54 protein-coding genes (1 of these 54 running past the window's edge) are annotated in these 55,631 nt (G+C 64.9%); 25 read left to right on the top strand and 29 right to left on the bottom strand.

The features are described from left to right. A protein-coding gene (locus BZL41_RS14255) for a LysR substrate-binding domain-containing protein (protein WP_095599899.1) crosses the window boundary here: on the bottom strand, positions 1–552 show its 5' portion. 372 nt of this gene lie to the left of the window's left edge; 552 of the gene's 924 nt are visible here — the first part of the coding sequence; the start codon lies at positions 550–552; the stop codon falls past the left edge of the window. 139 nt (positions 553–691) lie between these two features. Between BZL41_RS14255 and BZL41_RS14250 the strand changes: the two genes are divergently transcribed. Next, positions 692–2,086, top strand: coding sequence for a NorM family multidrug efflux MATE transporter (locus BZL41_RS14250; RefSeq protein WP_095599898.1), 1,395 nt, complete (start codon positions 692–694; stop codon positions 2,084–2,086). Here BZL41_RS14250 and BZL41_RS14245 read toward each other — a convergent pair. Together BZL41_RS14245 and BZL41_RS14240 are read right to left on the bottom strand one after the other, a co-directional pair. Beyond that, positions 2,083–3,753, bottom strand: a complete 1,671-nt coding sequence (locus BZL41_RS14245; RefSeq protein WP_095599897.1) for a bifunctional diguanylate cyclase/phosphodiesterase — start codon at positions 3,751–3,753, stop codon at positions 2,083–2,085. The two genes, BZL41_RS14250 and BZL41_RS14245, sit on opposite strands and share 4 nt — an antisense overlap. A gap of 237 nt (positions 3,754–3,990) precedes the next feature. Further along, positions 3,991–5,652: a putative bifunctional diguanylate cyclase/phosphodiesterase gene (locus BZL41_RS14240; RefSeq protein WP_371916529.1), complete on the bottom strand. Its 1,662-nt coding sequence runs from the start codon at positions 5,650–5,652 to the stop codon at positions 3,991–3,993. Between the two features lie 166 nt (positions 5,653–5,818). Here BZL41_RS14240 and rep point away from each other — a divergent pair, with 166 nt between their 5' ends. Continuing rightward, the gene (rep, locus tag BZL41_RS14235) at positions 5,819–7,828 is read left to right on the top strand and encodes a DNA helicase Rep (RefSeq protein WP_095599896.1); all 2,010 of its coding nucleotides are present in this window, start codon (positions 5,819–5,821) and stop codon (positions 7,826–7,828) included. A 159-nt stretch (positions 7,829–7,987) separates the two neighbouring features. Further along, positions 7,988–8,560 (top strand): xanthine phosphoribosyltransferase, encoded by a 573-nt coding sequence (locus BZL41_RS14230; protein WP_084333354.1) that lies wholly within the window; start codon positions 7,988–7,990, stop codon positions 8,558–8,560. Positions 8,561–8,575: 15 nt separating this feature from the next. On the opposite strand, the gene BZL41_RS14225 is transcribed toward BZL41_RS14230, so the two are convergent. The 7 genes from BZL41_RS14225 to dadA form a co-directional block, all read right to left on the bottom strand. Beyond that, a complete protein-coding gene (locus tag BZL41_RS14225) occupies positions 8,576–9,085 on the bottom strand; it encodes a cupin domain-containing protein (protein WP_095599895.1) in 510 nt (169 codons plus the stop codon). A gap of 10 nt (positions 9,086–9,095) precedes the next feature. Continuing rightward, entirely contained in the window at positions 9,096–11,228 is a 2,133-nt protein-coding gene (locus BZL41_RS14220) for an acetyl-CoA hydrolase/transferase C-terminal domain-containing protein (RefSeq protein WP_095599894.1), read from the bottom strand. A gap of 128 nt (positions 11,229–11,356) precedes the next feature. Further along, on the bottom strand, positions 11,357–11,779 hold the full coding sequence (locus tag BZL41_RS14215) for a cytochrome c5 family protein (RefSeq protein ID WP_095599893.1): 423 nt from the start codon (positions 11,777–11,779) through the stop codon (positions 11,357–11,359). Positions 11,780–11,921: 142 nt separating this feature from the next. Continuing rightward, on the bottom strand, positions 11,922–12,470 hold the full coding sequence (locus tag BZL41_RS14210; protein ID WP_095599892.1) for a cupin domain-containing protein: 549 nt from the start codon (positions 12,468–12,470) through the stop codon (positions 11,922–11,924). A 103-nt stretch (positions 12,471–12,573) separates the two neighbouring features. Further along, positions 12,574–13,662: an alanine racemase gene (gene alr, locus BZL41_RS14205; protein ID WP_095599891.1), complete on the bottom strand. Its 1,089-nt coding sequence runs from the start codon at positions 13,660–13,662 to the stop codon at positions 12,574–12,576. A 53-nt stretch (positions 13,663–13,715) separates the two neighbouring features. Continuing rightward, entirely contained in the window at positions 13,716–14,069 is a 354-nt protein-coding gene (locus tag BZL41_RS14200; RefSeq protein ID WP_095599890.1) for a RidA family protein, read from the bottom strand. Continuing rightward, positions 14,044–15,342 (bottom strand): D-amino acid dehydrogenase, encoded by a 1,299-nt coding sequence (dadA, locus tag BZL41_RS14195; protein ID WP_095599889.1) that lies wholly within the window; start codon positions 15,340–15,342, stop codon positions 14,044–14,046. The genes BZL41_RS14200 and dadA overlap by 26 nt, the downstream gene beginning before the upstream one ends. Before the next feature lie 155 nt (positions 15,343–15,497). Here dadA and BZL41_RS14190 point away from each other — a divergent pair, with 155 nt between their 5' ends. Further along, positions 15,498–15,986, top strand: coding sequence for a winged helix-turn-helix transcriptional regulator (locus tag BZL41_RS14190; RefSeq protein ID WP_084333367.1), 489 nt, complete (start codon positions 15,498–15,500; stop codon positions 15,984–15,986). A gap of 110 nt (positions 15,987–16,096) precedes the next feature. Beyond that, a complete protein-coding gene (locus BZL41_RS14185; protein ID WP_095599888.1) occupies positions 16,097–17,410 on the top strand; it encodes an FAD-binding oxidoreductase in 1,314 nt (437 codons plus the stop codon). On the opposite strand, the gene BZL41_RS14180 is transcribed toward BZL41_RS14185, so the two are convergent. Next, positions 17,407–17,640 (bottom strand): DUF1127 domain-containing protein, encoded by a 234-nt coding sequence (locus BZL41_RS14180; protein WP_095599887.1) that lies wholly within the window; start codon positions 17,638–17,640, stop codon positions 17,407–17,409. The two genes, BZL41_RS14185 and BZL41_RS14180, sit on opposite strands and share 4 nt — an antisense overlap. Before the next feature lie 153 nt (positions 17,641–17,793). Between BZL41_RS14180 and BZL41_RS14175 the strand changes: the two genes are divergently transcribed. After that, the gene (locus BZL41_RS14175; protein ID WP_095599930.1) at positions 17,794–19,242 is read left to right on the top strand and encodes a PLP-dependent aminotransferase family protein; all 1,449 of its coding nucleotides are present in this window, start codon (positions 17,794–17,796) and stop codon (positions 19,240–19,242) included. A gap of 56 nt (positions 19,243–19,298) precedes the next feature. Continuing rightward, positions 19,299–20,852: a phospholipase D family protein gene (locus tag BZL41_RS14170; protein WP_371916528.1), complete on the top strand. Its 1,554-nt coding sequence runs from the start codon at positions 19,299–19,301 to the stop codon at positions 20,850–20,852. 1 nt (position 20,853) lies between these two features. On the opposite strand, the gene BZL41_RS14165 is transcribed toward BZL41_RS14170, so the two are convergent. The 3 genes from BZL41_RS14165 to BZL41_RS14155 all read right to left on the bottom strand — a co-directional run bounded on the left by BZL41_RS14165 (position 20,854) and on the right by BZL41_RS14155 (position 24,746). Then, positions 20,854–21,810 carry an OmpA family protein gene (locus BZL41_RS14165; protein WP_256578157.1) on the bottom strand — a complete coding sequence of 319 codons (957 nt, stop codon included), beginning with the start codon at positions 21,808–21,810 and terminating at the stop codon, positions 20,854–20,856. A gap of 86 nt (positions 21,811–21,896) precedes the next feature. After that, positions 21,897–23,045, bottom strand: a complete 1,149-nt coding sequence (locus BZL41_RS14160; protein WP_095599885.1) for an MFS transporter — start codon at positions 23,043–23,045, stop codon at positions 21,897–21,899. Positions 23,046–23,252: 207 nt separating this feature from the next. Then, positions 23,253–24,746 carry an aldehyde dehydrogenase gene (locus tag BZL41_RS14155; protein ID WP_095599884.1) on the bottom strand — a complete coding sequence of 498 codons (1,494 nt, stop codon included), beginning with the start codon at positions 24,744–24,746 and terminating at the stop codon, positions 23,253–23,255. Positions 24,747–24,987: 241 nt separating this feature from the next. Here BZL41_RS14155 and BZL41_RS14150 point away from each other — a divergent pair, with 241 nt between their 5' ends. Together BZL41_RS14150 and BZL41_RS14145 are read left to right on the top strand one after the other, a co-directional pair. Continuing rightward, positions 24,988–26,301 carry an aspartate aminotransferase family protein gene (locus BZL41_RS14150; RefSeq protein ID WP_095599883.1) on the top strand — a complete coding sequence of 438 codons (1,314 nt, stop codon included), beginning with the start codon at positions 24,988–24,990 and terminating at the stop codon, positions 26,299–26,301. Positions 26,302–26,310: 9 nt separating this feature from the next. Continuing rightward, entirely contained in the window at positions 26,311–26,676 is a 366-nt protein-coding gene (locus BZL41_RS14145; protein WP_095599882.1) for a cupin domain-containing protein, read from the top strand. A gap of 125 nt (positions 26,677–26,801) precedes the next feature. Here BZL41_RS14145 and rpmG read toward each other — a convergent pair whose 3' ends face one another. Further along, a complete protein-coding gene (gene rpmG, locus BZL41_RS14140; RefSeq protein ID WP_003464575.1) occupies positions 26,802–26,957 on the bottom strand; it encodes a 50S ribosomal protein L33 in 156 nt (51 codons plus the stop codon). Between the two features lie 10 nt (positions 26,958–26,967). Next, entirely contained in the window at positions 26,968–27,204 is a 237-nt protein-coding gene (rpmB, locus tag BZL41_RS14135) for a 50S ribosomal protein L28 (RefSeq protein WP_003242523.1), read from the bottom strand. 378 nt (positions 27,205–27,582) lie between these two features. On the opposite strand from rpmB, the gene BZL41_RS14130 reads away from it, so the two are divergent. After that, positions 27,583–29,166 carry an ABC transporter substrate-binding protein gene (locus tag BZL41_RS14130; RefSeq protein ID WP_095599881.1) on the top strand — a complete coding sequence of 528 codons (1,584 nt, stop codon included), beginning with the start codon at positions 27,583–27,585 and terminating at the stop codon, positions 29,164–29,166. Positions 29,167–29,194: 28 nt separating this feature from the next. On the opposite strand, the gene radC is transcribed toward BZL41_RS14130, so the two are convergent. Continuing rightward, positions 29,195–29,869 carry a DNA repair protein RadC gene (gene radC, locus BZL41_RS14125; protein ID WP_095599880.1) on the bottom strand — a complete coding sequence of 225 codons (675 nt, stop codon included), beginning with the start codon at positions 29,867–29,869 and terminating at the stop codon, positions 29,195–29,197. Between the two features lie 138 nt (positions 29,870–30,007). Between radC and coaBC the strand changes: the two genes are divergently transcribed. The 4 genes from coaBC to argB all read left to right on the top strand — a co-directional run bounded on the left by coaBC (position 30,008) and on the right by argB (position 35,259). Further along, complete coding sequence (coaBC, locus tag BZL41_RS14120; RefSeq protein WP_095599879.1) at positions 30,008–31,216, top strand: bifunctional phosphopantothenoylcysteine decarboxylase/phosphopantothenate--cysteine ligase CoaBC; 1,209 nt, start codon at positions 30,008–30,010, stop codon at positions 31,214–31,216. Positions 31,217–31,220: 4 nt separating this feature from the next. Next, positions 31,221–31,676, top strand: coding sequence for a dUTP diphosphatase (dut, locus tag BZL41_RS14115; RefSeq protein WP_084333390.1), 456 nt, complete (start codon positions 31,221–31,223; stop codon positions 31,674–31,676). A gap of 1,257 nt (positions 31,677–32,933) precedes the next feature. Then, entirely contained in the window at positions 32,934–34,322 is a 1,389-nt protein-coding gene (gene algC, locus BZL41_RS28855) for a phosphomannomutase/phosphoglucomutase (RefSeq protein ID WP_218224517.1), read from the top strand. A 31-nt stretch (positions 34,323–34,353) separates the two neighbouring features. Beyond that, complete coding sequence (gene argB, locus BZL41_RS14105) at positions 34,354–35,259, top strand: acetylglutamate kinase (RefSeq protein ID WP_084333394.1); 906 nt, start codon at positions 34,354–34,356, stop codon at positions 35,257–35,259. A gap of 102 nt (positions 35,260–35,361) precedes the next feature. Here the strand turns inward: argB and BZL41_RS14100 are convergent, their stop codons facing one another. Both BZL41_RS14100 and pyrE read right to left on the bottom strand, forming a co-directional pair. Then, the gene (locus tag BZL41_RS14100; protein ID WP_095599877.1) at positions 35,362–35,955 is read right to left on the bottom strand and encodes a DUF4124 domain-containing protein; all 594 of its coding nucleotides are present in this window, start codon (positions 35,953–35,955) and stop codon (positions 35,362–35,364) included. A gap of 22 nt (positions 35,956–35,977) precedes the next feature. Beyond that, complete coding sequence (pyrE, locus tag BZL41_RS14095; protein WP_095599876.1) at positions 35,978–36,619, bottom strand: orotate phosphoribosyltransferase; 642 nt, start codon at positions 36,617–36,619, stop codon at positions 35,978–35,980. Between the two features lie 82 nt (positions 36,620–36,701). On the opposite strand from pyrE, the gene BZL41_RS14090 reads away from it, so the two are divergent. Continuing rightward, positions 36,702–37,481 carry an exodeoxyribonuclease III gene (locus BZL41_RS14090; RefSeq protein ID WP_084333400.1) on the top strand — a complete coding sequence of 260 codons (780 nt, stop codon included), beginning with the start codon at positions 36,702–36,704 and terminating at the stop codon, positions 37,479–37,481. Positions 37,482–37,559: 78 nt separating this feature from the next. On the opposite strand, the gene BZL41_RS14085 is transcribed toward BZL41_RS14090, so the two are convergent. Next, positions 37,560–37,928, bottom strand: a complete 369-nt coding sequence (locus BZL41_RS14085) for a DUF4870 domain-containing protein (RefSeq protein ID WP_095599875.1) — start codon at positions 37,926–37,928, stop codon at positions 37,560–37,562. 14 nt (positions 37,929–37,942) lie between these two features. After that, positions 37,943–38,665, bottom strand: a complete 723-nt coding sequence (gene rph, locus BZL41_RS14080; RefSeq protein ID WP_084333404.1) for a ribonuclease PH — start codon at positions 38,663–38,665, stop codon at positions 37,943–37,945. 143 nt (positions 38,666–38,808) lie between these two features. Between rph and BZL41_RS14075 the strand changes: the two genes are divergently transcribed. The 6 genes from BZL41_RS14075 (at position 38,809) to BZL41_RS14050 (ending at position 44,302) form a co-directional block, all read left to right on the top strand. Continuing rightward, positions 38,809–39,672 carry a YicC/YloC family endoribonuclease gene (locus BZL41_RS14075; protein ID WP_095599928.1) on the top strand — a complete coding sequence of 288 codons (864 nt, stop codon included), beginning with the start codon at positions 38,809–38,811 and terminating at the stop codon, positions 39,670–39,672. 123 nt (positions 39,673–39,795) lie between these two features. Then, positions 39,796–40,416: a guanylate kinase gene (gmk, locus tag BZL41_RS14070; RefSeq protein WP_095599874.1), complete on the top strand. Its 621-nt coding sequence runs from the start codon at positions 39,796–39,798 to the stop codon at positions 40,414–40,416. Between the two features lie 135 nt (positions 40,417–40,551). Next, positions 40,552–40,815 (top strand): DNA-directed RNA polymerase subunit omega, encoded by a 264-nt coding sequence (rpoZ, locus tag BZL41_RS14065; RefSeq protein ID WP_084333410.1) that lies wholly within the window; start codon positions 40,552–40,554, stop codon positions 40,813–40,815. Between the two features lie 60 nt (positions 40,816–40,875). Next, complete coding sequence (gene spoT, locus BZL41_RS14060; RefSeq protein ID WP_084333412.1) at positions 40,876–42,984, top strand: bifunctional GTP diphosphokinase/guanosine-3',5'-bis pyrophosphate 3'-pyrophosphohydrolase; 2,109 nt, start codon at positions 40,876–40,878, stop codon at positions 42,982–42,984. A 154-nt stretch (positions 42,985–43,138) separates the two neighbouring features. Beyond that, a complete protein-coding gene (locus BZL41_RS14055; protein WP_084333414.1) occupies positions 43,139–43,519 on the top strand; it encodes a RidA family protein in 381 nt (126 codons plus the stop codon). A gap of 51 nt (positions 43,520–43,570) precedes the next feature. Continuing rightward, the gene (locus BZL41_RS14050; protein ID WP_095599873.1) at positions 43,571–44,302 is read left to right on the top strand and encodes a hypothetical protein; all 732 of its coding nucleotides are present in this window, start codon (positions 43,571–43,573) and stop codon (positions 44,300–44,302) included. Here BZL41_RS14050 and BZL41_RS14045 read toward each other — a convergent pair whose 3' ends face one another. From BZL41_RS14045 to BZL41_RS14035, 3 genes are all read right to left on the bottom strand, one after another. Next, entirely contained in the window at positions 44,303–44,935 is a 633-nt protein-coding gene (locus BZL41_RS14045; RefSeq protein WP_095599872.1) for a LysE family translocator, read from the bottom strand. A 78-nt stretch (positions 44,936–45,013) separates the two neighbouring features. Then, positions 45,014–45,820: an AraC family transcriptional regulator gene (locus BZL41_RS14040; RefSeq protein ID WP_095599871.1), complete on the bottom strand. Its 807-nt coding sequence runs from the start codon at positions 45,818–45,820 to the stop codon at positions 45,014–45,016. Beyond that, positions 45,817–46,677: an NAD-dependent epimerase/dehydratase family protein gene (locus BZL41_RS14035; RefSeq protein WP_095599870.1), complete on the bottom strand. Its 861-nt coding sequence runs from the start codon at positions 46,675–46,677 to the stop codon at positions 45,817–45,819. Before BZL41_RS14035 ends, BZL41_RS14040 begins: the two co-directional genes overlap by 4 nt. A 98-nt stretch (positions 46,678–46,775) precedes the next feature. On the opposite strand from BZL41_RS14035, the gene BZL41_RS14030 reads away from it, so the two are divergent. From BZL41_RS14030 to BZL41_RS14020, 3 genes are all read left to right on the top strand, one after another. Beyond that, on the top strand, positions 46,776–47,711 hold the full coding sequence (locus tag BZL41_RS14030) for a hydrogen peroxide-inducible genes activator (protein ID WP_084333422.1): 936 nt from the start codon (positions 46,776–46,778) through the stop codon (positions 47,709–47,711). After that, positions 47,708–49,783, top strand: coding sequence for an ATP-dependent DNA helicase RecG (gene recG / locus BZL41_RS14025; RefSeq protein WP_095599869.1), 2,076 nt, complete (start codon positions 47,708–47,710; stop codon positions 49,781–49,783). The genes BZL41_RS14030 and recG overlap by 4 nt, the downstream gene beginning before the upstream one ends. A 91-nt stretch (positions 49,784–49,874) precedes the next feature. Then, positions 49,875–51,281, top strand: coding sequence for an aminoacyl-tRNA deacylase and HDOD domain-containing protein (locus BZL41_RS14020; protein WP_095599868.1), 1,407 nt, complete (start codon positions 49,875–49,877; stop codon positions 51,279–51,281). Positions 51,282–51,333: 52 nt separating this feature from the next. Here BZL41_RS14020 and BZL41_RS14015 read toward each other — a convergent pair whose 3' ends face one another. The 5 genes from BZL41_RS14015 to BZL41_RS13995 all read right to left on the bottom strand — a co-directional run bounded on the left by BZL41_RS14015 (position 51,334) and on the right by BZL41_RS13995 (position 54,609). After that, positions 51,334–52,116, bottom strand: a complete 783-nt coding sequence (locus BZL41_RS14015) for a hypothetical protein (protein ID WP_256578156.1) — start codon at positions 52,114–52,116, stop codon at positions 51,334–51,336. 95 nt (positions 52,117–52,211) lie between these two features. Continuing rightward, positions 52,212–52,604, bottom strand: a complete 393-nt coding sequence (locus BZL41_RS14010) for an SCP2 sterol-binding domain-containing protein (RefSeq protein ID WP_095599866.1) — start codon at positions 52,602–52,604, stop codon at positions 52,212–52,214. A 134-nt stretch (positions 52,605–52,738) separates the two neighbouring features. Next, positions 52,739–53,011 (bottom strand): HU family DNA-binding protein, encoded by a 273-nt coding sequence (locus BZL41_RS14005; protein WP_095599865.1) that lies wholly within the window; start codon positions 53,009–53,011, stop codon positions 52,739–52,741. Positions 53,012–53,202: 191 nt separating this feature from the next. Next, positions 53,203–54,360, bottom strand: a complete 1,158-nt coding sequence (locus BZL41_RS14000) for an NAD(P)/FAD-dependent oxidoreductase (protein WP_174706171.1) — start codon at positions 54,358–54,360, stop codon at positions 53,203–53,205. A gap of 81 nt (positions 54,361–54,441) precedes the next feature. After that, positions 54,442–54,609, bottom strand: coding sequence for a rubredoxin (locus tag BZL41_RS13995; RefSeq protein ID WP_095599863.1), 168 nt, complete (start codon positions 54,607–54,609; stop codon positions 54,442–54,444). A gap of 339 nt (positions 54,610–54,948) precedes the next feature. On the opposite strand from BZL41_RS13995, the gene BZL41_RS13990 reads away from it, so the two are divergent. Continuing rightward, complete coding sequence (locus BZL41_RS13990; protein ID WP_095599862.1) at positions 54,949–55,326, top strand: MarR family transcriptional regulator; 378 nt, start codon at positions 54,949–54,951, stop codon at positions 55,324–55,326. Positions 55,327–55,631: the final 305 nt, after the last annotated feature.

Below are 55,631 nucleotides of genomic sequence, written 5' to 3'. Positions count from 1 at the left end.
CGCCGTCCAGGTCTCCTCGGCGGCCAGCGATGGCTCGCAGACTGGGATCAGCCATTCGCGAAACAGCAGCGTCATTTCCCAGTCCGGGTGAGCGGCACCTTCGCCCAACAGCAACACTGCGCAATCAAAGGGCTCATTGGCGAAATCCGCCTTGTCCACATCCATCCAGGCACTGGTCAGTTGCACTTCGATGTCCCGATGCAGATGACGGAAACGGCTGAGGCGCGCCAGCAGCCAGCGCATGGTCAAGGTCGAGGGCGCTTTCAGGCGCAGGATGCGGTCGTCCGCCTCCAAGGTTGCGCAGGCCCGCACCAAGGCATCGAAGCCATCGCTGATCCCAGGCAGCAGCAGACGGCCCTGCTCGCTCAACCGCAGGCTGCGACCCTGGCGCTGGAACAGCCGGCAGCCGAAGTGCTCCTCAAGCGTACGGATGTGACGGCTCACCGCGCTCTGGGTGATGACCAGTTCTTCGGCGGCACGGGTGTAGGAGGCGTGCCGGGCGGCGGCTTCGAAAGCACGCAGGGCATAGAGCGGCGGCAGGCGGCGCATCAATGATTCAACCCATGAGTTTCAGTCATATCTGGCATCGCTTTTATCCTTTTGTGCAAATACAGGCCCGGCCACCAGAATAAGCTGCATTCTCTGCCTGCCGAACGAGTGCCGGCAAGTTCGATGACTGAGCCTGACTCATATGACACAACCCCTTCGCAACGAACTCCGGGCCATCCTGCACCTGGCCGGTCCGCTCATCGCGGCCCAGTTGGCGCACGTACTGATGGTCTTCACCGACACCGTGATGATGGGCCTGCTCGGCCCCGACGCCCTGGCCGGCGGCGGCCTGGGCGCGGCCAGCTATTCGTTCGTGTCGATCTTCTGCGTCGGCGTGCTGGCGTCGGTGGGCAACCTTGTCGCGATCCGTCATGGCGCCGGCGATGCGCTGGGCGCCGCGCGCCTGGCACAGACAGGGCTGTGGCTCGGCTGGGGACTGGCGCTGGCAGCGGGATTGCTCCTGTGGAATCTGCAGCCATTGCTGCTGCGTTTCGGCCAGGCGCCGGACAGCGTCGAGGGCGCCATGCAGTTCCTCTCCACCCTGGTGTTCGCCCTGCCCGGATACCTCAGCTTCATGACCCTGCGCGGCTTCACCAGCGCCATCGGCCGTGCCGGCCCGGTCATGGCGATCAGCATCGGCGGAGCGCTGGCCAATGTGGTTCTGAACTACGCGCTGATCCAAGGTTGGTTCGGCCTGCCGCGCCTGGGCCTGGCCGGTATCGGCCTGGTCACCGCATTGGTGATGAACGGCATGGCCCTGTTGCTGGCCAGGCATATCGCCCGGCATCCCGCTTACGATGTCTATCCACTGATTGCCGGACTGTGGCGGCCGTCGCGCGCGGCCCTGGGCGAATTGCTGCGCCTGGGCCTGCCGATCGGCGGCACCTATGCGGTGGAATCCGGCCTTTTCGCTTTCTCCGCGCTGTGCATGGGCGCGCTTGGTAGCATCCAACTGGCGGCGCACCAGATCGCCATTCAGTCGGTCTACGTGGCCTTCATGGTGCCAGTGGGGATTTCCTACGCCGTGACCTTCCGCATTGGCCAGCACTATGGCGCGGGACGCCTGCTCGATGCACGCCGGGCCGGGCGTCTGGGCATTGTCTTCGGTGCCGCCTGCATGCTCGGCTTCGCGGCGCTGTTTTGGCTGGCCCCGGCCTGGGTGGTCGGCCTGTTCCTCGATGGAGCCGATCCGGCGTTCCATGATGTCTTCGAACTGGCCGTAGCCCTCCTCGCCGTGGCGGCCTGGTTCGAACTGTTCGACGGGACCCAGACCATCGCCATGGGCGCGATTCGTGGCCTGAAGGATGCCAAGACCACCTTCTGGGTCGGCCTCGCCTGCTATTGGCTGGTCGGCGCGCCGGCGGCCTGGCTGCTGGCGTTCCCCCTCGGCTGGGGCGCCACCGGCGTCTGGTGGGGATTGGCCCTGGGCCTGGCCTGTGCGGCGCTCGGCCTGACCCTGGGTTTCGAGTGGAAGACCTCGCGCCTGCTCGATCCGGAGCGCGGCGACGCTACCGACGCGCGGGCCGCACTGCTTTAAGCGACTGGCGAGCCTTCCAGCAGCGAACGACGGATGCCGAACATGAGAAAGCGCGCCAGATCGTTGATCGGCAGCGCCTTGCTGATCAGATAGCCCTGCACTTGGTCGCAGCCGAATTCCCGCAACGTCTCCAGTTGCTCGTCATTCTCCACGCCTTCGGCGACCACCTTCAGGTCGAGGTTGTGCGCCAGGCTGATCATGGCGCGCACCAGTTGACGGTTCCCCGGGCGCTCGCCCATGCCGGCGACGAAGCTGCGGTCGATCTTCAACAGGGTGATCGGCAGGTTGTTGAGGTGGACGAAGGAGGAGAAGCCCGTGCCGAAATCGTCCAGGGAGAAGCGCACGCCCAGCTTGCCGAGCGCCTGCATGGTTTGCAGCACCTGGTCGCTACGGCGCATCACGGCAGTTTCGGTCAGTTCGAATTCCAGCCACTCGGCGGCGACGCCGCGTTCGCGGATCAGACGCTTGAGGGTGGGCAGCAACTGGCTGTCCTGGAACTGGCGGAACGACAGATTCACCGCCATATGCAGGCTCGGCAGGCCCCGCCCGCGCAGCCACTGCATGTCACGCAGGGCACGAGCGATGACCCAGTAGCCGAGCGGCACGATCAAGCCGCACTGCTCGGCCAACGGCACGAACTCGTCCGGCCCCAGCAGGCCACGCTCGGCGTGGCGCCAGCGCACCAGCGCCTCGAGCCCGACGATCTCACCGCTCGCCAGGTGCAGGCGCGGCTGGTAGTGCAGCTCCAGCTCTTCGCGGCGCAGCGCGCGGCGCAACTCGCCTTCGAGATCGGCCAGGCTGCGCGCATGGCGGTTGATCCGCGCATCGTAGAAATGGAAGGTGCAACCCTGGCGGCTTTTGGCCTGGCGCATGGCGATGTGGGCGTGCCACATCAGCGGATCGGCGCCCGTCCCGGCCTGGGCGTGGGCCAACCCCAGGCTGCAACCGATCAGCAGGCTCTCGTCATCCACCCGGTACGGCTCGGCGAGGGCTTCGATGATGCGCTCGGCGACCCGCTGCGCCCGCTGGCCGTCACGCCGCACGTCGAGCAGCAGGGCGAATTCGTCGCTGCCCAGGCGCGCCAACTGGTCGCCAGCCTCCAGTTCGGCCTTGATCCGGGCGACGACCTGGAGGATCAGGTGATCGCCGGCCTGATGGCCGAGGGCATCGTTGGCATGACGGAAGTTGTCGAGATCGAGATGACCGAGGACCAGCCCTTCCGGGCATTCGGCCAACCGGGCGGCGAGCAGAGTGTGGAAGCCCTGGCGATTGGCGATGCCGGTCAGCGGGTCCTGTTCGGCGAGGCGGTCCAGGCTGCCCTGTAGCGTGCAGCGTTCGCGCGCGTAGCGCAGGCAACGACGCAGGAGTTCGGGGGTCAGGCTGCCGCGAACCAGCCAGTCGCAAGCGCCGGCCGGCGAGAACTCCGGCTCCGCCTCGAGCAGCGCCACCATCGGCAAGGGACACTCGCTGCCGGAGGGCAGGTAATCCGGCGTGGCCAGCACCAATCCCTCGGGCGCTTCATCGAACAGGCTGCTGGCAATATCCCAGGATGGCGCGGTGATCACCGGCGGCGCGCCCAGCGTTGCCAGGCACCGATCGAGCAGGCGGCCCCAGGAGGGATCGTCGGTCAGGAGCAACAGGCGCAGAGGTTCGACGAGCGCAGACAAAGAAAATCCCCCGAGTCAGGTTGGACGCGCGGACCATCGCGGCACGTCGCGAGCGACGTACCGCATGCGCATCCCTACGCGGGAATCTGTCCGAAAGAAGGCCCGGCCGCGTCGGTGCGGCATCACGTGAATGGCGCAAGTTATCCAGACATCCAGGCAATCGCCAGCACCTGCCGTCGATCCTGTGAGCAGCATCATGCATGAGCGGATGAAAAGTGACGGAGTGAGCGCTGGGCGTCACTGCAGGGCAGACGCACGCACCGAAGGATGGCCGTGCCGATGCTGCAGCAACCGCTCAAGCTCGCGCAACGGCAGGGGTTTGCTGATCAGGTAGCCCTGGGCCTGATCGCAGCCGAACTGGCGCAGCAGTTCCAGCTCTTCCGGCGACTCGACGCCCTCCGCCACCACCTCCAGGCCGAGATTGCCGGCCAGGTTGATCATGGCCTTGACCAGCCTGCACTGTTCAGGCCGTACGTGCATGCCGGACACGAAACTCTTGTCCAGCTTGAGCAGGGCGATCGGCAGGCTGGCGAGGTGGACGAAGGAGGAGAAGCCCGTGCCGAAGTCATCCAGGGAGAACCGTACGCCCAGTTCACCGAGGGTATGCATGGTTCCCAGCACGTAGTCGCTGCGCTGCATGACCGCGGTTTCGGTCAGCTCGAACTCCAGCCAGCGGGTGTCCACCTTGCAGCCCTCGATCAAGCGTTGCACGGTGGTCAGCAGCTGACTGTCCTGAAACTGGCTGAAGGACAGGTTCACCGCCATGTGCAGCCCGCGGCCCTGCTCGGCCAGCCAGCGCATGTCCTGCAAGGCACGGGAAATAACCCAATAGCCGAGGGGAACGATCAGTCCGCACTGCTCGGCCAGAGGAATGAAATCCTGTGGGTAGAGCAGGCCCCGCGCCGGATGGCGCCAGCGCACTAGTGCTTCGAGGCCGACGATCTCGCCACTCTCCAGGTGCAGGCGCGGCTGGTAGTGCAACTCCAGTTCATCGCGGCGCAGGGCTCGACGGAGTTCCGCTTCGAGGTCCGCCAGGCTGCGCACGTCGCTGGAAATACGCTCGTCGTACAGATGCCAGGTGCAACCCTGGCGGCTCTTCGCCTGCTGCATGGCCAAGTGGGCATGCCAGAGCAACGCATCGGCATCTTCGCCGGCACGGCAATAGGCCAAGCCCAGGCTGCAACCCAGCGAGAGGCTTTCCCCCTGGATCCAGTACGGCTCGCCCAGCGACTCCAGGATGTTCTGCACCAGGCTGTCGACCCGTTTCGGATCGGCGCTCACGTCCAGCAGCAGGGCGAATTCGTCGCCACCGATCCGGGCCAGGATGTCCTGCTGCTCCAGCAGGGGCTTCAGGCGCCCCACGACCTGCTGAATCAATTCGTCGCCGGCTTGGTGGCCCAGGCTGTCATTGGCGTGGTTGAAGTTGTCCAGGTCGAGATAACCCAGCAACAGGCCACGCCCCCGGTTCAGTTGCAGGCGCTTGGGCAGCAGCGCCTGGAAGCCCTGGCGGTTCGGAATGCCGGTGAGCGCGTCCTGTTTCGACAAACGCTGCATAGACAGCAATTGCCGGCTATAGTGCAGGCAGCGTCGTAGCACTTCGCCATTAAGGCTGTCGCGCGCCAGCCAGTCGCAGATGTCCGCCGGCAGTTGGCTCGGCGCACTGTCCAGCAACAGGATCGGCGGCAAGGGGCATTGATTGGCAGTGGGCAGGCAGTCGGGTGTGGCGAAGACCAGATCGGGCAGGTGGTCCTGATAGAGGTTCTGGGCGTCGCTCCAGCTACTGGCGGCGAACAGCCAGACCGGCTCCGGTTGCTCGGCCAACAGCTGATCCAGCAGGGAGATCCAATGGGACTCCCGCGAAAGGATGAGCAGTCGGGAGAAATCGGTCTGGCACGTCACAACATCCCCTCCGCTGCATGATTTAATAAATTACTTTAAGTTATAGCTCTATATATCTAATACATTGCAATTTTTTATTTGTATAGCCCCCTATCGACACACGGGACACTGCAGCGCCGGGCAAGCCTGATAGAATCTCCCGCCCTTCCAACCAGTCCGTTTCGCCATGTCCCGACTCAATCCCCGGCAACAGGAAGCCGTGACCTATGTCGGCGGCCCTCTCCTGGTGCTCGCCGGCGCCGGCTCCGGCAAGACCAGCGTCATCACCCGCAAGATCGCCTACTTGATCCAGCAGTGCGGCATCCGGGCCCAGCACATCGTTGCCATGACCTTCACCAACAAGGCCGCCCGCGAAATGAAGGAGCGGGTCGGCACCCTGTTGCGTGGTAGCGAAGGCAAGGGGCTGACGGTGTCGACTTTCCACAACCTCGGGCTGAACATCATTCGCAAGGAGCACGCCCGACTCGGCTACAAGCCGGGCTTCTCGATCTTCGACGAGGGCGACATCAAGGCGCTGCTGACCGACATCATGCAGAAGGAATACGCCGGCGATGACGGCGTGGACGAGATCAAGAACTACATCGGTAACTGGAAGAACGATCTGGTGCTGCCCGACGAGGCCCTGGCCCAGGCGCGCAACCCCAAGGAACAGACCGCCGCCATCGTCTACCTGCACTACCAGCGCACCCTCAAGGCGTACAACGCGGTCGACTTCGACGACCTCATCCTGCTGCCGGTGAAGCTGTTCCAGGAACACGCGGACATACTGGAGAAATGGCAGAACCGCATTCGCTACCTGCTGGTGGACGAATACCAGGACACCAACGCCAGCCAGTACCTTCTGGTGAAGCTGCTGGTCGGCATGCGCAACCAGTTCACCGTGGTCGGCGACGACGACCAGTCGATCTACGCCTGGCGCGGGGCGCGGCCGGAAAACCTGATGCAACTGAAGGAGGACTACCCCTCCCTCAAAGTGGTGATGCTGGAGCAGAACTACCGCTCCACCAGCCGCATCCTCAAATGCGCCAACGTGCTGATCGCCAACAACCCGCACGTGTTCGAGAAGCAGCTGTGGAGCGAGATGGGCCATGGCGACGAAATCCGCGTGATCCGCTGCCGCAACGAAGAGGCCGAGTGCGAGCGGGTAGCCATGGAAATCCTCACCGAGCACCTGCGCACCCAGCGCCCGTACAGCGATTTCGCCATCCTTTACCGTGGCAATTACCAGGCGAAGCTGATGGAGCTGAAGCTGCAGCACCACCAGATTCCCTACCGGCTCTCTGGCGGCACCAGTTTCTTCGCCCGCCAGGAAGTGAAGGACCTGATGTCCTATTTCCGCCTGCTGGTGAACCCGGACGACGACAACGCCTTCCTCCGCGTGATCAACGTGCCGCGCCGGGAAATCGGCTCCACAACCCTGGAGAAGCTCGGCAACTACGCCACCGAGCGTAAGATTTCCATGTACCAGGCGGCGGGCGAGATCGGCCTCGGCGAACACTTGGACAGCCGCTTCACCGAACGCCTGGCGCGCTTCACCCGCTGGATGGACGGCGTGCGCCAGCAATGCGCACAGAACGATCCGATCGCCGCGCTGCGCAGCATGGTGATGGACATCGATTACGAGAACTGGCTGCGGCAGAACGCTTCCAGCGACAAGGTCGCCGAAGCGCGCATGGGCAACGTCTGGTTCCTCATCGAGGCGCTGAAGAACACCCTCGAGAAGGACGAAGATGGCGAGATGACCATCGAGGAAGCCATCGGCAAGCTGGTCCTGCGCGACATGCTCGAGCGCCAGCAGGAAGAGGAAGAAGGCGCCGAAGGGGTGCAGATGATGACCCTGCACGCCTCCAAGGGCCTGGAGTTCCCCTCGGTGTTCATCCTCGGCGTCGAGGAGGAAATCCTCCCGCACCGCTCCAGCATCGAGGCCGATACCATCGAGGAAGAACGCCGCCTGGCCTATGTCGGCATCACCCGCGCGCGGCAGAACCTGACCCTGACCTTCGCCGCCAAGCGCAAGCAGTACGGCGAGATCATCGACTGCACGCCAAGCCGCTTCCTCGATGAGCTGCCGCCGGAAGACCTGATCTGGGAAGGCCAGGAAGACGCCCCGGTGGAGGTCAAGGCCGCGCGCGGCAACAACGCCCTGGCGGATATCCGCGCCATGCTCAAGCGCTGACGGCATTTTCGCGTTCCAACGGGAACGATTACCCGCGCGGAGACCGGGCACGGAGCCGCCAAGGGGCACTGGCGCTCCCACCCGCTCGGTGAAAAAATTGCCTGCTTCGACAGGACGCCCAACGTCGGCGCCCGCCATTCGACGCATCGAGGTACGGTCGTGGAGTTACTGAAGCAGAGCATTCGCCAGCGCGGCATCGCCCTTTCCGAGCAGGTGCTCAAGGTGGACGCCTTTCTCAATCATCAGATCGATCCGCTGCTGATGCAGGCCATCGGCCGCGAATTCGCCGCGCGTTTTCGCGAGGACGGCATCACCAAGATCGTCACCATCGAGGCCTCCGGCATCGCACCGGCGGTGATGACCGGTCTGGAACTGGGCGTACCGGTGATCTTCGCCCGCAAACACCAGTCCCTGACCCTGACCGACAACCTGCTGGTCGCCTCGGTGTACTCCTTCACCAAGCAAGTGGAAAGTACCATCGCCATTTCCACCACCCACCTGTCGGCCCATGACCGGGTACTGATCATCGATGACTTCCTGGCCAACGGCAAAGCCGCCAAGGGCCTGATCTCGATCATCCAGCAGGCCGGTGCGAGCATCGCCGGGCTCGGTATCGTGATCGAGAAATCCTTCCAGCAGGGCCGCGCCGAGCTAGAGGAAATGGGCTTTCGCATCGAATCCCTGGCCCGCGTGATCTCGCTGAAGGACGGCCAGATCACCTTTCTCGACTGACCGGGGAAGACATTCCTAGCGCCACAGCTCCACCAATGCCCCCTGTGTGCCGGTCACCGGATCGCTGACCGGCACCGGCGTTTCGGCAATGCGCGCCCTGGCCGCGTCATGGGTCCGCTCATCGGGGCGCTGGATATCCCAGTCCTGTTCGGGTGGATACGCGCCCACCACCAGAAAATCCGCGCTGGCCTGCAACTGGCAGTGCCCGGTGCCCGCCGGCAGCACCAGCGCATCGCCGGCACGCACCTCGATTTCCGCGCCCCGTTCTCCGCCCAGCATCAGCCGCGCATGCCCCCGCGCCACGCCCAACGCCTCATGGGCGCCGGTGTGGTAGTGATGGTAGTCGTAGACCGGGCTGCGCCAGCGCGGCGGCCAGAAGTGAGCGGCGAATAGCGTTTCGAATGCCTCGGCGAGATCGCCCTGCAACGGCAACTGGCGATAGACCAGCACCGGCAACGCGCTATTCGGTGTACGTCCGTCGCTGGAAAAGCGCAGGCATTCGGGACGGGGAATGGAATTCTGCATCGGAATCTCCTCATGTGGCCGTAGCCTTGAGCCCGGCCAGCACCAGCTTCTGATAGAGCTGCTCGCGCAACCCCTCGGGTTCGGCCAGGCCCATGCGCTGTAGATGGCCGGCGTAGGCCTGCGGATCGGGCAGGTCGAACAGCGTGGCCATACCCAGTTCGAGGATTTCGCTGAGCTTGAGCTTGCTCTTCAACCAGCGCAGGGCACGCAACAGGTCCTGCTCGTGCCCGGTGAAATCGCTGCCCAGCGGGTATTCGGCGAACAGGCGGGGATGCTGTGCCTGCAAGGCCAGCAGGCGCCACGGCGTGTTCTGCCGGTACGCCCAGGGCAGTTCGAAGTCCTCGGGCAGCTTGCCGGCCCGCTGGGCCTGGTCGATCAGGTCTTCCTGGAAGCGCGAATCGGCGATGCGGATCAGCGCTTCGATCACCTCGGCATCATTCTTCCCGCGCAAGTCGGCGATACCGTATTCGGTGACCACGATGTCGCGCAGGTGGCGCGGGATGGTGGCATGCCCGTACTGCCAGACGATGTTCGAGGTGACCTCGCCGCCGCTCTCGCGCCAACTGCGCAGCATGAGGATCGAGCGCGCACCCTCCAGCTCGTGGGCCTGGGCGACGAAGTCGTACTGGCCGCCGACGCCGCTGACTACCCGGCCGTCCTCCAGCTGATCGGCGATCCCCGCGCCCAGCAGGGTCATGGCAAACGCACTATTGATGAAGCGCGCATCGCGCCGCTGCAAGCGCTTGAGTCGCTCATTGCCATACAGCCGGTTGATGAAGCCGATGGCGGTCATACCGATGCGTTCACGCTGGGCATCGCTCAATTCAGTGAGACGTTCGTAGAATGCCTGCGGGCCGAGGAAGAAGCCGCCATGCACCAACACACCGCCCGGCGCAGCCTTCAGATAAGGCTCCAGCGCCTCCTGCGCGGCGGTGTCACGTAGATCGGCGGGCACACGGCGCCCGTCCGGCAGGAGCAGCACGTCGCCAAGCCGCTCGATCTCGCTGGCCAGCAGGCCACGCTCCTGCAACCAGGCCAACATCGGCTCTTCCAGGTGGGTCGGCAGCCCCGCCTCCAACAGCAGCCGCAGGCTGCGGGGACGCCCCTCGGCATCCAGCACACCGAGGTTGGCCAGCCATTGCAGGCCTTCGTCCGGATAGACCCGCCGGCGGATCACCCCCGCCTCGATCAGCGCCAGCAGGCCGAGAACGAACATCTCGCTGCACCCGTAGAGCCCTTCGGCGAAGGGCGCGAGCCCACCCTCGCGCTCGATCAGCCGGTCCCAGCGTTGCGGCACCTGCATATCCTCCAGCAGGGCGCGATAACCCGCATTGTCGCCCTGCCGCGCCAGCAGCGCCGCGGTGAGTGCATCGCCCATGGCGCCGATGCCGATCTGCAGGGTACCGCCGTCCCGCACCAGAGTACTGGCATGCAGGCCGATGGCATGGTCCTGCAGGCTCACCGGCATGTTCGGCGTCGAGAACAGGGTGCTGCACTCGACGGGCTCGATGACGAGATCGAACTCCTCTTCGGCCAGCTCCGCATCCCCGGGCATGTACGGCAGCTCCGCATGTGCCTGGGCAACGCACAACACCGGCTCGCCCGCCGCACGTCGCGCGGCCAGCCGCGGCAACAGGTCCAGGGTGATGTCGGGGTTGCACGACAGGCTAAACCACCCCGGTCGGTGCGGCGAACGTGCGACCAACTGGGCAATGACGTTGATGCCCTTGAGATCCAGCCCGCGCGCGACCTGGCTGTAGTTCAGGCTGACGTACTGCTGCTGCGCCAACGGATTGCCAAGCAGGCTGCCCGGGCTCAGGTAGAACTCTTCGAGCCGGATGTTCGGCGGCAACTCCCCTCGCCGCAGATCGGCCAGGTAATCCAGTTCGGGGTAGTCGCCATAGACGCGCTCGAAGAACGGCGTGCTGAAGCGTTGCTCCAGCTCGCTACCGCCCTGGGGACGCCCCAGCGAAAGGGCGGTATAGATGGTCAGCGAGCGCGAAGCGTCCGCCTTGACCCGGCGATAGAGCAGATTGGCGAAACGGTTCGGTTTGCCCAGGCCCAACGGCAGCCCCAGGCGGATGGGACCGTCGATTCGCGCCAGGACCTGTTCGACGGCCTGTTCCAGCGAGCAGCGTGGCACCGGACTCTCCTCGGCAGCGGCGTTGACCTTTGCTTGGGAGCTTTGACCGCGCCTCTCCGGCTTTGCTCAGCGGAGCCCGGAAACGACGAAGCCGCCCGGAGGCGGCTTCGTTGGCGAAAAGACCGGAATCAGAGGCCGGACATTTTCTCGATGGCGCCTTTCAGCTCGTCGTCCGAGCAATCGCCGCAGGTACCTTTCGGCGGCATGGCGTTGATACCGGAAATGGCATGCTTGAGCAGGCCGTCGATACCACCGGCGGCATCGGCACGTGCCTTCCAGGCGGCACCGTCGCCGACCTTCGGCGCACCCAGCACGCCGGCGCCATGGCAGGCGTTGCAGTGCTTGGCGATCACGTCGTCGGCGCTGCGCGCGCCACCGCCCGCGGCAGCCGCCACGGCTTCGACACCCTTGCATTCCTGGCCCATCACGCAGACCTCGCCCACCGGCTTGATGCGCTCGGCGATATCGTCGTTGGTCGCAGCCTGGGCGCTAACAGCCCACAGGGCCAACAGAGCGGCTTTGGCCACCAGCATCTTGTTAATCAGGTTCACGTCTCACCCTCATTGTGGCTAGTCACGCCCGCGGCCACGGTTACGCGAGCGGGCGCCAGTATAACGATAAGCCGGTCTCGCCGAAACAACCCTGCGCCGTGCAGGGCCTTGCGGCATTACGTCGCAGGCAGGGGCCGAAGCCCTAGAAATTCGCCGGTGTGGTGGCACTGATCAGGCGTGCCGGTTTGTCGAACGGATTGCGGAAACGGTGGGGCTGATGGCTCTCGAAGTAGTAGCTGTCGCCCGCCTCGAGGATGTACACCTCGCTGCCGACGGTCAGTTCCAGGCGGCCTTCCACCAGGATGCCGGCTTCTTCCCCTTCGTGGGCATACATCTCTTCGCCGGTATCGGCATCCGGCGGGTAGGTTTCGTCGAGGAAGGCCAGGGCCCGGTTGGGTTGTGCCTTGCCGACCAGTTTCATGGTCACGGCGCCGCTGGAGAGGTCGGTCAGTTCGTCGGCCCGGTAGACGACTTGAGTGGGCGTGTCTTGCTCGTAGTCGATGGAGAAGAACTCCACCAGTGTCATGGGAATGCCGCTGAGGACTTTTTTCAGCGAGCTGATCGAGGGACTGACACTGTTCTTCTCGATCATCGAAATGGTGCTGTTGGTAACGCCGGCCCGCTTGGCGAGTTCACGCTGGGAAAGGCCTTTGAGTTTGCGAATGGATTGCAGTCGAACACCGACGTCCAATGCGGGAGTCCTCCAGGGGGAGCAGGTTGCGAAGTGGCCGTATCATGGCGCCAGCGTTCAGTATTTTCAACAGCCTGACCGCACATCCTGCTCAGTGGCTCGACTACCTCTCGGAATAGACGCGCGGCGCCCGTTTCAGATTGCAGAACAGTTGATAGGGAATGGTCCCGGCCCAGGCCGCAACATCACTGGCAAGTACTTCCCGGCCCCAGAGTTCGACCCGGCTGCCCAGGCCCGCCTGGGGCAGGCCGGTCAGGTCGACAGTGAGCATATCCATGGACACCCGACCGATCAGCCGGCTCGGCTGGCCATCGATGCTCACCGGCGTTCCGGTCGGTGCGTGGCGCGGATAGCCGTCGGCATAGCCCATGGCAACCACGCCCACGCGGGTCGGCCGCTCGCTGACGAAGCGCGCGCCGTAGCCCACCGGCTCGCCTGCCGGCAATTCGCGCACGCCGATGATCCGCGATTCCAGCGTCATCACCGGCTGCAGGCCATCGGCCGCCGCTTGCGGGCCCTCGAACGGCGAGGCGCCATAAAGCATCAAGCCCGGACGCACCCAATCGCTGTTCAGCGGCTTCGGGAACAGCAGCCGGTTGCCGAGGAGCGCCGGGGAATTGCACAGGCTGATCTCCGCCACCAGCCCCTGGCGGGCCTGCTCGAAGACGTGCAGCTGCTCGGCGCTGCGCGGGCAGTCCAGTTCATCGGCACGGGCGAAATGGCTCATCAGGACGATCTTGCCGACCTTGCCGCTGGCCAGCAGGCGCTGGTAGGCGGCCTGGTAATCGGCGGGCTCCAGGCCGACACGGTGCATGCCGGTGTCCAGCTTCAGCCAGACGCACAGGGGCCTGCCCAGGCTGGCGCGCTCGATGGCCTCCAACTGCCACATCGAATGGACAACGCACCAGAAATCATGGCGAACGATCAGCTCCAGCTCTTCCGCCTCGAAAAAGCCTTCCAGCAGCAGGATGGGCGCACGGATGCCGGCCTCGCGCAGCTCCAGCGCTTCCTCGATACAGGCCACGGCGAACCCGTCCGCCTCGTCCAGCAGGGCCTGGGCGCAGCGCACCGCGCCATGCCCGTAGGCATCCGCCTTGATCACCGCCAGCGCACGGGCGCCAGAGGCTTCGCGGGCCAGCCGGTAGTTGGCACGCAGGGCTTGGAGGTCGATCAGGGCACGGGCGGGACGCATGGCAGTCTTCGATATCCAAAAAAAAAGCCCGGTGACCCGGGCATCAGTGTGAATCAGGGCAGTGCGGCGATGACGGTCATTTCCACCAGCACATCGGGCGAATACAGCTTCGCCTCGACGGTGGCGCGGGCCGGCGCGGCGCCTTTCGGCACCCAGTCGTCCCACACGGCGTTCATGCCGGCGAAATCGGCGGCCATGTCCTTGAGGAAGATGGTCACCGAGAGGATGCGGGTCTTGTCGGTCCCGGCCTCGGCGAGCATGCGGTCGATGCTCGCCAGGGTCTCGCGGGTCTGGGCTTCGATGCCGGCGCTAAGGTTCTCGTCCAGTTGGCCCGCCAGGTAGACGGTGCCGTTGTGGATGACGATTTCGCTGTAGCGGGCTTCAGTGCGCAGGCGCCGGATTGACATGCTCGGGGGACTCCTTACGAGTGCTGTAACGGAAAATATCGAGGCCTTCGGCGCTGATTTGCGGGCGCTTCGAGGCCATCAGGTCGGCGAGCAGGCGGCCGGAGCCACAGGCCATGGTCCAACCGAGGGTACCGTGGCCGGTGTTGAGGAACAGGTTGCGCATCGGCGTGGCGCCGACGATGGGGGTACCGTCGGGGGTCGCCGGGCGCAGGCCGGTCCAGAATTCCGCCCGGGTCAGATCGCCACCTTCAGGGTAGAGATCGCCGGTGATCATTTCCAGGGTCTCGCGGCGACGCGGGTTCAAACTCAGGTCGAAACCGGCGATCTCGGCCATGCCGCCGACGCGGATGCGATTGTCGAAGCGGGTGATGGCGACCTTGTAGGTCTCATCGAGGATGGTTGAGGTCGGTGCCATGTCCGGGTTGGTGATCGGTACGGTCAGCGAATAGCCCTTGAGCGGGTAGACCGGCGCCTTGATGCCCAGCGGCTTGAGCAGTTGCGGGGTGTAGCTGCCGAGGGCCAGCACGTAGCGGTCGGCGGTCTCCAGCTTGCCGTCGATCCACACGCCGTTGATGCGGTCGCCGGCATGGTCGAGACGCTCGATGTTGCGGCCGAAGCGGAATTCCACGCCCAGCTTGACCGCCATTTCGGCCAGCTTGGTGGTGAACATCTGGCAGTCGCCGGTCTGGTCGTTGGGCAGGCGCAGGGCGCCGGCCAGCTTGTCGGTAACCTTGGCCAGAGCGGGCTCGACGCGGGCGATACCGGCGCGGTCCAGCACCTCGTAAGGCACGCCGGACTGCTCGAGCACGGCGATGTCCTTGGCCGCGGCATCGAGCTGGGCCTGGGTACGGAACAATTGGGTGGTGCCGAGGGTGCGGCCTTCGTAGGCGATACCGGTTTCCGCGCGCAGCTCGTCGAGGCAGTCGCGGCTGTACTCGGACAGGCGCACCATGCGCTCCTTGTTCACTGCGTAGCGGGCGGCAGTGCAGTTGCGCAGCATCTGCGCCATCCACAGGTACTGGTCGATGTTGGCGGTGGCCTTGATGGCTAGCGGCGCGTGGCGCTGCAGCAGCCATTTCATGGCTTTCAGCGGAATGCCCGGCGCGGCCCAAGGCGAGGCATAGCCAGGAGACACCTGGCCGGCGTTGGCGAAGCTGGTTTCCATGGCCGGAGCGGGCTGGCGATCGACCACCACCACTTCGAAACCGGCGCGGGCCAGATAATAGGCGCTGGCAGTACCGATTACACCGCTGCCGAGTACCAGAACACGCATCGCTGCCTCCTCGACCCGAGATTCTCCGGGCGTCGCTGAATAGAACCGTAATGCGGCGCAGTATAGGGAGGCATGTCCAGTGCTTTTCACTATATTGATAGCTATATTTGGCGAGAATTCTTGGCGGAAACGCTTTCGACGGAGGGGCATTACCCATGCGCACCCAGCATCAGACCAAGCGGGAGCTGGACAAGATTGACCGCAATATCCTGCGCATCCTGCAGCAGGACGGACGGATTTCCTTCACCGAGCTGGGCGAGCGCGTCGGCCTGTCCACCACGCCGTGCACCGAGCGCGTCCGCCGGCTGGAGCGCGAAGGCATCATCATGGGCTACTCCGCGCGGCTCAACCCGCAGCACCTGAAGGCCAACCTGCTGGTGTTCGTGGAAATCAGCCTGGCCTACAAGTCCGGCGACATCTTCGAGGAGTTCCGCCGCGCCGTGCTCAAGCTGCCCCATGTGCTGGAGTGCCACCTGGTCTCGGGCGACTTCGACTACCTGGTGAAGGCGCGTATCAACGAGATGGCCTCCTACCGCAAGCTGCTCGGCGACATACTGCTCAAGCTGCCCCACGTGCGGGAGTCGAAGAGCTATATCGTGATGGAAGAGGTCAAGGAATCGCTGAACCTGCCGATTCCCGACTGATCCGGGACTCCGCCCCGGGTCGACGCCTGGGCGGCTTCCGCTTGCAGCTAAAACTCTATAGCCTGACGACTCTGTAAAACTTTCCAAACACTTCCGTCAGGATTTCGCACATGGATGCCCGCGCTCGCCAGCCCGTTCATACCGAGCAGCATGCCCCTTCTTATTACGCCGCCACGGCTAATCGGCAACTGGCCTTCCCTCCCCTGACCGGGGACGAGCAGGCCGATGTCTGCATCGTCGGCGGCGGCTTCACCGGCCTGAATACCGCCATCGAACTGGCCGAGCGCGGTCTGTCGGTGGTGTTGCTGGAAGCCCGCCGGATCGGCTGGGGCGCCAGCGGACGCAACGGCGGGCAATTGATCCGCGGCGTCGGCCACGATCTCGAACAGTTCCGCCCGGTGATCGGCGACGAAGGCGTGAAAGCCCTCAAGATGATGGGCCTGGAAGCGGTGGAGATCGTCCGCGAGCGTATCGCCCGTCATGCCATTCCCTGCGATCTGACCTGGGGCTACTGCGACCTGGCCACCAAACCACGCCATGTGGAGGACTTCCAGGCCAGTTACGACGATCTCAAGGCGCTCGGCTACCGCCACGAGCTTCGCCTGGTTCCGGCGGAGGAGATGCACAGCGTGGTTGGCTCCGATCGCTACCTGGGCGGTCTCATCGACATGGGGTCCGGGCATCTGCATCCGCTCAACCTGGCGCTCGGCGAGGCATCCGTGGCGCAGAGCCTGGGCGTGCGGTTTTTCGAGCAATCGCCAATCACGCGCATCGACTACGGCAGCGAGCTGCGCATCCATGGCGAACGGGGAACGGTGCGTGCCCGCACCCTGGTGATCGCCTGCAACGCCTACATCAATGGCTTGCAGCCCGAGCTGGCCGGCAAGGTGCTGCCGGCCGGCAGCTACATCATCGCCACCGAGCCGCTGGACGAGGCCCTGGCGCGCGAGCTGCTGCCGCAGAACATGGCGGTCTGCGACCAGCGGGTCGCCCTGGATTATTTCCGCCTGTCCGCCGACCGCCGCCTGCTGTTCGGTGGCGCCTGCCACTATTCGGGACGCGACCCCGCCGACATCGCCGCCTACATGCGACCAAAGATGCTGAAGGTATTTCCGCAGCTCGCCGACGCGCGCATCGACTACCAGTGGGGCGGAATGATCGGTATCGGTGCCAACCGCCTGCCGCAGATCGGCCGGCTGCCGGACCAGCCCAACGTGTACTTCGCCCAGGCCTACTCCGGCCACGGGCTGAACGCCACGCACCTGGCCGGCAAGCTGCTCGCCGAGGCCATCGCCGGCCGGGAAAGCCGCGGCCTTGACCTGTTCGCCCGGGTCCCGCACCTGACCTTCCCTGGCGGCCCGCGCCTGCGCTCACCACTGCTGGCACTGGGGATGCTCTGGTATCGGCTCAAGGACCTCTTTTAGTCCCAGAGCTGCCAGACCGGCCTATACACCTCCGCCAGCGCCTCCTGCCGGGTCAGGCCGATGTCGCGCAATTGGGCATCATCCAGGTGCGCCAGGGCGTGCCGGGTGGTCAAGCGCCGCCAGAAGCGCTGCCAGCGTCCTTCCCCGGCGTTTCCCGTAGTGAAGCGGATGCCTCCCGCCTGCGCATCCCGTTCTCGCGTGACAACCAGTACCTCGCTCCATTCGCGCATCGTCTGTCCTCCTCTGTCCGAGTAGACAGAATGGCGCTTACTCCATCGACGATACAGATTCACAGCAGGCAAATTTCCGTCATACAGAGCTGGGCAAAAAGGCTCTGAATGGTCTATTTTGCCCTCTATCTGTATGGTCAGCTAACACTCCCAATGACTCTGTATGTAAGGCTCGCGGAGCTGATCGGCTCCCGCATCCAGCAAGGGCTCTATCTGCCGGGCGACCGCCTGCCCTCGGTCCGTGCCCTCAGCCAGGAGCACGGCGTCAGCCTGAGCACCGTGCAACAGGCCTATCGCCAGTTGGAAGACGACGGCCTGGTGGAGCCGCGGCCGAAGTCCGGTTACTTCGTGCCTCCGAGCAGACAGAAGCCGGCACTGCCCATGGTGAGCCGTACAGCGCAGCGCCCGGTGGAAGTGTCGCAGTGGGACCAAGTGCTGGAGCTGGTCAGCACGCCGCCCTATGGCGACGTGGTGCAGCTCGGCCGTGGCATCCCCGATATAGAGGCACCGACCCTCAAGCCCCTGCTGCGGAGCCTGTCGCGCCTGAGCCGGCGCCAGAGCCTGAAAGAGTTGAGCTATGGCTGTGTGGAAGGCGAGATCAGCCTGCGCGAACAGATTTCGCGTCTGGTGCTGGACTCCGGCTGCCGCATCCCGCCCGAAGACATCGTCATCACCACCGGCTGTCACGAGGCACTATCCGCCGCGCTGCGCGCCATCTGCCAGCCCGGCGACATCGTGGCGGTGGACTCGCCGAGCTTCCACGGTGTGATGCAGGCGCTCAAGGGCTTCGGCCTCAAGGCCCTCGAGCTGCCGACCGATCCGCTCACCGGTATTAGCCTGGAGGCGCTGGAAATGGCGCTGGAGCAGTGGCCGATCAAGGCCATCCAACTGACGCCGAGCTGCAACAACCCGCTCGGCTACATCATGCCCGAGACCAACAAGCGCGCCCTGCTGGAGCTGGCCCAGCGCTACGATGTGGCGATCATCGAGGACGATATCTACGGCGAGCTGGCCTACCGTTACCCGCGCCCGCGCACCATCAAGTCATTCGACGAAGACGGCCGTGTGCTGCTGTGCAGTTCCTTCTCGAAAACCCTGGCGCCGGGCCTGCGCATTGGCTGGATCGCCCCCGGCCGCTATCTGCAGCGGGTGCTGCACATGAAATACATGAGCACCGGCATGAGCGCCCAGCTACCGCAGCTGGCACTGGCCGAGTTCATCGGTGGCGGTCTGTACGAGCCGCACCTGCGGCGCATGCGCAGCCAGTACGCCCGTGGTCGCGAACTGATGACCGGCTGGGTCAGCCAGTACTTCCCCGCCGGCACCCGGGTCAGCCAGCCGCAGGGCGGTTTCATGCTCTGGGTGGAGATGCCACAGGGCTTCGATAGCCAGCGCCTCAACCGTCTGCTGACGCCGCACAAGGTGCAGGTGGCACCGGGCAGTATCTTTTCCGCCGCGGGCAAATACCGGAACTGCCTGCGGATGAACTTCGCTCCCAAGCCCGACGCACGGCAGGAACAGGCCGTGCGCCGTGTCGGCGAAACCGTCTCGGCACTGCTCGCGGAACAGGAGACGGGACCGGAGGAGTCGTCGGCCCGCTGAATCTTGCCAGCCAACCGGCGTCTAACCTGGAAACAATCATCCGCCACGGAGGTTCCGTGCGCGTCTGCCTACTGTTGTTGGCCTTGCTCTGCCTGGCCGGCTGCGCCAGCCCGAACCAGCCGGTACCAACCCAAGCCCTGGCGTCGCGGGAGTCGCTGCTCGGCGCCACGGTGCAGCGGCTCGCCCGCGAGCATCCGCAGGGGCAGTCCGGCTTTCGCCTGCTGGCCGACAACACCGAGGCCTTCAGCGTTCGCGCCGAGCTGATCCGCACGGCCCGGCGCAGCCTCGACCTGCAGTACTACATCGTCCACGACGGTTTCAGTACCCGTGCACTGGTACACGAGCTATTGCAGGCGGCCGACCGCGGCGTCCGCGTGCGCCTGCTGCTGGACGACACCACCAGCGCGGATATCGACGCCGAGATCGCCGTGCTTGCCGCCCATCCACAAATCCACGTGCGCGTCTTCAATCCGCTGCACCTGGGTCGCAGCACCGGCGTTACCCGCACCCTGGGGCGCCTTCTCAACCTGTCGCGGCAGCACCGGCGCATGCACAACAAGCTATGGCTGGCCGACAGCAGCGTGGCCATCGTCGGCGGGCGCAACCTCGGGGACGAATATTTCGACGCCAAGCCGGACCTGAACTTCACCGATATCGACCTGCTCAGCGCCGGGCCGGTGGCCGAACAACTGGCGCATAGTTTCGACCAGTACTGGAACAGCGCGCTAAGCAAGCCGATCCAGCAGTTCCTCTGGAGCCCACCGACCGTCGAAGATCTGCTCGACCTGCGCCAAGAGCTGAGCGCCTACCTCGAAGCCTCGCGCCAGGATCGCCCGCGCATCTACCGCCGCCTGATGGCCTACCAGCAGAACCCGCGCCTGCGCGACTGGCTGAACGAACTGACCTGGGCCCACAGCCAGGCGCTCTGGGACGCTCCCAGCAAGGTGCTGGCGCGTGGCGAGCCGGACCCGCAGCTCCTCCTCACCCATCAGCTCGGGCCTGAGCTGGCAAAGGTCAGCAAGGAGCTGCTGCTGGTTTCCGCCTATCTGGTGCCCGCCGACACCGGCCTCGGCTACCTGACCAACCGCGCCGACCATGGTGTTGCCGTCAGCCTGCTGACCAACTCGCTGGAAGCCACCGATGTTCCCGCCGTGCACGGTGGCTACGCTCCCTATCGCAAACCGTTGCTGGAACATGGCGTGAAGCTGTTCGAACTGCGCCGGCAACCGGACCAGACGAGCGGGATCTCACTGGGCAGCAGCGGCTCGTCGAACTCCAGCCTGCACAGCAAGGCGATGGTCTTCGACCGGCAGAAGGTTTTCATCGGCTCACTCAACCTAGACCCGCGCTCGGTGCTTTGGAACACCGAGGTGGGCATCGTGGTGGACAGCCGGCCCCTGGCCGAGGAAGTGCGAGCGCTGACACTGGAAGGTATGTCGCCGGCCATTAGCTACGAAGTGCGCCTGGAAAAACGTGACGGTCGCTCGCGGCTGATCTGGATCGCCGAGGACAACGGCCGCCGGCATACCCTGGACAAGGAGCCCGGCGGCCTCTGGCGGCGCTTCAATGCCTGGCTGTCCCAGGCTATCGGCCTGGAAAAGATGCTTTGATTCATTCGCCGCGGTCGACCAACTCCACCCTCCGGTTCTGCGCCCGCCCCTCTTCGGTCCGGTTGCTCGCCACCGGGGCGGCCATGCCGACACCCACCGCGCTGAGCCGCTCGCGGGCGATACCGTAGTCCCGTACCAACGCTTCGACGATGGACTGGGCACGCCGCTGCGACAGCTCGCGGTTGTAATCCAGCGCACCCTTGGCATCGCTGTGCCCGACCACCAGCACGCGCATCGGACTGGCCTTCAGCAACGCGGCGATTTCATCGAGTTGCGGCTTGGAGTCGGCGCGCATGCTGTCCTTGTCGAAGTCGAAGAAGATGCCATACAGGGCGACCCGGCCCTTGCTATCGAGATCACGCTGCATGGCGGGTGCATCGACTACCACCATGCGTTGCTCCATGGGTTTCTGTTCCAGCACGTCCAACTGGATCATGCTGCGCCCTCGGTTCTCCCCACCGCCACTCTTGTTCAGCACCACGTAGAGCGCGGCATACACATCCCCCTCCGGACGCGACAGGCGCGAGAGTAGGTAGCGCTGGTCCTGCTGGTATTCGCGCAGGTCGTTGTCGGTGGTGACGGCATGATTGAAGTTGCGTCCACCGCAAGCCTCCCTCTCGCAGGCGAACAGCTCTTCGAAGCCGGCGTCCTGCAATGCCTGTTGGTAGTTGCGCAGCACTTCCAGCGGCGTGCGTTCCGCCGGGACGCGGTAGACCAGGCGAGTGAGCTTGCCCTCCAAGGCAACGGTCGATGCGAGATTCTTCTCCAGGCCGCCATACGCCTTGGCCGGGGCGTTGAAAAAACGCCGGTCGGCGTAGGCCTGAGTTTCGTACTTGATAATCTCCGCATCCTGGTAACGCGGAATGAGCGGATGATCGGTGCTCCCCGGAAGATCGGCCGCCAACGCCGTTGTAACGCCGGCGATCCCCATGCCCAACATAGCCATGCCCTTGTACATGCCTTGTCCCTCGGCGATCCGGCCGGGATTCGGCCGCGCCCAACAAACCTAGACTGATGGGGCGCAAGCCGCCAGCCAGGGACCAGTCAGTCCATCGCCTCCGCCGGCCCGCCGATCGCCGCGCGCTGCCAAGCCAGGAACACGAAGCCCGCCGCCCCCAGAGCCATCACCAACGGCAAGGCATGGCCGCTCAACCACTGGCTGGCGGCGCCGGTGGTCAACGGGCCGAGCAGGCAGCCAATTCCCCAGAGCTGGGCGACATGGGCGTTGGCGCGCACCAGGGCATCGTCACGGAAGCGTTCGCCGATGAGGATCAACGACAGGGTGAACAGACCGCCCGCGCTCGCGCCGAACAGCACCAGCAACGGCCAGATCAGCGGCGTCTGCAGCAACACCGGCATGCCCAGGCTCGACACCAGCAACGCCACACCGCAGGTACGGAACAATGACTGGCGCGGCACCCGGTCGGCCAGCCAGCCGACCGGCAACTGCAACACGGCATCGCCAACCACCACGACGCTGGCCATCAGCAAGGCGGTTTCCTGGCTGAACCCCTGGCGCAGCCCGTAGATCGGCAGGAGGGTGAGGATCATCGCCTCGAACGCCGCGAACAACACCACGGCCCAGGCCACCGCAGGCATCCGCCGGGAGAACCGGACCAGGTCGCGCCAGGCATTGCCGTGGGCTTCCACATTGGGCGCGCCATCACGCCCGAGCAGCAACAGGGACCCACCCACCAGCAGGCAGGCGCCGGTCCAGAAGCCGATGTCGTCGGCGGTGCCGAGCAGGCCTAGCAACAGCGGGCCGGACAACTGGCTGAGGGCATAACCGGTGCCGTACAGCGCCACCAGACGACCGCGCCACTGTTCGACGGCGAGCTGGTTGATCCAGCTTTCGCCGAGGATAAACACCACGGTCAGCACCACACCGATCAACAGACGCAGCAGCAACCACAGGGGGTAGCTCGGCAGCAGCGCCAGCAGGAGCACGGACAGCGCCCCCGCCAGAAGACACAGGCGCATCAGCCGCGGCGTACCGATCCAGGCGGCGAGGCGCCCGGCCAGGCTGGCGCCGAACAGCACGCCCACCGCCGGCATGGCCGCCATCACACCAATCGCGAATTGCCCGTAGCCCCAGCCTTCCAGGCGCAACGACACCAGCGGCAGGGTCACGCCCAGCGCCAGGCCGACACTGATCACCGACGCACAGACCGCGAAATAGGTTGCCCAACGCATCGCTCTTCTCCCACTCCCTCCGGAGCCGTCCGAATCGCTCGGCGCGAAATGCACGCGGCCGGGTTCCCCAAAGGAAACCCGGCCGCGGGTATGGCTCGTGTGAGCCGGCCCGAAGGGCCGACCTTGCCGATCAGGTGCTCGCCCCCGATACGGGCGGCCCTGACCGATAGAGCGCGGGGAGCCTTGCGGGTTCCGCCGCGCCTTCGCTTACAGCTTGATCCAGGTGGCTTTCAGTTCGGTGTACTTGTCGAACGCGTGCAGCGACTTATCGCGGCCATTGCCCGACTGCTTGAAGCCACCGAACGGCGCGGTCATGTCGCCGCCGTCGTACTGATTCACCCATACGCTGCCGGCGCGCAACGCCTTGGCGGCGAGGTGAGCCCTGGACAGGTTGCTGGTCCAGACGGCCGCGGCCAGGCCATAGGGCGTATCGTTGGCGATCTGCACGGCCTCTTCGACGGAGTCGAAGGCGATCACCGACAACACCGGGCCGAAGATTTCCTCGCGGGCGATCTTCATCGCGTTGCTCACGCCGTCGAACAGGGTCGGCTCGACATAGACGCCACCGGTTTCCTCGAGAGCGCGCTTGCCACCCGTCATCAGCTTGGCGCCTTCGGCATGGCCGGCTTCGATGTAGCCGAGCACGGTGTTCAACTGCTGGGTATCCACCAGCGCGCCGACGTTGGTGGCCGGGTCCAACGGATTGCCCGGCTTCCAGGCCTTCAGGGCCTCGACCACCATGGGCACGAAACGATCCTTGATCGAACGCTCCACCAGCAGGCGCGAACCGGCGGTGCAGACCTCGCCCTGGTTGAAGGCAATGGCACCTGCCGCAGCTTCGGCGGCCGCCTGGAGATCGGGCGCATCGGCGAAGACGATGTTCGGGCTCTTGCCGCCCGCCTCGAGCCAGACCCGCTTCATGTTCGATTCGCCGGCGTAGATCATCAGTTGCTTGGCGATCCGGGTCGAACCGGTGAAGACCAGGGTATCGACATCCATGTGCAGCGCCAGTGCCTTGCCCACGGTATGGCCATAACCCGGCAGCACGTTGAGCACACCGGCGGGGATGCCGGCCTCGATGGCCAGCTGGGCGATGCGGATGGCGGTCAGCGGCGACTTCTCGGACGGCTTGAGCACCACCGAGTTACCGGTGGCCAATGCCGGGCCGAGTTTCCAGCAGGCCATCAGCAGGGGGAAGTTCCACGGCACGATGGCAGCGACCACGCCCACCGGCTCACGGGTCACCAGGCCCAGCTCGTTGTGCGGGGTAGCGGCCACTTCGTCGTAGATCTTGTCGATCGCCTCGCCGCTCCAGCGAATGGCACGGGATGCGGCGGGCACGTCGATATTCAGCGAATCGCCGATCGGCTTGCCCATGTCCAGGGTTTCCAGCAGGGCCAGCTCCTCGGCATGGGCATCCAGCAGGTCGGCGAAGCGGATCATCCTCTCCTTGCGCTTGACCGGTGCCAGGCGCGACCACACGCCGGACTCGAAGACGGCCCGTGCATCGCTCACCGCACGGTCGGCATCGGCCGCATCGCAGCTCGCCACACGACCGAGCAAACGGCCGTCGACCGGGCTGATGCAATCGAACGTCTCGCCGGAAGCGGCGCCCGTGTATTCGCCATGAATGAAGGCGCGGCCTTCGATCGACAGGCTCTGGGCACGCTGTTCCCAGTCGGCGCGGGTCAGGGTAGTCATTCGAGCATCCTCTTATTGTCGAAACGCGCAGCCGACGTCGGGCTACGCTGTCAAAAATTCTGCAAGGCCAGGGGCTACCCCAGACTGTGAGCAACCCTAAACCAGCGTGCAAGGCATTTCAATATTTTTGACAAAGCCAAACAGAAAGCCCTTGCCTTGTTCGTTTTATCAAACATAGACTCCATCCATCCGCCCTGTTGGCCTTTGGGCGATAACAATCAGAACAACAGACGTGCCGGCGATGAACAGAAAAAACCACAATCTCGACGATTTCTGGATGCCCTTCACGGCCAATCGCCAATTCAAGGCCAGACCGCGCCTGCTGGAGAGTGCCGAAGGCATGTACTTCACCGCCAGCGATGGCCGGCAAATCCTGGACGGTACCGCCGGTCTCTGGTGCTGTAACGCCGGTCATGGTCGCCGGGAAATCAGCGAAGCGGTCAGCCGGCAAGTCGCCCGGCTGGATTTCGCCCCCACGTTCCAGATGGGTCACCCGCTCCCCTTCGAGCTGGCCGAACGGCTCGCCGAGATCGCGCCGAAAGGCCTGAACAAACTGTTCTTCACCAACTCCGGTTCGGAATCCGCGGATACCGCGCTGAAGATCGCCCTCGCCTACCAGCGCGCCATCGGCCAGGGCACCCGTACCCGCCTGATCGGTCGCGAGCTGGGTTATCACGGTGTCGGCTTCGGCGGGTTGTCGGTCGGCGGCATGGTCAACAACCGCCGGGCCTTCCCGCTGCAACTCCCCGGCGTGGATCACCTGCCGCATACCCTGGATATCCCGCGCAATGCCTTCAGCCGGGGCCTACCGGAATTCGGCGCGGAGAAGGCCGACGAGCTGGAGCGGCTGGTCACCCTGCATGGCGCCGAGAACATCGCAGCCGTCATCGTCGAGCCAATGGCCGGGTCGGCCGGGGTCATCCTGCCGCCGAAGGGCTACCTGCAGCGACTGCGGGAGATCACCGCCAAGCACGGCATCCTGCTGATCTTCGATGAAGTGATCACCGGTTTCGGTCGGGTCGGCGAGGCTTTCGCCGCGCAACGCTGGGGCGTCACGCCGGACATTCTCACCTGCGCCAAGGGCCTGACCAATGGCGCCATTCCCATGGGGGCGGTGTTCGTCGACGAGCGCATCCACGATGCCTTCATGCAAGGGCCGGACGGTATCGAGTTCTTCCATGGCTACACCTACAGCGGCCATCCGGTGGCGTGCGCCGCCGCCCTGGCAACCCTGGACATTTATCAACGCGACGGTCTGTTCCGCCAGGCGATCGACTTGGAATCGTACTGGAGCGATGCCCTGCACAGCCTCAAGGGCCTGCCCAACGTCATCGACATCCGCGCCGTCGGGCTGGTCGGCGGCGTGCAACTCGCGCCCAGCGGCGAGGTCATCGGCAAGCGCGGCTACCGGGTCTTCGAAGACTGCTTCTGGAATGACCTGATGGTGCGCGTAACCGGCGATACCCTGGCCATGTCGCCACCTTTGATCGTCGAGAAGGTGCAGATCGACAGCATGGTCGAAACACTTGCCGACGCCATTCGCAAGGCTGCCTGAGAAACGCTCATGAGCATCGACACCCTGATCGACCTCGCCCAGGCCACCACGGCCGCCGAGCACTACCGCCCCGCCACGGAAAAAATCCTCGCCGGCGATCCCGAGCAAAGCGTGCGCAACCATTACGCCAGCCCTTGCGACCAGTTCAACGTCGGAATCTGGGAAGGGGCGGTCGGCCGCTGGACAGTCGCCTACACCGAGCATGAGTACTGTGAAATCCTCCAGGGCGTTTCGGTGATACGCGACGCCACGGGTGCCGCCAAAACCGTACGCGCCGGCGATCGCTTCGTCATCCCGGCCGGCTTCAGCGGTACCTGGGAGGTGCTGGAACCCTGCCGCAAGGTCTATGTGATCTTCGAGCAGAAGCCGGACTGATCGTTTTTTCTCCCTGTGTGTCACCCTCTTGGCCCGCGTCCCGCGGGCTTTTTTATGCGCGAGCCTTTCCTGCGCCCATGAAAAAGCCCGCCATGGGGCGGGCTTCTTCGCGGAAACAGGATCAATTACTTGATCTTGGCTTCCTTGTACATCACGTGCTTGCGCACGACCGGATCGAATTTCTTGATCTCGATCTTGTCGGGCGTGGTGCGCTTGTTCTTGTCGGTGGTGTAGAAGTGGCCGGTACCGGCGCTGGACACCAAACGGATCAGTTCACGCATGATTAGCTCCTTAAACCTTTTCGCCGCGAGCACGCAGCTCGGCCAGCACTACATCGATGCCGCGCTTGTCGATCACGCGCATGCCCTTGGCGGAAACGCGCAGACGCACGAAGCGCTTCTCGGACTCGACCCAGAAGCGATGATGCTGCAGGTTCGGCAGGAAACGACGACGGGTTTTGTTGTTCGCGTGGGAAATGTTGTTCCCGGTAACCGGACCCTTACCGGTCACTTGACAGACTCTCGACATGCCTCAGCCCTCTAAACCACATGCCCAACCCGGCATGGGTTGGCCGCTTGAACTCTCAGTCATTTGGCGCTCTGCGCCGCGTTTCTTCGGGGTCTTACCGGCCACATCCATCGACGCTGGAACCGGGCCCCTAGAAAAGAGCGCTGCTTTATATCAGAAAGCCCCTTGAGCAGCAAGGGTCGGAGCGAGTTACCCACAGCCCGTGCCCCCGCGCCCGCAGCGCCTGCGCGCTTGTTGGCAGAACGACCACTCGTCGCCTTCTTGTCGTTGTCCAACGCCACGCAGTGGACTAGGGTAACCCACTCAAGGCCGCCAACGGTCTTGCATGACTCGCCCAGTCCTCGGATGGGCATCCCATCGTCACGCCAGGAGTCCGTCATGCGACTTGCCGCCCTCGCCCTGCTGCTTGCTCCCCTTTCCTTATATAGCCATGCCGCCAGCCTGACGGTGTGCACCGAAGCCAGTCCCGAAGGCTTCGACGTGGTCCAGTACAACTCGCTGACCACGACCAACGCCTCCGCCGACGTACTGATGAATCGCCTGGTGGAATTCGATGCCGGGCGCGGCGAGCTGGTACCGAGCCTCGCGCAGGAGTGGTCGGTTTCCGCCGACGGCCTGGTTTACGATTTCCAGTTGCGCCAGGACGTGAAGTTCCACACGACCGATGCCTTCAGCCCCAGCCGCGAGCTGAATGCCGAAGACGTGCTGTTCAGCTTCCAGCGCATGCTCGATCCACAGCATCCCTGGCACAAAGTCGCCAAGACCGGTTATCCCCACGCCCAGTCGATGCAGTGGCCCACCTTGATCGACAAGATCGAAGCCCCCGATCCGCATCACGTACGCATCACCCTACGCCACCCGGATGCCACCTTCCTCGCTACGTTGAGCATGGGTTTCGCTTCTATTTATTCCGCCGAATACGCTGCCCGATTGATGGCCGTCGGAACGCCGGAAAAACTCAACGCCCAGCCGATCGGCAGCGGACCGTTCGTATTCCGCCGCTTCCAGAAGGATGCCGTGGTCCGCTACCAGGCCAACGACGCCTACTTCGGCGGCAAGCCCCAGGTGGACGACCTGATCTACGCCATCACGCCCGACGCCAACGTGCGCCTGCAGAAGCTGCGCCGCGGCGAATGCCAGGTCGCGCTATCACCCAAGCCGCAGGATGTCGCCAGCGCCCGCGGCGATGCCGCCTTGCAGGTCATCGAGACACCGGCCTTCATGACAGCGTTCGTCGCCATCAATACTCAGCATCCGCCGCTGGACAAACCAGCGGTACGCCAGGCAATCAACCTTGCCTTCGACAAGGCCAACTACCTCAAGGCGGTCTTCGAAGGCAGCGCCGTACCAGCAAATGGCCCCTACCCGCCGAACACCTGGAGCTATGCCCGCTCGCTGCCCGGTTATCCGCAGGACCAGGCCAAGGCGCGTGCCCTGCTGGCCGAAGCCGGCCTCAAGGATGGCTTCAAGACCACCCTCTGGACGCGTCCTTCGGGCAGCCTGCTCAACCCCAACCCCAGCCTGGGCGCGCAACTGCTGCAGGCAGACCTGGCCAAGATCGGCATCCAGGCGGAGATCCGCGTGATCGAATGGGGCGAGCTTATCCGCCGGGCCAAGGCCGGCGAGCACGATCTGCTGTTCATGGGCTGGGCCGGCGATAACGGCGACCCGGACAACTTTCTCACGCCGCAGTTTTCCTGCGCCTCGGTGGAGTCCGGACTCAACTTCGCCCGCTATTGCGACAAGGCGCTGGACAATCTGATCACCGAAGGCAAGCGCCTCAGCAACCAGACCGATCGCTCCCAACGCTACGAACAGGCCCAGCGGATCATTCAGGAGCAGGCGCTCTGGTTGCCATTGGCACACCCCACCGCCAGCGTGCTGCTGCGGGCCGGGGTGAGTGGTTACAAGGTCAACCCGTTCGGCCGGCAGGATTTCTCCAGAGTCAGCCTGGGCCGCTGAAGCTGCCGGGCATCAGCCCGGCCTCGCCCTAGAGCCAGCCGTGCTCGGCCAGAGACAATGGCTCGCCGTCGCCGACGATGAAATGGTCCAGTACCCGCACATCGATCAAGGCCAACGCCTCTTTCAGGCGCTGCGTCAGGTGACGGTCGGCCTGGCTGGGCTCGGCGACGCCTGAAGGGTGATTGTGCGTGAGGATCAGCGCTGCCGCATTGTGCGCCAGGGCACGCTTGACCACTTGGCGCGGGTACACCGAGGCGCCATCGATGGTGCCATGGAACAGCACCTCGAACGCCAGCACCCGGTGCTTGGCATCGAGGAACAGGCACGCAAACACTTCATGATGCTCATGACGCAGACGCGCCTTGAGGTAATCGCGCACCGCCTGCGGACTTTCCAGTGCCGAATCGCGGCGGATGCGCTCCGCCAGGTGCCGCCGCGCCATTTCCAGAACAGCCTGTAGTTGGGCGAACTTGGCCGGCCCCAGGCCGAGGTGGCGGCTGAAGCCCTTCAGGTCCGCCTCCATCAATTGCCGCAGACCGCCGAAGTCGTTGAGCAGATGACGCGCCAGATCCACGGCGCTCTGCCCGGAGACACCAGTGCGCAGGAAAATGGCGAGAAGTTCGGCGTCTGTGAGGGCCGCCGCGCCCTGGTTCAACAGTTTCTCCCGCGGGCGTTCCGCCGCGGGCCAATCGCGAATGCTCATGACACCCTCCTTGTGGAAAAACCGCTCCGCTGCTCCGCAACGGACGCTGTGCTATCTTAGCCCCCTCTTTTGCGCGGCGATCGGCCTGGGGAGGCGTCATCGCCGCCGCGTCACATCCACCTCGATTAAGGCAGGCCTATGCAGCGGCTGTATCGGAAACGCATCGTCCTGGGCGTCGGCGGCGGCATTGCCGCCTACAAGAGCGCAGAACTGGTCCGCCGACTCCGTGACCAGGGCGCGGAAGTCCGCGTGGTGATGACCCAAGGGGGCCGGGAATTCATCACACCGCTGACGCTCCAGGCCCTGTCCGGACACCCCGTCCACCTGGACCTCCTCGACCCGGCCGCCGAAGCCGCCATGGGTCATATCGAGCTGGCCCGCTGGGCCGACCTGGTGCTGATCGCACCGGCTACCGCCGACCTCATGGCCCGCCTGGCCCAGGGCGTCGCCGACGACCTGCTGACCACCCTGGTGCTGGCCACCGATGCCCTGGTCGCCCTCGCACCTGCCATGAACCAGGCGATGTGGCGCGACCCGGCCACCCAGGCCAACGCACAACTGCTCGCCGAGCGCGGTTTCCGTCTTTTCGGGCCAGCCTCGGGCAGCCAGGCCTGCGGGGACGTCGGCCTGGGCCGCATGCTCGAAGCGGACGACCTGGCGCAGCTTGCCGCCGACTGTTTCGAGCGTAAAGCGCTGAGCGGGCGCCACGTGCTGATTACCGCGGGGCCGACCCAGGAAAATATCGATCCTGTGCGCTATATCACCAACCATAGCTCCGGAAAGATGGGCTTCGCCCTGGCCGAAGCCGCCGCCGAAGCCGGTGCCAAGGTCACCCTGATCACCGGGCCGGTGCATCTACCGACACCGGATCGTGTCGACCGCATCGATGTGGTCAGCGCCCGCGACATGCTGGCCGCCTGCGAAGCCGCCATGCCCTGCGACCTGCTGATCGCCGCCGCCGCCGTGGCCGACTACCGTCCGGAAGTAGTGGCACAGCACAAATTGAAGAAAGACCCCACCAGCGGTGATGGCTTGTTGTTGCAGCTGGTGCGCAACCCGGACATTCTCGCCACGCTGGCCAGACGGCCCGATCGCCCGTTCAGCGTCGGCTTCGCCGCGGAAACCGAGAACCTTCTCGAATACGCCGCCCGCAAGCTGAAGGACAAGAACCTCGATCTGATCGTCGCCAACGACGTCGCCAACCCCTCCATCGGCTTCAACAGCGAGGAGAACGCCGTGAGCGTGATCGACCGCGAGCTGCTGGAAACCCGTTTCGCCCAGACCAGCAAAGGCAAGATCGCCCGGCAGCTGATTACCTTTATCGCCGACCGCCTGAACAAGAACTGACCCCATGCACGCTCTGCAAGCCAAGATTCTGGATTCCCGCCTGGGCAGCGAATTCCCGCTGCCACAGTACGCCACGCCCGGCTCCGCCGGCCTCGACCTACGCGCCATGCTCAAGCAGGACCTGACCCTGGAGCCGGGACAGACCGTGCTCATCCCAACCGGGCTGTCCATCCATATCGCCGACCCCGGACTGGCCGCGCTGATCCTGCCGCGCTCCGGCCTCGGTCATAAGCACGGCATCGTCCTCGGCAACCTCGTTGGCCTGATCGACTCGGACTACCAGGGCGAACTCATGGTGTCCTGCTGGAACCGTGGCAACGACGCCTTCACCATCGCCATTGGCGAACGCATCGCCCAGCTTGTGCTGGTACCGGTGGTGCAGGCGCATTTCGAGCTGGTCGACGAATTCGACGAAAGCCTGCGCGGCGCCGGCGGTTTCGGCCATTCGGGCAAGCAATGACACCCACCTCAGGACGATGAACGCCGGGGAGACACCGTGAAACTCTTCAAGCGCAGCGCCAAGGACAGCGGGGCGATCGCCGTGCCCAGCGAATCGGACAAATCCACCCGGACCGGCGCGGGCCTGCGCCCCCTGCTGCCCGGCCTGGCTGCCGCGGCCATAGGGCTGCTCGCCGCGTCGGCCCTGCTCTGGTTCGGCACGCTCGGTAGCGTCCGCCAGCAACAGCAGGCCCAGCTCGCCCAGGCCTGGGGCGGCAGCCAGGCCGCCGCTCTGCAACAGACCCTCGACCAGATCGGTGCGGACACCCGCGCCGCCGCGCGCAACCCGGCGCTACTGCAAGCGCTGCAGAGCCAGGACAGTTCCAGAATCCAGGCGGCCGAACGCAGCCTGGCGTACTGGGACAGCGTCGTCGATGCCTATATCAATCAACGCGGCCAGGCTACGCAGAACACTACCCGCCCCGCCCCGATGAACTTCGCGGCGCTGGAGCTGCTGCAACGTGTCGAGAGCGGGCAGAATCCCGCGCCGGAAGCCTACAAGGTCGGCCAGCGCTGGCTGCTCTACAGTGCCGCACCTCTGCGCCTGAACGACAACATGCCAACCCAGGGCTCCCTCCTGCTGGTGTTCGACCTGGAGCGCTTACTACGCGCCTTGCCGCCCATGCCGGCGGATATCGGCCAACTGCAGCTCACCCAGAAATTCGGCAACGCCCCGGAGCAGGTCCTGCTGCAACGCGGACAAGCCGGGCAAGGCAACCCGTTCATCTTTAGCAGCGGCAACCCGAACTGGAAGATGAGCCTGGTCCCCGGCCCGGCCCTGAGCCAGGCGGGCGTCTCGCCGGTCATCCTGATCATCGCGGCGTTGATCGCCCTGGCCGGCGCCTTGCTGGGCCTGCAGCTGGTCCTCAGCGGGCAGCAAAAGCGGTTGCGTGACGACGTTCTCCTTCTTGGGCAGATGATTCAGGAACTCTCCAGCGGCAAGACCATCAAAACTCCCAGCTTGAGCGTAGCGGCACTTGGCGCCCTGGCTCAGAGCCTGGCCCGCCTGTCCAAGCGCAGGAGCGAGCCGGCAATGGCCAACGGCACCAGTCAGAAGACGGCGTCCAGCAAACCCGTCGAGCCTCCGCGACCCGCCAAGCCAAGCAAACCCGCCGAGTTGGTCGATCCGCTATTCCAGGACACTGACATTCTCGACATCGATATTCTCGACGAGGACCAGGACCTCCTTGGCCTCGACACTCTGGAGCGAGATTCCGCCATGAGCACCCAAGCGCCCAAGCTGCCCGCCAGCATTTTCCGTGCATACGACATCCGCGGCGTGGTCGGCGACAGCCTGACCCCGGAAACCGCCTACTGGATCGGCCGCGCCATCGGCTCCGAGAGCCTGGCCAAGGGCGAGCCGAACGTCTCCGTTGGCCGCGATGGCCGCCTGTCTGGCCCCGAGCTGGTGCAACAACTGATCCAGGGCCTGCTCGATTGCGGCTGCAAGGTCAGCGACATCGGCATGGTGCCGACCCCCGTTCTGTACTATGCAGCCAATATCCTGGCCGGCAAGTCCGGCGTGATGCTCACCGGCAGCCACAATCCGCCGGATTACAACGGCTTCAAGATCGTGGTGGCCGGCGATACCCTGGCCAACGAGCAGATTCAGGTTCTGCGCCAGCGCATCGAGAACAACGACCTGGCCAGCGGCGTGGGCAGCATCGAGCAGGTCGACGTGCTCGACCGCTACTTCAAGCAGATTCGCGACGACATCGCCATGGCCCGCAAGCTCAAGGTAGTGGTGGATTGCGGCAACGGCGTCGCCGGCGTGATCGCGCCGAAACTGATCGAAGCCCTGGGCTGCGAAGTCATCCCGCTGTTCTGCGACGTGGACGGCAACTTCCCCAACCACCACCCGGACCCGGGCAAACCGGAGAACCTCGAAGACCTGATCGCCAAAGTCAAGGAAACCGGCGCCGATCTCGGCCTGGCCTTCGACGGCGACGGCGACCGCGTCGGCGTGGTGACCAATGCCGGCACCATCATCTATCCCGACCGCCTGCTGATGCTGTTCGCCAAGGACGTCGTATCGCGCAACCCCGGCGCCGACATCATCTTCGACGTCAAGTGCACCCGCCGCCTGACCGGCCTGATCAGTGGCTATGGCGGCCGCCCGGTGATGTGGAAGACCGGCCACTCGCTGATCAAAAAGAAGATGAAGGAAAGCGGCGCCTTGCTCGCGGGTGAGATGAGCGGCCACATCTTCTTCAAGGAGCGCTGGTTCGGCTTCGACGACGGCATCTACAGCGCCGCCCGCCTGCTGGAGATTCTCAGCCAGGACAAGCGCGACGTGGAGCAAGTGTTCGCCGCGTTCCCCAGCGACGTGTCCACGCCGGAAATCAACGTCAAGGTGACCGAAGAAAGCAAGTTCACCATCATCGACGCCCTGCAGCGCGATGCCCAGTGGGGCGAGGCCAACCTCACCACCCTGGACGGCGTGCGCGTCGATTACCCCAAGGGCTGGGGCCTGGTACGCGCCTCCAACACCACGCCGGTGCTGGTCCTGCGCTTCGAGGCCGATAGCGACGACGAACTCAAGCGCATCCAGGACGTCTTCCGCAGTCAGCTCTACAATGTAGCCCCTGACCTCAATCTGCCGTTCTGACCGGACGGCGCCTGTTCCACTGGAGCCCTGCATGACCCTCAGCCGTGACGCCGCCACCCAAGTCGCCAAGGTACTGTCCGAGGCGTTGCCCTATATCCGTCGCTTCGTCGGCAAGACGCTGGTGATCAAGTACGGCGGCAACGCCATGGAGAGCGACGAGCTGAAAACCGGCTTCGCCCGCGATGTGGTGCTGATGAAGGCGGTCGGCATCAATCCGGTGGTGGTACACGGCGGCGGCCCGCAGATCGGCGACCTGCTCAAGCGGTTGTCCATCGAAAGCCATTTCATCGACGGTATGCGCGTCACTGACGCGCAGACCATGGATGTCGTGGAAATGGTGCTCGGCGGCCAGGTGAACAAGGACATCGTTAACCTGATCAATCGCCATGGCGGCAGCGCCATCGGCCTGACCGGTAAGGATGCGGAGCTGATTCGCGCGAAGAAGCTCACCGTGACCCGTCAGACGCCGGAAATGACCCAGCCGGAAATCATCGACATCGGCCATGTCGGCGAGGTGGTCGGGGTCAACACCGAGCTGCTGAACATGCTGGTCAAGGGCGACTTCATTCCGGTGATCGCCCCAATCGGCGTCGGCGCCAACGGCGAGTCCTACAACATCAATGCCGACCTGGTGGCCGGCAAGGTGGCCGAGGCGCTCAAGGCCGAGAAGCTGATGCTGCTGACCAATATCGCCGGCCTGATGAACAAGCAGGGCGAAGTGCTGACCGGGCTGTCGACCGAACAGGTCAACGAGCTCATCGCCGACGGCACCATCTATGGCGGCATGCTGCCGAAGATTCGCTGCGCCCTCGAGGCGGTACAAGGCGGCGTGACCAGCGCGCACATCATCGACGGTCGCGTACCGAATGCCGTGTTGCTGGAAATCTTCACGGACAGCGGCGTCGGCACCCTGATCACCAACCGCAAGCGCCACTGAATACGAATGCACCATGAGCCGGACTCATCCGGCTCATGGCGTTCGATTTTCGATTATTCAAGAAAGACCGGGCTGACCCCGCCACTCCGCAATCGACCAGCTTTACCGAGTGCCTCCCCCCAGCAATTCACCGACGCGGACACGCTCCGCGGCGAAGCTGGTCTCGGCCTGCTCACGCAAGGCCTGGTAGCGAGCAACGTCCTTCTGCAGACGCCGCTGGTCGCTCTTCACATTCTCGATCTGTTTGACCAGCTCTTCCGGAACCTGGCGGCCAGCCCGCTCGTGATCGGCAGCCTGACGCTGCAGGTTGTCCTGCTGGGTGCGCAGCGACTGGAGGTTGCCCCGGGTTACGCCGATCAGACCATCCAGCTCCGCCAACCTGCGGTTCCTGGCGCGGTCGACATCATCCACGCTGGTATAGAGCCTCAGCAACTGGGCATCCGACTTGGCCTGTTCCTTGGCTTTCAGCATGCGCCGTACTTCTTCGGGCGTCGGCGCAGGCGGCACGACCCGGACCACACGGCCCTGCTCGTTGAGCACTTCATAACCCTTGCCGATGTATTGAGGCGGCACACCCTGCCGGTCCAGCACGGTCACCCCTTTGTCATTGACATAACGATATAGCTCGGCGGCACTCGCCCAGCAGGGCAGCAACAGCGTCAACAGCGCGGTAAAGCGGATCGCACCCTTGGTCATAAGGACTCTCGGTCGGTTGGCGTCAAATTCCGTATTGCGCGCGATAGGCCTCCACCGCCGGCAGATACCGCTTGAGCTCGGTGTCGCCGGCCAGGTATTCCAGCACCTGCTCCAGAGAGACGATGCTGACCACCGGCATGCCGTAATCCCGCTCCACTTCCTGGATTGCCGACAGCTCCCCCTGTCCGCGCTCCTGTCGATTGAGAGCGATCAGCACACCGGCGGCCTGGGCGCCTTGCGCCTGGATAATCTGCATCACTTCGCGGATCGCCGTACCTGCAGTGATCACATCGTCGACAATTAATACGCGACCTTTCAAAGGTGCGCCGACCAAAGTGCCACCCTCGCCGTGATCCTTGGCTTCCTTGCGATTGAAGCACCAAGGCACATCGAGCTGATGTCGCTCGGCCAGGGCCACGGCAGTCGCCGCCGCCAGGGGGATGCCTTTGTATGCCGGCCCGAACAGCACGTCGAACGCGATGCCGCTGTCTACTACCGCAGCCGCATAGAAGCGCCCCAGCTGGGCCAGGGCGAGCCCGCTGTTGAACAGGCCGGCATTGAAGAAGTAAGGGCTGGTCCGCCCGGACTTGAGAGTGAACTCGCCGAAGCGCAATACGCCGCGCTCGATGGCAAAACGAATGAAATCGCGTTGATACGCCTGCATGAAAAAAGCCCCGGACGGCACGGATTTAGCTTATTGGGATGAGCTCGGGTATCATACACGCAGGTGTTTTTGGGGGCCATTTATGCGGATCATCAGTGTGAACGTGAATGGTATTCAAGCTGCCGCCGAGCGAGGACTCCTCAGCTGGCTGCAAGCTCAGAATGCCGACGTCATCTGCGTGCAGGATACCCGCGCCTCCGCCTTTGAACTGGACGACCCAGCCTTCCAACTGGATGGCTATTTCCTTTATGCCTGCGATGCCGAAGTGCCCGCCCAAGGCGGCGTGGCGCTCTATTCGCGGTTGCAACCCAAGGCGGTGATCAGCGGCCTCGGCTTTGAAATGGCCGACCGCTACGGACGCTACCTGCAGGCCGATTTCGACAAGGTGAGTATTGCCACCCTGCTCCTGCCCTCCGGGCAGGGCGGTGACGAGAACCTGAACCACAAGTTCAAGTTCATGGACGACTTCACCCATTATCTGGACAAGCAGCGCCGCAAGCGCCGCGAGTACATCTATTGCGGCTCGCTCTACGTTGCCCACCAGAAGCTGGATGTGAAGAACTGGCGCGACTGCCAGCAACTGCCCGGCTTCCTGGCGCCCGAGCGTGCCTGGATGGACGAAGTGGTTGGCAACATGGGGTATGTGGACGCGCTGCGCGAAGTCACCCGCGAGGGCGACCTGTACAGCTGGTGGCCGGACAGCGAACAGGCCGAGATGCTCAATCTCGGCTGGCGCTTCGACTATCAATTGCTCACGCCCGGCCTTCGCCGCTTCGTGCGCAGCGCCCGCTTGCCGCGGCAGCCGCGCTTCTCGCAGCACGCCCCGCTGATCGTCGACTACGACTGGATGCTGAGCGTCTGACCCCGGCCGCCTCGATGGCGGCCAGCGATAACCGATGATCATTACACCCGCCCGGGCCTGCGCCCGGGACGGGCTGCGTCATTTCACCAGACGCAGGCAGAAGGGGTAACGATAGGCCTGGCCTTCATTGACCTTGATCCCACCGATGATGGTAAGCACCAGCGCCCCGATGCTCACCAGCGCCAGCAGCGGGAAGCCGATCACCACCAGCATCAGCAGGAAGCACGCCACCACGGCGATGGCGACAGTGATCTGGAAGTTCAGCGCCTCCTTGCCCTGTGCATCCACGAACGGGTCGAAGTCCTTCTTGATCTGCCAGACGATCAGCGGACCGAGCAGATTGCCGAACGGGAAGACCAGGCCGAGAAAGGCTGCGAAATGGCAGAACATGGCCCACTGGCGAGCCTGCTGGCTCGGCATGGGGGCGGGAACCTGCTCGTCGTTCATTCTGCGCTCCTCGCTCAGTCGGCCAGTGCCGCGCGTTGCAATTCGAACAACTCACGCACGCCTTGTTGCGCCAGGGCCAGCATGGCGTTCAGCTCTTCCGGCTGGAACGGCGCGCCTTCGGCGGTACCCTGCACCTCGATGAAACCGCCCGCGTCGGTCATCACCACGTTCAAATCGGTCTCGGCAGCGGAATCTTCCAGATAATCCAGATCGAGGATCGGCTCGCCCTGGTAGATACCCACGGACACCGCGGCGACCATCTGTTTCAGCGGCTCGCCGCCTTTCAGGGTGCCGCGCTTCTTCAGGACTTTCAGTGCATCGGCCAACGCCACCATGGCGCCAGTGATGGATGCGGTGCGGGTGCCGCCGTCGGCCTGGATCACATCGCAGTCGATGTAGATGGTGTTCTCGCCGAGCTTCGACATATCCAACGCGGCGCGCAGCGAGCGGCCGATCAGACGCTGGATCTCCAGGGTCCGGCCACCCTGCTTGCCACGGCTGGCTTCACGCTGGGTCCGTTCGCCGGTGGCCCGCGGCAACATGCCGTATTCGGCCGTCAGCCAACCTTGCCCCTGCCCCTTGAGAAAACGCGGCACGCCGGATTCGACGCTGGCCGTGCAGATCACTTTGGTATCGCCGAACTCCACCAGCACGGAGCCTTCGGCATGCTTGGTGTAGTTTCGGCTGATGCGGATCGAGCGCAGCTGATCGGCGGTGCGGCCACTGGGACGCTTCATCGGGAAATACCTGTTTCGTTCGGATGGATTACCTGCCCGGCATTATAGAGCCCTGTGCCGCCATGCGGACATCGCAGATTGGGCAGGCCGACGCACTGCGCTACAATCCTGCCCCTTTCGAACTGGAATTCCGAGGTAACCCCATGGTGCACAGCATGACCGCCTTCGCCCGGGCCGAGCGGGCCGGCGCCCACGGCACCCTGAGCTGGGAGCTGCGCTCGGTCAATCACCGTTACCTGGAGCCGTTGCTGCGCCTGCCCGAAGCCTTCCGCGACCTCGAAGGCGCGGTGCGCGAGGCGTTACGCCAGGGTCTGTCGCGCGGCAAGGTGGAATGCACCCTGCGCTTCGCCGAGGAAACCGCGGGCAAACCGCTGCAGGTGAACCGCGAGCGCGCCACCCAACTGATCGCCGCTGCCGAAAGTGTCTCTGCCCTGATCAGCCAGCCGGCCCCGCTCAATCCGCTGGAAGTTCTGGCCTGGCCGGGCGTGCTGGTGGCCGACGCGGCCGATCCGCAGGCACTCAATGCCGAAGCCCTGAGCGTATTCGCCGAGGCCCTGGCCCAGCTCAAGACCGGCCGTGCCCGCGAAGGCGCCGAGCTGGCCCGGCTGCTGGAAGAGCGCCTGGACAGCATCTTCGACGAAGTGACCGCCCTGCGTACCCTGGTTCCACAGATGCTCGCCGCCCAGCGGCAGAAGATTCTCGATCGCTTCGTCGAGCTGCAGATCGAGCCGGACCCGCAGCGTCTGGAGCAGGAACTGGTCCTGCTGGCCCAGAAGAGCGACGTCGCCGAAGAGCTGGATCGCCTGAGCACTCACGTCAACGAAGTGCGCCGCGTGCTCAAGGCTGGCGGTGCCGCCGGTCGGCGCCTGGACTTCCTGATGCAGGAACTCAACCGCGAAGCCAACACCCTGGGCTCCAAGGCATTCGACCCGCGCAGCACCCAGGCGGCGGTGAACCTCAAGGTATTGATCGAGCAGATGCGCGAACAGGTGCAAAACATCGAATGAAACGGCGCGTCATGCTGTCAGAGCGTGACGGCCATTGCGCCAACGCAGCGTGACAACCGAATACCGGGGGCTGCCCGGACCACGAACGGACAGTCCCGCCCACAGTCTTTGCAGGAAGATTCCATGCCCGCCACCACCGGCACCCTCTACATCGTTTCCGCACCGTCCGGCGCCGGCAAGACCAGCCTGGTCAAGGCCCTGATCGATGCCCTGCCCCAGGTCCGCGTATCGGTATCGCACACCACCCGGGGCATGCGTCCGGGCGAAGTGGACGGGGTGAACTACCACTTCGTCAGCCGTGAGTCCTTCATCGAGATGCTCGATCGCAATGAGTTTCTCGAACATGCCGAAGTCTTCGGCAATCTCTACGGCACCTCCCAGCGCTGGCTGGAAGAGACCCTGGCCGAAGGCTACGACCTGATTCTCGAAATCGACTGGCAAGGCGCCCAGCAGGTCCGCCGGCTAATGCCCCAGGCGCGCTCCATCTTCATCCTGCCGCCGACCCAGCAGGCCCTGCGCCAGCGTCTGACCAACCGGGGCCAGGACAGCGACGAGGTGATCGAACGACGCATGCGTGAAGCGGTCAACGAGATGAGCCACTACGTCGAGTACGATTACCTGGTGATCAACGACGATTTCGCCACCGCGCTGGATGACCTCAAGGCCATCTTCCGCGCCAATCAATTGCTGCAAGGCTCGCAACAACAGCGCCACGCCGATCTGCTGAGCCAGCTTCTGGCGTGAAGCCACCGCGAGGCGATACCCGGCCGCCGTTTGCCGCGCGAGCCGGGGCTTCCCTTAATGGTGGTGATTTTTTAGACTATCCAGTCCGCTCGCCCATTCGGGCTCGGCACTTTTCGCTATCAGTTGAGGAACACCATGGCCCGCGTCACCGTTGAAGACTGCCTGGAAAACGTCGATAACCGCTTCGAGCTGGTCATGCTCGCCACCAAGCGTTCCCGTCAACTCGCCACCGGTGGCAAGGAACCCAAGGTCGCCTGGGAAAACGACAAGCCGACCGTCGTCGCCCTGCGTGAAATCGCCGCCGGCCTGGTCGACTACGACGTGATCGCCCAGGACGACATCGTCGAAGAAGAGCCGATCTTCGCTGCCTTCGAGGACGAGGCCAACGAGGCCCTGTAACGCCATGCCCGGTCGAAGTCACGCGGCGCAGGGGCAACCGGTCCGGCAGGGGGTACACCCATGCCGAGCATAGATACCCTCGCCGAACGGCTGTCGACCTACCTCGGCCCGGACCAGGTCAATCTGGTCCGCCGAGCCTATTTCTATGCCGAGCAGGCCCATGACGGCCAGCGCCGGCGCAGCGGCGAAGCCTACGTCACCCATCCCCTGGCCGTCGCCGGCATCCTCGCCGACATGCATATGGACCATCAGAGCCTGATGGCCGCGATGCTGCATGATGTGATCGAGGACACCGGCATCGCCAAGGAAGCGCTGTCTTCCCAATTCGGCGAGACGGTGGCGGAACTGGTCGACGGGGTCAGCAAGCTGACCCAGATGAACTTCGAGACCAAGGCCGAAGCCCAAGCGGAAAACTTTCAGAAGATGGCCATGGCCATGGCCCGCGACATCCGCGTGATCCTGGTCAAGCTGGCCGACCGCCTGCACAACATGCGCACCCTGGAAGTGCTATCCGGTGAGAAACGACGACGTATCGCCAAGGAAACCCTGGAAATCTACGCCCCCATCGCCAACCGGCTGGGCATCCACAGCATGCGCGTGGAGTTCGAAGACCTGGGCTTCAAGGCCATGCACCCGATGCGCTCCGAGCGCATCCGCCAGGCGGTCAAACGCGCCCGCGGCAACCGCAAGGAAATCGTCAACAAGATCGAAGAGTCGCTGAAGCACTGCCTGGAGCGCGAAGGGCTCGAAGGCGAAGTGATCGGCCGCGAGAAGCACCTTTTCAGCATCTACCAGAAGATGCGCGGCAAGCGACGGGCGTTCAACGAGATCATGGACGTCTACGCCTTCCGCATCATCGTCGACAAGGTCGACACCTGCTACCGCGTGCTTGGCGCGGTGCACAGCCTGTACAAACCGTTGCCCGGCCGCTTCAAGGACTACATCGCGATTCCCAAGGCGAACGGCTACCAGTCACTGCACACCACCCTCTTCGGCATGCATGGCGTACCCATCGAGATCCAGATCCGCACCCGCGAGATGGAAGAGATGGCCAACAACGGCATTGCCGCGCATTGGCTGTACAAGTCCAACGAAGACGACTCGCCCAAGGGAACCCATGCCCGCGCGCGGCAGTGGGTCAAGGGTGTGCTGGAGTTACAGCAGCGCGCGGGCAACTCGCTGGAATTCATCGAGAGCGTGAAGATCGACCTGTTCCCGGACGAGGTCTATGTGTTCACGCCCAAGGGCCGCATCATGGAGCTGCCGAAAGGCTCCACCGCGGTCGATTTCGCCTACGCCGTGCATACCGATGTCGGTAACACCTGCATCGCCTGCCGCATCAACCGCCGCCTCGCGCCGCTGTCGCAGCCGCTGGAGAGTGGCGCCACGGTGGAGATCGTGACTGCGCCGGGTGCGCGACCGAACCCGGCATGGCTGAACTTCGTGGTTACCGGCAAAGCCCGCACCCATATCCGTCATGCCCTCAAGCTGCAACGCCGCTCGGAGTCCATCAGCCTCGGCGAGCGCCTGCTGAACAAGGTACTGGCCGGTTTCGACAGCCACTTGGACAAGATTCCCGCCGAACGCATCCAGCAAGTGCTGGGCGAGTACCGCCTCGAAGTACTGGAAGACCTGCTGGAAGACATCGGCCTCGGCAACCGCATGGCCTATGTGGTCGCCCGCCGCCTGCTGGCCAGCGACGGCGAGGAAGCGCCGAGCAGCGAAGGTCCGCTGGCGATCCGCGGTACCGAGGGCCTGGTGCTGAGCTACGCCAAGTGCTGTACACCGATTCCCGGCGACCCCATCGTCGGCCACCTGTCGGCCGGCAAAGGCATGGTGGTACACCTGGAAAGCTGCAAGAACATCGGCGAAATCCGCCACAACCCGGAGAAGTGCATCCAGCTCTCCTGGGCCAAGGACGTCACCGGCGAATTCAACGTCGAACTGCGGGTCGAGTTGGAACACCAGCGCGGCCTGATCGCCCTGCTCGCCGGCAGCGTCAATGCCGCCGACGGCAACATCGAAAAAATCAGCATGGACGAGCGCGACGGCCGCATCAGCATCGTGCAGATGGTGGTCAGCGTGCATGACCGCGTCCATCTGGCCCGTGTGATCAAGAAACTGCGTGCACTCAAGGGTGTAGTCCGCATCACCCGCGTCCGCGCGTGACGGCGGCGGCAAGCTACGCGTCGTAAGCCACGGCCCCCGGCTCTTGCAGCCCTTGGCTTGCAGCCTGTAGCCTGCATCCGCCTTTATTTTTGCAGCTTGCGGGGGCGGCCATCCGTCTTGCCGCTTGAAGCTGCCTCTTTCCAAGGAGTTCCCCATGAGCAAGAGCGTGATCAACAGCGACAAGGCACCCGCCGCCATCGGCACCTACTCCCAGGCGATCAAGGCCGGCAACACCGTGTACATGTCCGGTCAGATCCCGCTGGACCCGAAGACCATGGAACTGGTGGAAGGCTTCGAAGCCCAGACCGTGCAGGTGTTCGAAAACCTCAAGGCCGTCGCCGAAGCGGCCGGTGGCTCGTTCAAGGACGTGGTCAAGCTGAACATCTTCCTCACCGACCTGTCGCACTTCGCCAAGGTCAACGAAGTCATGGGCCGCTACTTCGAGCAACCCTACCCGGCTCGCGCCGCCATCGGCGTGGCTGCGCTGCCGCGTGGCGCCCAGGTGGAAATGGACGCCATCCTGGTCATCGAGTAAGCCCCTCCGGCGGAGCCCGAGGCTCCGCCGTTCCATTCTGGAAGGAACCCCATGCGTTACCCCCTCGCCCTGCTCGCCTGCACCGCGCTGCTCGCCGGCTGCGCCAGCCAGCCCAAGGACCCCAGCGGAATCTGGATCAACCAGGCAGCCATCGATGCCGCGGCCGAAGGCCAGAGCCTGCGCGAAGCCCTGATGGCCTACGGACCCAACCTGGAATGGCAGATCGACGGGCAACGCGGGACCGCCAGCTACAGCAACGGCTTCGAGCTCGGCGAGGGCCAACTGGTACTCGATGACGGCAAGCGCTGGCGCGTGGATTTCTACGGCGACTACCACGAATACCTGCGCCTGAAAGGCGGCGAGCTTCTGCAGGAAGGCAGCGAAGCCTGGCCGGAGCAACGCTTTACCCGTGCCGAACCGCCCGCAGGCGGCACGCCGCCGGGCAGCCGCTTCGAATCGGCGCTGTATGCCGCCTACCTCGGCGGCGACTGGTTGATCCGCGAGGGTCAGGGCAAGGGCGGGCTGGTACGTTTTCATGCGGACGGCCGTCTCGAAGGCTTGCCCGGCGCCGACCGCTATGCACTTTGTCTGGCCGGCGACTGCGCCAGCATGAGTGGTGAGAACGATGCTCTCTGGCTACAGCTCGGCGAACAGGGCCGGGAATGGCTGTTCAGGCGCGACGGCGACACCCTGGAAATCCTCGAAGCCCGCAACCGCGCCCAGTTCGATGAAATGCCGGACTACCACCCCGGCACCCGTGCCTGGCTGCTGGAACGCGACTGATCACGCCCAGCCCGGCTGCACGGCCCCAATCGCCAGCCAGCCGCCCAGTACCAACAGCAACGCGCCGCAGATCTGGTCGAGCAGGCCGACCCGGCGCCGCAGCCAGGTCCGCCAGCGCGCATGGTCCAGCAGACGGACCAGCGCCATATCCCAGAACAGCACCACCAGCGTCATCCAGCCCATGCTCAAGGCCAGGACCCAACCCGGCATGGCCGCTTCGCGAAGCACGCCGAACAGCCCGGCATAGAAAATCGGCAGCTTCGGGTTGAGGCTGCTGGCCAACAACCCTTGGACCAGCCCATCGGACCAGCGCCCATCCTGCCGCTCGCCCTGCTCCGGCAACGCCAGCTCGCGGCAAGAGCCCAGGGCCTGGAGACCGAGCCAGACGAAATAGCCTCCGCCGATGCCCTGGATGAGCCGCCACAGCCAGCCGCCTTCTCCCGGCAGCAGGCTCAAGGCAAGCAGGACCATCGACATGCTGATCAGATTGGCCAGGGCAATGCCGCCAGCGCAGCCATCGGCCTGGCGCCGACCTTGCAGCAGCGCCGCCCGGATCAACAGAAAGAAATCCGGCCCTGGCGAGAGCAGCGCCGCAAAATGGGTACCGGCGACCAACAGGAACAGAGCGAGCATGGACGACCTCCGCGAACACGGCGGCCAGTCTCGATGGCGCGGGGCGGGAAGTCTTGGAGAAAACTCAGGTGATAGCTGTCAGGCCGGCATGCCCGCGCTGCGCCGGAAATGCCCCGGCGTCACCCCGGTGAAGCGCTTGAAAGTCCCGGAGAAATGCGCCTGATCGTAAAAACCGAGCCCCAGTGCCACATCCAGCAAGGTCTCCCCCTGCAACAGTCGACGCTTTGCTTCGCGAACGCGCCGTTGCAGCAGGTAGGTATGCGGCGGTACGCCGTAAGCCTGGCGGAAGGCTTCGATCAGATGACGCGGATGGCGCTGGACTAGCGCCGCCAGTTGTTCCAGGCCGCTCGCCTCGGTGTAGTGCGTCTCCAGATAGTCGCGCAGGCATGCCGTGACGCCACCGTCACGACTCGCTGGACCCGCCGCACGCAAGCCGCCATGACGAACGAAAACCAGCTCCAGCACCGCCAGCAGTTCGCTCTCAAGGGCCAGGGCGTCGCTCCTTTCGAACTCGGCCGCCAGCCGAGCCAACCCGGCAGCCACCGCACCGTCATCCGCCGGGTTCAACTCGCGAAAGCCACGCGGCAGGGCCTTGCGCCCGAGCAGAACCGGCAGGCGCGCTTCCTCGATATAAAGCATGCGGTAGACCAGCCGCTCCGATTCGGCATGGCCGGTATGCGGCTCCTCGGGATTCATCAGCGACAGCCTGCCGGCCGGGATGGCATGTCGCGCGCCACGACACTGGTAGCCGCCCACACCGTGCAGGATGGCGCCGATGGCGAACGCATCGTGGCTGTGGCGACCGAACGCCTGCCCGGAAAAATCGGCATGGAACAGCTCCACCCCCGGCAGCCAGGGCCGCGCCAGTAGGCGGTTGGCGCTCACCCGGCGCTCTCCAGGATCGCCGCGTAACCTTCCCGGTAGCTCGGATAGCGCGGCATCCAACCCAAGGCACGGGCCCTTGCGTTGCTGCAACGCTTGCTGCCGGCCCGTCGCACCGTGGCCTCCTCGGCCCACCCGGTCACGCCCAGCCGCTCGCGCAACCACGCGACCACTTCCTGCAACGGTGCCGGGGTATCGTCCACTCCCAGGTAGCAATCGGCCAGGGCGGTACCGGCGGCATCGGCACGTAACAGAAAGGCCAGCAGCCCGGCGGCATCGTCGCGATGGATACGGTTGGCGAACAACGGTGGCTCGCTGGCCACCCGGTAGCCCTGGCGCACCTGATTGAGCAGCCACTCGCGGCCCGGCCCGTAGATGCCGGTCAGGCGTACCACGGTCGCCGGAATGCCACAGGTCAGGGCAATCCGCTCGGCCTCGCGCATCACCCGGCCGGAATAGCTCTCGGCCTCGGCGGGAGACGCCTCGTCCACCCATTCGCCGCCCTGCTGGGCATAGACCCCGCTGCTGGAGACAAACAGCAGCCGCCGCGGCCTCTGCCCCCGCTGCGCCAGCCAGGCCAGCACATGGCGAAGCCCGTCGACATAGGTGGCACGATAGCCCGCCTCGTCGTGCTGGCTCGCCGCCGCGCTGTAGACCAGGTAATCCAGCGCCCCGTCCGGCCAGTCCGGCGGCGTCTGCGGCGCCTGTAGATCGCCGGCCACCGGCAGGATCGATCGCGGTAGCGCCGCCACGTTGCGGCGCACGCCATACACACGCCAGCCGTCGACGGCCAACGCCTCGCCGAGCCGACTGCCGACATCGCCACAGCCGGCGATCAGCACCGTAGGCGCCTGGGTCATGGTGACATTCTCCGAATTTTCGCCAGCGCGCAGTGTAGCCCGGTTGGTTCGGCGCTGTGCAAAGGCTATGCTTGGGCGCACTCTGATGGAAAAACACTATGACCCTCACCGAACTGCGCTACATCGTCACGCTCGCCCAGGAACAGCATTTCGGCCGCGCCGCCGAGCGCTGCCACGTCAGCCAGCCCACGCTCTCGGTCGGCGTGAAGAAACTGGAGGACGAACTCGGCGTGCTGATCTTCGAGCGCAGCAAGAGCGCGGTGCGCCTGACCCCGGTGGGGGAAAACATCGTTACCCAGGCGCAGAAGGTGCTCGAACAGGCCCAGGGCATCCGCGAACTGGCCCAGGCCGGCAAGAACCAGTTGGCCGCCCCGCTGAAGATCGGCGCCATCTACACCGTCGGGCCCTACCTGTTCCCGCACCTGATCCCGCAGTTGCACCGGGTAGCGCCGCAGATGCCGCTGTACATCGAGGAAAACTTCACCCACGTGCTGCGCGACAAGCTGCGCACCGGCGAGCTGGATGCCATCATCATCGCGCTGCCCTTCCAGGAAGCGGACGTCCTGACCAAACCGCTGTACGACGAGCCCTTCTACGTACTGATGCCGGCCGGTCACCCCTGGACCGGCAAGCACACCATCGACAGCGAGCTGCTCAACGACAAGAGCCTGCTCCTGCTCGGCGAAGGCCACTGCTTCCGCGACCAGGTACTGGAAGCCTGCCCGACCCTGCACAAGGGCGAGGAAGCCAGCAAGCACACCACGGTGGAATCCAGCTCGCTGGAAACCATCCGCCACATGGTCGCCTCCGGCCTCGGCGTTTCGGTGCTGCCGTTCTCCGCCGTGGACAGCCACCACTATTCCCCCGGCGTGCTCGAAGTGCGCCCGTTCACCCCGCCGGTGCCCTACCGCACCGTGGCCATCGCCTGGCGTGCCAGCTTCCCGCGGCCCAAGGCCATCGAGATTCTTGCCGACTCGATCCGCCTCTGCTCGGTGGCGCGCCCGCAATTGGTGGAAGAAAAGCAGCCGGCATGACCGAACTGGCAAGAATCCCGGTCACCACCCTCAAAGGGGTGGGTGCGGCTCTAGCCGAGAAGCTGGCCAAGGTGGGGCTGGAAACCCTGCAGGACGTGCTCTTCCACCTGCCGCTACGCTACCAAGACCGTACCCGCATCACCCCCATCGGCGCGTTGCGCCCCGGCCAGGATGCCGTGGTCGAGGGCACCATCGCCGGTGCCGATGTGGTCATGGGTCGTCGACGCAGCCTGCTGGTTCGCCTGCAGGACGGCAGCGGCACCCTCAGCCTGCGCTTCTTCCATTTCAGCCAGGCACAGAAGGAAGGACTCAAGCGCGGCACCACCCTGCGCTGCTACGGCGAAGTCCGTCCGGGAGCCTCCGGCCTGGAAATTTACCACCCGGAATACCGTGCCCTGGCCGGCGCCGAACCGCCCCCGGTGGAACAAACCCTGACACCCATCTACCCGACCACCGAGGGCCTGACCCAGCAGCGCCTGCGCGGCCTCAGCCAGCAGGCCCTGGCGCGTCTCGGACCGCACAGCCTGCCCGACTGGCTACCCGAGGAACTGGCCCGCGATTATCGTCTCGGCCCACTCGACGAAGCGATCCGCTACCTGCATCGGCCGCCGCCGGACGCCGACCTTGAAGAGCTCGCCGAAGGCCGTCACTGGGCACAGCACCGCCTGGCGTTCGAAGAACTGCTCACTCATCAGTTGTCCCTGCAACGCCTGCGCGAAGCCGTGCGCGCCCAAGCCGCGCCGGCACTGCCACCGGCGAAGAAGCTGCCGCAACGCTTCCTCGCCAACCTGGGCTTCAAGCCCACCGGCGCGCAGCAGCGGGTCGGCGCCGAGATTGCCTATGACCTCAGCCAGCACGAACCGATGCTGCGTCTGGTGCAAGGCGACGTCGGTGCCGGCAAGACGGTGGTCGCCGCCCTCGCAGCCTTGCAGGCGCTGGAGGCCGGCTATCAGGTGGCGCTGATGGCTCCAACCGAGATTCTCGCCGAACAGCACTTCCTCAACTTCAGCCGCTGGCTGGAGCCGCTCGGCATCGAAGTCGCCTGGCTGGCCGGCAAGCTCAAGGGCAAGGCCCGCGCGGCCGCACTGGAACAAATTGCCGGCGGCTGCCCGATGGTGGTCGGCACCCACGCGCTGTTCCAGGATGAGGTGCAGTTCAAGCGCCTGGCCCTGGTAATCATTGACGAACAGCACCGCTTCGGCGTGCAGCAACGCCTCGCCCTGCGCCAGAAAGGCGTCGACGGCCGGCTCTGCCCGCACCAACTGATCATGACCGCCACGCCCATCCCGCGAACCCTGGCGATGAGCGCCTACGCCGACCTGGACACGTCGATCCTCGACGAACTCCCGCCCGGCCGTACCCCGGTGAACACCCTGGTGATCGCCGACAGCCGCCGCCTGGAAGTGATCGAGCGCGTCCGCGCCGCCTGCCGCGAAGGCCGCCAGGCCTACTGGGTGTGCACCCTGATCGAAGAATCCGAAGAGCTGACCTGCCAGGCGGCGGAAACCACCTTCGAAGAGCTCTCTTCGGCACTCGGCGAGCTGCGTGTCGGACTGATTCACGGGCGCATGAAGCCGGCGGAAAAAGCCGCGGTGATGCAGGAATTCAAGGAAGGCCGGCTGCAACTGCTAGTGGCCACCACGGTCATCGAGGTGGGCGTCGATGTGCCCAATGCCAGCCTGATGATCATCGAGAATCCCGAACGGCTCGGTCTGGCCCAGTTGCACCAGTTGCGCGGCCGGGTCGGCCGGGGCAGCGCCGCCAGCCATTGCGTGCTGCTCTACCACGCCCCGCTGTCGCAACTCGGTCGCGAGCGCCTGGCGATCATGCGCGAGACCTGCGACGGCTTTGTCATCGCCGAGAAAGACCTCGAACTGCGCGGCCCCGGCGAGATGCTCGGCACCCGCCAGACCGGCCTGTTGCAGTTCAAGGTGGCAGACCTGATGCGCGACGCCGACCTGCTGCCGGCAGTGCGCGATGCCGCCCAGGCCCTGCTGGCACATTGGCCTCAGCATGTCAGCCCGTTGCTCGAACGCTGGCTGCGGCATGGTCAGCAGTACGGACAAGTGTGATACAACACCAGGGGCGCTTGTCGCCTGCCCGGTAGAGCCGCTCCAAGCTGGTTATACTCCGGGCACACGTTCTCCCAGCCGGACCCCGCTTATGACCGAAGCCGCCCTCGCTCCCGCCGCCCCGCAACCGCCCGTCATGATCCAGCAACTCCTGGAAAAACTCGGCATTCCCTACCAGGTACGCCGCGACCGGGTCGACCTGGCGCCGGCACAACGGGCCCAGGCGGTGTTGCTGGAGGATGCGGTCGGCTCGCTGCTGGTGCTCTTCCCGCAGAGCCAGTTGCTCGATCTCAACCGTCTCGCCGAACTCACCGGGCGCAAGCTCGCCGCGGTCAAGCCGGACCGCTTGGAACGCATGCTCGGCAAGCACAGTCTCTGCGTGCTGCCGGCGCTGCCGCCGCTGACTGTTTCCCCCTGCCTGTACGACGAGCGCCTGCTGCAGGTGCCCTCGTTGCTGGTCGAGTCAGGCGAAGCCGGCGTGCTGCTGGAAATCGGCATCGACGCCTACCGCAACCTGCTGAGCAAGGCCAGTGCCGCACGGTTCGGAGAACCCTTGGAGAACATCCGGCCGAACCTCGACCGTCCGCACGACGACCGCGCCGAGATCACCCAGGCCGTGCAGGCCTTCACTGCCCGGCGCATCCAGCAGCGCCTGGAAGAAACCATCGAGATCCCGCCGCTGCCGGCCACCGCGCAGAAGATCATCAAGCTGCGCGTCGACCCGGACGCCACCGTCGACGACATCACCGGCGTGGTGGAGACCGACCCGGCCCTGGCCGCCCAGGTAGTGAGCTGGGCCTCGTCGCCCTACTACGCCGCACCGGGCAAGATCCGCTCGGTGGAAGATGCCATCGTCCGCGTGCTGGGCTTCGATCTGGTGATCAACCTGGCGCTGGGCCTGGCCCTCGGCAAGACCCTGAGCCTGCCCAAGGACCAGCCGCAGCAAGCCACCCCCTACTGGCAGCAGGCGATCTACACCGCCGCGGTGATCGAAGGCCTGACCCGCGCCATGCCACGTGCCCAGCGGCCGGAAAACGGCCTCGCCTACCTCGCCGGCCTGCTGCACAACTTCGGCTACCTGGTCCTGGCCCACGTCTTCCCGCCGCATTTCTCGCTGATCTGCCGCCATATGGAGGTCAACCCGCACCTCGACCACAGCTATGTGGAACAGCACCTGCTGGGCATTACCCGCGAACAGATCGGCGCCTGGCTGATGCGCTATTGGGACATGCCGGAAGAGCTGGTCGCCGCGCTGCGCTTCCAGCACGACCCCGAGCACCAGAGCGAAAACGCCGTCTATCCCAACCTGATCTACCTGGCCGTCAGCCTGCTGCGCGCACACGACATCGGCGAAGGCCCGAAGCGGCCGCTGCCGCCGGAGCTGTTCGAACGTCTGGGATTGAGCCAGGAAAAGGCCGAAGAGGCCGTGCGCAAGGTACTGGATGCCGAGGTCGCCCTGCGCGAACTGGTGTCGCAGTTCCCCGGCGCCCATGGCTGAGGCCGGCTGGGCCTGACCGCCGCTCGTCGTTGCGACGACGAGCGGGGCCCGATCACTTCAAGGCAGCACGGCGGGCGGCGAAGACTTCCGGCAGCAACGCCACACAAGCCCTAAGCAGATCGCTCACTTCCGGCCGCTCGTAGAGTTCCGCGTAGGCAGCCAACTGGCCGCTGGGCTGCTGTCGGTAGGCGTACAGCATGTAGGATTCCACCCCCTGGCGACTGGATTCGCGCAGCTTTTCCGCCTGGCTGGCGGTCTGCTTGGCCAGCGCCGCCTCGTCCAGGTCCTGGTTGCGCGCCCACAGTGCCAGCAATGCCTGAGTCTTGCCCATCTCGTAGCGCAGCAGCGCCGCCAGCTCGCTGGTCCGCGCGGAAGCGTCCAGACGCTTGATCAATGCCAGCCGCTCGGGACGCGGCGGGCGGTCGCCCAATTGCGCCCGGTACTGGGCCAGCCCCTCGGCGCCGCTCTCGCCCACCTCCCGCTCCACTTCGGTGAAGCGCCGGGCCAGGGGACTGTCCAGCAGGCGCTCCGCCTCCTGGAGCTGCTCGGCATTCACCTGCGGCGCCAACCGGGCCGCCAGATCACCGCACAACCTATCGGCGGCGAACGCCTCGCCGAGCCGGGCCTGTTGCTCGGCGGGAAAACCGTTCTGCAGGAGTGGCGCAGCCTGTTCGCAGAGCAGACGGACACCGGCCAGGTCCAGGAACCGGGCCAGCGCCTGCGGAGCGACAGCGGAGGGTGAAGCGGTCGATGCACCGGGCTTCGCCGGATTGGATTCGGCCGCTTGAACGGGCAGGCCGGGCAGCAGGGCCAGGAGCAGAAAGAGAGCACGCATGCGGGCAGACTTCATCGAGAAGATTGCGCCAGCCTAACGGGAGCGCCCGCCCGCGGCAAACCTCGAGCGGGGTTCCTGTGAAACGGGCCGCGCAGTCAGGCGGCTTTCTTTTCGGCGGGCTTTTTCTTCGGCACCAGGTACTTGGTCAGGCCCTGAAACCACATCACCAGCGCCGGGTTGCCCTGGATCTGGATGTCCTTGTTCTGGATGCCCTGCATGAAGGCCAGTTGCTTGTTCTTGGCGGTCATGGTCGCGAAACCGTAGGCGCCATCCTTGAAGCCGAGGGCGAAGGCCGGCTCCTGGGCGGGGCCGCGCTTGCTCTGGATGCGCTGGTTCTTGACGATGAAATGACGGGCGATCTTCCCGTCCAGGGTGTGCAGCTGGAACGTCAGGTCCTTGCCTGCCAGTTGCTGCTGGAAATCGGGATTTTCGCGGCTGGCCTTGGCCATCAGGCGGCCCAGCATCCAGAGAAGAAAGCGGAATTTCATGCGCACGGCCTCGGGCGGGTAAGAAAACGGCGGCGCATTGTAGCGGTTTGCGAAGGGGACTACACCGACCTTTCAGTGGGTGGCCGGCGGTTCGGCACAGAGCCCGGAACCCTGAGGCTCCGGGCTCGCGCAACTCAGTTGACGGCGTCCTTCAACGACTTCCCCGGCTTGAAAGCTACGGTGTTGCTGGCCTTGATCTTGACCGGCTGACCGGTTTGCGGGTTCTTGCCGGTGCGGGCGCCACGATGACGCTGCACGAAGGTTCCGAAGCCAACCAGGGTTACGCTGTCCTTGCGGTTCAGCGCGCTGGTGATTTCTTCGAGAACGGCGTTGAGAACGCGGTTGGCTTGATCCTTGGTCAAATCGGCCTTCTCGGCGATAGCGGCGGCGAGTTCCGGTTTACGCATAAATGCCTCTTTTTTACGGTTTTGTTGTTGTTGTTGCCGTGCTGTTCTGCCCCGAACAGCGCCCTAGATACCGCGACGGCTCTGCGCCGCGGCAGACTGAGGGAGGATGGCACGCCGCTGGCACCTGCGCCAGTCTTGTCAGACAGTTTGTAAGGCCAAAATGATGACTCAACCGACAGAACAGGAGACATTTACGCCAACAGTGGCGGAAGCTCCTTATTCAGCGCCAGTTTTTCCTGCACCGCCGTACCGGTCAGTGCATAGCCAAGCAGACGTCCCTCGGCATCCCGACAAAGCACCTTGAGGTCGGCGCCGGAGCCCTCCACCGTCCACTCCCCTTCCATGCCGCGTGGCGGCGGCGATACCACCAGCGGGCAGATCGGCGTTTTCACTGTCACCGGCATCGGCCCGTAGCTCACCGCCGTCGGGTTGCCGGCCAGGGTCTGCGCCAGGGCGCGGGCACAAGTCATCAGCGGCATCACGTAGAGCAGGTTGAGGCCATCCACCTCGGCACAGTCGCCGAGGGCATGGATGTTCTCGTGGGATGTGCGCAGATAGCGGTCCACCATCACCCCACGGTTGACCGCCAGGCCGGCGGCCGCCGCCAGCTCGATGCGCGGGCGCAGGCCGACGGCGGAGAGCACGAGGTCGCAGGCGATGCGGGTGCCGTCGGACAGGTGCGCATCCAGGCTGCCGTCGTCCAGGCGGTTCAGGCTGGCCAGGGTCGGGCCGAGGTGGAAGCGCGCGCCGAGGCTTTCCAGCCCGGCCTGGACCGCGGCGGCGGCGGCCGGGTGCAACAGCGCTGGCATCACCTGCTCGCAGGGTGCCACCAGCTCCACCTGATAACCGGCGACGCTGAGGTCGTTGGCATATTCGCAGCCGATCAGGCCGGCACCAAGCAACAGCACCCGCCGCTTACCCGTGGCCGCGGCGCGGAACCGGGCGTAGTCCTCGAGATCGTTGATCGGGTAGATCGCATCCAGGGCATCGCCGGCCACCGGCACGCGGATGGTCTCGGCTCCCCAGGCCAGCACCAGGTCGCGGTAGGACACCGCCTCCTCGCCGATCCAGATGCGCTTGTGCCCCGGATCGATACCGGTGATGCGGGTATGGGTGCGGATTTCGGCGTTCAACTGCTCGGCCATGGCGCCGGGTTCGGCCATGGTCAGGCCGTCGGCATCCTTGTTCTTGCCGAAGCCGGTGGACAGCATCGGCTTGGAGTAGGAACGGCCATCGTCGGCGCTGATCAGCAGCAGTGGCGTCTCGCTGTCCAGCTTGCGGAACTCCTTGGCCAGGTTGTAGCCAGCCAGGCCGGTACCGACGATCACGACGGGTGCACGCATATCCACTCCTGTTTGTTGTTCTGCGAAACGGCGCGACGGCCAGGGGCCGTCGCGGTCAGGGAAAAAATGAGTCGGGCCGATGGCCCTTCAGGAAATCTCGATCATCTCGAAGTCGATCTTGCCCACCCCGCAATCCGGGCAAACCCAGTCCGGCGGAATGTCTTCCCAACGGGTACCGGGGGCGATGCCCTCTTCCGGCAGACCTTGGGCCTCGTCGTAGATGAAGCCGCACACCACGCATTGCCATTTGCGCATAGGCACATATACCTCTTCGCAGCGATCGCCAGACCCTACCCCAAATCCGCCACCGTCGCCAGGCATGGGCCTGTGGGCCCGACGGAGGTACGGGCCCGCGCGGATATTCGGAAAACGTGAACGAGTCGCGATCGCAACGCCTTCGGCCTGCCCACGGAACGCCGGGGATCACTTACACTCCAAGGCACTCTAGCCGCCCGGATGGCGGTGGGAGCGGTGCAACGGCCGGTGACCTGTCACCGGGGTGACTGCCACCAGGGCGGCGTTTCCGCACCCTGCCAGGGCTGCCGACCGGCTCGCTGCAGCGCGTATTTCCCGAGCAGTCATAGCGAGGCCCGCATGCCCCTTCGACAGAGTCAGAACACCCGCCGCGCCATCGCCGAGGCGGTCGTCCGCATGGACGAACACTGGGTTGCCCTGTTCGGCGAACTCGGCATCGGCGACTCCTGCTACAGCGACCTGCTGGTCAACATGTGGCTGCGCCGCAGCGAATTCCTGCGCAAGACCGATCTCTATCCCTTCATGCCCGGCATCAGCCGGCGCACCGCCGTGAAGTACGTGCAGGAAATGATCGACGTCGGCCTGCTGGACGAGAGCGGCACCGAAGAAGACAAGCGTATCCGCCACGTGACCCTCACCCCCATCCTCTCCCGCCGCCTGGAGCGCTACTTCGACCAGGTGTATGCCTTGTTCGAAGCCATCGAGCCGACGGAGTGAGCGGTTTCTCGTCATGGCTGCTGCATGTGGGCCACCCTTCGGGTGTGCCGGGGTCCCCTGTAGCCCGGTCGGCCAACCCACCTGCAGCGGCAGCCCTTTTCATCCGTCGGCTATGCCGGACGGCCTCGTAGGGGCGAAGCTCCGACGCTGCCCACTGTGGGAGCGAATTCATTCGCGAAAGGCACGCTCGGCGATACCGCGTCATCGCGAGTAAACATCCACGTTCGTAGAACGTGGACTTGCTTTTGGCCCCCTAGAAGGGGGCACGGCCAGCCCTCAAAGAAGGCTGGCCGTCCATATCACGC

Source organism: Pseudomonas sp. PIC25 (genome assembly GCF_002286785.1).
Classification (GTDB): Bacteria; Pseudomonadota; Gammaproteobacteria; order Pseudomonadales; family Pseudomonadaceae; genus Pseudomonas_M.
The sequence above is the reverse complement of the archived record's forward strand: the minus strand, read 5'-3'. Positions and strand labels throughout refer to the sequence as shown.

What these genes read in the sequence shown, in the direction of transcription:
- BZL41_RS14250 (WP_095599898.1), top strand. Translation starts at nt 692, where the DNA reads ATGACACAACCCCTTCGCAACGAACTCCGGGCCATCCTGCACCTGGCC.
- rep (WP_095599896.1), top strand. Translation starts at nt 5,819, where the DNA reads ATGTCCCGACTCAATCCCCGGCAACAGGAAGCCGTGACCTATGTCGGC.
- BZL41_RS14225 (WP_095599895.1), bottom strand. Translation starts at nt 9,085, where the DNA reads ATGCAGAATTCCATTCCCCGTCCCGAATGCCTGCGCTTTTCCAGCGAC.
- alr (WP_095599891.1), bottom strand. Translation starts at nt 13,662, where the DNA reads ATGCGTCCCGCCCGTGCCCTGATCGACCTCCAAGCCCTGCGTGCCAAC.
- BZL41_RS14200 (WP_095599890.1), bottom strand. Translation starts at nt 14,069, where the DNA reads ATGTCAATCCGGCGCCTGCGCACTGAAGCCCGCTACAGCGAAATCGTC.
- dadA (WP_095599889.1), bottom strand. Translation starts at nt 15,342, where the DNA reads ATGCGTGTTCTGGTACTCGGCAGCGGTGTAATCGGTACTGCCAGCGCC.
- BZL41_RS14190 (WP_084333367.1), top strand. Translation starts at nt 15,498, where the DNA reads ATGCGCACCCAGCATCAGACCAAGCGGGAGCTGGACAAGATTGACCGC.
- BZL41_RS14185 (WP_095599888.1), top strand. Translation starts at nt 16,097, where the DNA reads ATGGATGCCCGCGCTCGCCAGCCCGTTCATACCGAGCAGCATGCCCCT.
- BZL41_RS14180 (WP_095599887.1), bottom strand. Translation starts at nt 17,640, where the DNA reads ATGCGCGAATGGAGCGAGGTACTGGTTGTCACGCGAGAACGGGATGCG.
- BZL41_RS14175 (WP_095599930.1), top strand. Translation starts at nt 17,794, where the DNA reads ATGACTCTGTATGTAAGGCTCGCGGAGCTGATCGGCTCCCGCATCCAG.
- BZL41_RS14165 (WP_256578157.1), bottom strand. Translation starts at nt 21,810, where the DNA reads ATGTACAAGGGCATGGCTATGTTGGGCATGGGGATCGCCGGCGTTACA.
- BZL41_RS14160 (WP_095599885.1), bottom strand. Translation starts at nt 23,045, where the DNA reads ATGCGTTGGGCAACCTATTTCGCGGTCTGTGCGTCGGTGATCAGTGTC.
- BZL41_RS14155 (WP_095599884.1), bottom strand. Translation starts at nt 24,746, where the DNA reads ATGACTACCCTGACCCGCGCCGACTGGGAACAGCGTGCCCAGAGCCTG.
- BZL41_RS14150 (WP_095599883.1), top strand. Translation starts at nt 24,988, where the DNA reads ATGAACAGAAAAAACCACAATCTCGACGATTTCTGGATGCCCTTCACG.
- BZL41_RS14145 (WP_095599882.1), top strand. Translation starts at nt 26,311, where the DNA reads ATGAGCATCGACACCCTGATCGACCTCGCCCAGGCCACCACGGCCGCC.
- rpmG (WP_003464575.1), bottom strand. Translation starts at nt 26,957, where the DNA reads ATGCGTGAACTGATCCGTTTGGTGTCCAGCGCCGGTACCGGCCACTTC.
- rpmB (WP_003242523.1), bottom strand. Translation starts at nt 27,204, where the DNA reads ATGTCGAGAGTCTGTCAAGTGACCGGTAAGGGTCCGGTTACCGGGAAC.
- BZL41_RS14130 (WP_095599881.1), top strand. Translation starts at nt 27,583, where the DNA reads ATGCGACTTGCCGCCCTCGCCCTGCTGCTTGCTCCCCTTTCCTTATAT.
- radC (WP_095599880.1), bottom strand. Translation starts at nt 29,869, where the DNA reads ATGAGCATTCGCGATTGGCCCGCGGCGGAACGCCCGCGGGAGAAACTG.
- coaBC (WP_095599879.1), top strand. Translation starts at nt 30,008, where the DNA reads ATGCAGCGGCTGTATCGGAAACGCATCGTCCTGGGCGTCGGCGGCGGC.
- dut (WP_084333390.1), top strand. Translation starts at nt 31,221, where the DNA reads ATGCACGCTCTGCAAGCCAAGATTCTGGATTCCCGCCTGGGCAGCGAA.
- algC (WP_218224517.1), top strand. Translation starts at nt 32,934, where the DNA reads ATGAGCACCCAAGCGCCCAAGCTGCCCGCCAGCATTTTCCGTGCATAC.
- argB (WP_084333394.1), top strand. Translation starts at nt 34,354, where the DNA reads ATGACCCTCAGCCGTGACGCCGCCACCCAAGTCGCCAAGGTACTGTCC.
- BZL41_RS14100 (WP_095599877.1), bottom strand. Translation starts at nt 35,955, where the DNA reads ATGACCAAGGGTGCGATCCGCTTTACCGCGCTGTTGACGCTGTTGCTG.
- pyrE (WP_095599876.1), bottom strand. Translation starts at nt 36,619, where the DNA reads ATGCAGGCGTATCAACGCGATTTCATTCGTTTTGCCATCGAGCGCGGC.
- BZL41_RS14090 (WP_084333400.1), top strand. Translation starts at nt 36,702, where the DNA reads ATGCGGATCATCAGTGTGAACGTGAATGGTATTCAAGCTGCCGCCGAG.
- BZL41_RS14085 (WP_095599875.1), bottom strand. Translation starts at nt 37,928, where the DNA reads ATGAACGACGAGCAGGTTCCCGCCCCCATGCCGAGCCAGCAGGCTCGC.
- rph (WP_084333404.1), bottom strand. Translation starts at nt 38,665, where the DNA reads ATGAAGCGTCCCAGTGGCCGCACCGCCGATCAGCTGCGCTCGATCCGC.
- BZL41_RS14075 (WP_095599928.1), top strand. Translation starts at nt 38,809, where the DNA reads ATGGTGCACAGCATGACCGCCTTCGCCCGGGCCGAGCGGGCCGGCGCC.
- gmk (WP_095599874.1), top strand. Translation starts at nt 39,796, where the DNA reads ATGCCCGCCACCACCGGCACCCTCTACATCGTTTCCGCACCGTCCGGC.
- rpoZ (WP_084333410.1), top strand. Translation starts at nt 40,552, where the DNA reads ATGGCCCGCGTCACCGTTGAAGACTGCCTGGAAAACGTCGATAACCGC.
- spoT (WP_084333412.1), top strand. Translation starts at nt 40,876, where the DNA reads ATGCCGAGCATAGATACCCTCGCCGAACGGCTGTCGACCTACCTCGGC.
- BZL41_RS14055 (WP_084333414.1), top strand. Translation starts at nt 43,139, where the DNA reads ATGAGCAAGAGCGTGATCAACAGCGACAAGGCACCCGCCGCCATCGGC.
- BZL41_RS14050 (WP_095599873.1), top strand. Translation starts at nt 43,571, where the DNA reads ATGCGTTACCCCCTCGCCCTGCTCGCCTGCACCGCGCTGCTCGCCGGC.
- BZL41_RS14045 (WP_095599872.1), bottom strand. Translation starts at nt 44,935, where the DNA reads ATGCTCGCTCTGTTCCTGTTGGTCGCCGGTACCCATTTTGCGGCGCTG.
- BZL41_RS14035 (WP_095599870.1), bottom strand. Translation starts at nt 46,677, where the DNA reads ATGACCCAGGCGCCTACGGTGCTGATCGCCGGCTGTGGCGATGTCGGC.
- BZL41_RS14030 (WP_084333422.1), top strand. Translation starts at nt 46,776, where the DNA reads ATGACCCTCACCGAACTGCGCTACATCGTCACGCTCGCCCAGGAACAG.
- recG (WP_095599869.1), top strand. Translation starts at nt 47,708, where the DNA reads ATGACCGAACTGGCAAGAATCCCGGTCACCACCCTCAAAGGGGTGGGT.
- BZL41_RS14020 (WP_095599868.1), top strand. Translation starts at nt 49,875, where the DNA reads ATGACCGAAGCCGCCCTCGCTCCCGCCGCCCCGCAACCGCCCGTCATG.
- BZL41_RS14015 (WP_256578156.1), bottom strand. Translation starts at nt 52,116, where the DNA reads ATGCGTGCTCTCTTTCTGCTCCTGGCCCTGCTGCCCGGCCTGCCCGTT.
- BZL41_RS14010 (WP_095599866.1), bottom strand. Translation starts at nt 52,604, where the DNA reads ATGAAATTCCGCTTTCTTCTCTGGATGCTGGGCCGCCTGATGGCCAAG.
- BZL41_RS14005 (WP_095599865.1), bottom strand. Translation starts at nt 53,011, where the DNA reads ATGCGTAAACCGGAACTCGCCGCCGCTATCGCCGAGAAGGCCGATTTG.
- BZL41_RS13995 (WP_095599863.1), bottom strand. Translation starts at nt 54,609, where the DNA reads ATGCGCAAATGGCAATGCGTGGTGTGCGGCTTCATCTACGACGAGGCC.
- BZL41_RS13990 (WP_095599862.1), top strand. Translation starts at nt 54,949, where the DNA reads ATGCCCCTTCGACAGAGTCAGAACACCCGCCGCGCCATCGCCGAGGCG.